The following is a 55,828-nucleotide window of genomic DNA, read 5'->3' as shown; positions in this document are numbered from 1 at the left end:
TCTTCGACCCGGCGACGACGACGTTCGACCCGGTGGCCGCCGACCCCGAGGCCCGCGGCTACCACTCCTCGTCCTTCCTCCTGCCGGACGGCCGGGTGATGTCGACCGGTGACAACCCGGGCAACGGCACCTGGAACCACAACGTGTCGATCTACACCCCGCCGTACCTCCTCAAGGGCACGCGGCCGACGATCACTTCGGTGATCGACAACGAGTGGGAGTACGGCGACACCCAGACGATCACCGTCGACCGGCCCATCGCCAAGGCGGAGTTGATCCGGCCGGCCGCGGTCACGCACTCCTCGGATCCGAACCAGCGTTTCGTGGACCTGCCGCTCTCGGTGAACGGCAACACGGTCGACCTGAACGTGACGAGCAACCCCGACCTGGCGCCGCCCGGCTGGTACATGCTGTTCGCGGTGGACGCCAACGGTGTTCCATCAGTCGCCAAGTGGGTCCACCTGCAAGGCCCTTCGGCCCTGACGACGGACACGGCCTCGGCCCACGTCCACTCCTTCGCCGACTCCCTGACCGGCAAGGTCACCGAGCCCGGCAGGAAGCGGACCTCGCAGAAGGTCTCCGTGACCATCTCCGGCTGCGACCGCCACTACGGCACGATCAACGTCTGCGTGCCCACGGTCTTCCCGGCCGAGGTCAACTCGACTACCGCGGCCCGCTGTTCGTGGCTCCGGCAGAACGACTACGGCCGCCTGAAGGTCAACGGCAAGGACGATCCGCTGCGGCTCGACCCGAACAGGGACGGGGTGGCTTGCGGGAAGGGTGACGTGAAGGCCGTACAGAAGAAGCGGTAGTCGTCCCGCGAACTCGGCGAGGGCGCTTCCCTGTTGGGGGTGCGTCCTCGCCGGATCCGTGCCGGGATCACCCGGAGAGCCCGTGCTCCAGCACATCCAGCGTGCGGTCCACCAGGTCCTTGAAATCGTCCCGGTGGCCGTGTTCTGCCCAGTACAGGGACGTCTCCATCAGGGCGCCGATGAGTGCCATCGCGGAGACCCGTACTTCCAGGCTCTCCTGGTCCCGGCCGGTGCGCTCGGCGATGGCCTGGCAGAGCATGTCGCCGGTGACCGACATGCTCTCCATCATGCGTGAGCGCACGGCCGGGACCTGGACCATCAGGTGGGTCCGGAGGCGGGAGACCTCCTCGTCCTCCTTCATGCCGTACGTGACGGCCTTCTGCATCACGTACCGCAGCGTGACCATCCACGGTTCGTCGGCCGGGCGGGCCCGGAGTTCGTCCATGATGATCGGGTCGAACTCGTCCGTGATGACGATGTCTTCCTTGGTCGGGAAGTAGCGGAAGACGGTCGACGGCGACACCTCGGCGCGCTCGGCGATCTGCTCGATCGTGGTCGCGTCGTACCCCTGTTCCTTGACGAGCGCGTACGTCGCTGTGCGGATCGCCTCGCGGGTCTTGATCTTCTTGCGCTCGCGGAGGCCCAGTTGAGGGCGGTCGGCGGGGCTGAAGGGGGAGGGTGCGGCCGTCATGCTGTTCATTGTCCGGCATCCGCCCGAGCGGTGGCCACGGCTGCACCGGTGTCCTCCTCGTCGTTCCCGTCCTTGTCCTCCTCCGTGGCCGGGGCCACCGGGGTGTTCGGCAGGAACGCCGCCGCCAGCAGCGCGGTGACGAGGGCCGCGGCGCCGCACACCAGCAGGACCAGGCCCATGCCGTGGACGTACGCACTGTTCGCGGAGGCGATGAGGTCCGCCGAGCCTGTCTTCTGAGCGACTATGTGCGCCGCCACGACGGACTCACCGGCCGTGTCTGCCGCCTTCGCGGGCAGGCCGGTCACGTCGAGGCGGTCCCGGAAGGTGCTTGCGAGCAGGCTGCCGAGCAGGGCGATGCCGATCGCGGCGCCGACCTGGCGCATGGTCATGAGGAGCCCGGAGCCGCTGCCGGCCCGGTCGCGGGGGAGCGCGCCGAGGCCGCCGTCCATCGCGGGGACGATCGAGAAGCCGAAGCCGAAGCCGGTGATGGACAGCCACAGCGCGGTGAAGCCGTAGCCGGAGTCGACCGTCGTACGGCTGCCGAGCAGTGCGGCGAAGGCGAGGACCACCAGGCCCGCGGTGACCACGGCACGGGAGCCGAACTTGGCGACGAGCGGTTGCGCGGCCCGGGCCGCGACGATCAGGCCGCCCATCATGGGCAGCAGGCGGACGCCCGTACCCAGCGCGTCGTTGCCGAGCACCGCCTGGAGGTACTGCGGCAGCACGAACAGCAGGCCGGACAGGACGAACATCACGAGGGTCGCGGCGAGTGTGTTGAAGAGGAAGCCGCGGTGGGTGAGCAGGGTCATGTCGAGCATGGGGCGTTCCATGCGCCGCTCGCGCAGCACCAGGGCGGCGATCAGGAGCGCGGCGCCGATGAGCATGCCCACGATCAGCGGGTCGCCCCAACCGCGGCCGGGCGCCTCGATGATGGCGTAGATGAGGGAGCCGAGGCCGGCCGCGGTGAGCGCGGTGGAGAGGGCGTCGACCTTGGGGGAGGCGGGGTCGCGGGTCTCGGGGAGCAGGAAGACGCAGGCGGCGATGCCGACGGCGGCCATCGGGACGTTGACCAGGAAGACCGAGCCCCACCAGAAGTGGTTGAGCAGCCAGCCGCCGATGATCGGGCCGAGCGGCAGCCCGAGCGAGGAGGCCGCGGAGATGATGCCGACGGCCTTGGTGCGCTCGTCGGGTCCGAAGAGCGAGGGCAGCACGGACAGGGCGAGCGGCATGACCAGCGCGGCGCCGAGGCCCATCAGCGTGCGGGCCGCGATGACCCAGTTGACGTCGTCGGCCAGGGCGCCGGCCACGGAACCGGCGAGGAAGACTCCGAGCCCCACGACGAGCATGCGCCGCCGCCCGTACCGGTCGCCGAGCAGTCCCGCCGGGAGCATCAGCGCGGCGAAGACGATCACGTACGAGTCCGCCATCCACTGCTGCTGGCCGGTGGTGGCGCCGAGCTGGCCCGCCATCGTGGGCAGGGCGACGTTCAGGATCGTCGTGTCGAAGCCGAGCGTGAGCATGCTCGCGACCAGGGCCCCGAGGGCCCACCAGCGGCGCGGATCGCGTCGCACTTCGTTGTTCTCAGGGACGGTGACAGTAGCCATGAAATGAGAGTAGCTGTCAAAAGATGGTTGATGTCAATGGGGATCAACTCTCAGTGCATGAAAAATGGCCACGGCTTGTGAAGCCGTGGCCATGAACAGGAGGTGCCTCAGGTGCTATCCGTGCTGGTACGCCACCAGCGAGATCCCCACGTAGTGGACGAGGAAGGCCGCCACCGTCAGGGAGTGGAAGACCTCGTGGAAGCCGAACCAGCGCGGTGACGGGTTCGGGCGCTTGATGCCGTAGATCACGCCGCCCGCGCTGTAGAGCAGTCCGCCGACGATCACCAGGACCAGGACGGCGATGCCGCCCGTGCGCATGAAGTCCGGCAGGAAGAAGACGGCCGCCCAGCCCATCGCGATGTAGCAGGGGGTGTAGAGCCAGCGCGGGGCGCCGACCCAGAAGACCCGGAAGGCGATGCCGGCCAGCGCCGCGCCCCAGATGCTCCACAGCAGCCATTCGCCCTTGGCGCCCGGCAGCAGCAGCATCGTCAGGGGTGTGTAGGTGCCCGCGATGATCAGGAAGATGTTGGCGTGATCGAGTCTGCGCAGGATGCCGTCCATGCGCGGGCTCCAGTCGCCCCGGTGGTACAGCGCGCTGACCCCGAAGAGCAGGCAGGCCGTGAAGGCGAAGATCCCGCAGGCGATCCGGGCCCGGGGTGTGTCGGCGAGAGCGGTGAGCACCAGGCCGGAGACGAGAACGGCCGGGAACATGCCGAGGTGCAGCCAGCCGCGCAGCTTCGGCTTCACGTGGTCGGGGAGGGAGAGCGCGGAGGGACCCTGGCCGGCAGTCGGCGTGTCCGTGGGCGCGTCGGGGACGGACGCAGTCATGCACACAAGCGTACCTACGGAACCGTAAGTTACGTATCAGTGCGGCGAGATGGGGGTCCGGAAGTGGCCACTGTCTCATGCGTGGCCGACGTGCGGGTACCCGGGGTGAAGCGATGGTGACGCACGGAAAACATCTGGATACGTGGCGATCCTCACTTCGCTCGTCTGTGAGGCCCTCTGGACATATGGGCGGGCGAGTCGGATGATCAAATGAGTGCGGTCGGCACCGGATGAGCGCCAAGATCGACCATCTGAAGCATCCGGGTCGCGGCCCCCACGGGGCAACAAGGACAAAATCCCTCACCATAGGAGCAATCGTGGCGCGCGACATCGCGGCTCCCCCCGTCATCCCAACCGAACACAAGGAACTGGTCTCGTGGGTGAACGAGATCGCAGAACTGACCCAGCCGGACAGCGTGGTCTGGTGTGACGGATCAGAGGCCGAGTACGAGCGGCTGAGCGAGGAGCTCGTCCGAAAGGGCACCTTCCAGAAGCTCGACCCGATCAAGCGCCCCAACTCCTACTACGCCGCCTCCGACCCGACCGATGTCGCCCGGGTCGAGGACAGGACGTTCATCTGCTCCGAGCAGGAGCAGGACGCGGGCCCGACCAACCACTGGAAGGCTCCGGCGGAAATGCGGGAGATCTTCGCGGGAGAAAAGGGCATCTTCCGCGGCTCCATGAAGGGCCGGACGATGTACGTCGTCCCGTTCTGCATGGGCCCCCTCGGTTCGGACCTCTCCGCGATCGGCGTCGAGATCACCGACTCCGCCTACGTCGCCGTCTCCATGCGCACCATGACCCGCATGGGACAGCCCGTCCTCGACGAACTCGGTACCGACGGATTCTTCGTGCGTGCTGTGCACACGCTCGGAGCCCCGCTGGCCGAGGGCGAGGCGGACGTGCCGTGGCCGTGCAACTCCACCAAGTACATCTCGCACTTCCCCGAGAGCCGCGAGATCTGGTCCTACGGCTCCGGCTACGGCGGCAACGCGCTGCTCGGCAAGAAGTGCTACGCCCTGCGCATCGCCTCCGTGATGGCGCGGGACGAGGGCTGGCTCGCCGAGCACATGCTGATCCTCAAACTCACCCCGCCGCAGGGGGAGTCGAAGTACGTGGCCGCCGCCTTCCCGAGCGCCTGCGGCAAGACCAACCTCGCGATGCTGGAGCCCACCGTCTCCGGCTGGACCGTGGAGACCATCGGTGACGACATCGCCTGGATGCGGTTCGGCGAGGACGGCCGGCTCTACGCGATCAACCCCGAGGCCGGTTTCTTCGGCGTCGCGCCCGGCACCGGCGAGCACACCAACGCCAACGCGATGAAGACGCTGTGGGGCAACTCCGTCTTCACCAACGTGGCGTTGACCGACGACAACGACATCTGGTGGGAGGGCATGACGGAGGAGACTCCGGCCCACCTCACGGACTGGAAGGGCAACTCCTGGACGCCGGAGTCCACTTCGCCCGCCGCGCACCCCAACGCCCGCTTCACCGTGCCCGCTTCGCAGTGCCCGATCATCGCGCCCGAGTGGGAGGACCCCAAGGGCGTGCCGATCTCGGCGATCCTGTTCGGCGGCCGGCGTGCCTCGGCCGTACCGCTGGTGACGGAGTCCTTCGACTGGAACCACGGTGTCTTCCTCGGCGCCAACGTGGCCTCCGAGAAGACCGCCGCCGCCGAGGGCAAGGTCGGCGAGCTGCGCCGCGACCCGTTCGCCATGCTGCCGTTCTGCGGCTACAACATGGGCGACTACATGGGCCACTGGGTCGATGTGGCCAAGGGCAGGGACCAGGCCAAGCTCCCGAAGATCTACTACGTGAACTGGTTCCGCAAGAACGAGGCGGGCAAGTTCGTGTGGCCGGGCTTCGGCGAGAACAGCCGTGTCCTGAAATGGATCGTCGACCGCCTCGACGGCCGCGCCGAGGGCGTCGAGACCCCGATCGGCGTGCTGCCGGCCAAGGGCGCCCTCGACACCAAGGGCCTCGACCTGTCCGAGGCCGACCTCGACTTCCTGCTCACCGTCGACAAGGACGTGTGGCGCGAGGAAGCGGCCCTGGTCCCCGACCACCTCAACACCTTCGGCGACCACACCCCGAAGGAACTGTGGGACGAGTACCGGGCGCTGGTCCAGCGCCTCGGCTGAATCCCGTAGCGAAACCGTAGGGGCCCGCACAACGGCGTGCGGGCCCTTACCCGTTGGCCTTCATTTCTTCCATCACCTCTGCCCGGACCGGCATTTCGGGGGACACTCGGGACAACTCGCAACGAACCCGAACCCCGAAGTGAGGTGAGCGGGGTGCGCACTCCGGTCAGCGATCCGCTGAGCGTGGGGCCGTACCGGATCGCCGGGCGGCTCGGCTCCGGCGGTATGGGATGGGTGTATCTCGGCCGTTCCCCGGCCGGCCGTGAGGTGGCGGTGAAGGTCGTACGGCCCGAACTGGCCGCCGAGCAGGAGTTCCGCGAGCGCTTCGCCCGCGAGGTCGCCGCCGCCCGCCTGGTCAGCGGCGCCTACACGGCGGCCGTGGTCGACGCGGACACCCAGGCCGAACTCCCCTGGCTGGCAACGATGTACGTGCCCGGCCCCTCCCTCGCCGAGGCCGTCCGCACCGACGGGCCGCTGCCCGAGCCGCAGGTCCGCAGGCTCGGCGCGTTCCTCGTCGAGGCCCTGCAGGCGATCCACGCGGCCAACCTGGTCCACCGCGACCTCAAGCCGGCCAACGTGCTGCTGGCCTCCGACGGCCCCCGCGTCATCGACTTCGGCATCTCCCGCGTCGAGGGCGCCCCGAGCCTCACCCGGGCCGGAATCGTGGTCGGCACCCCGCCGTTCATGTCGCCGGAGCAGATGACGGCCGCGCCGCTCGGCCCGCCCACCGACGTGTTCTCCCTCGGCGGTGTCCTGGTGTACGCGCTGACCGGCCGCCCGCCGTTCGGCACGGGCGAGGCGGTGAGCCTGCGGGTGGTGCACCGCGCACCCGACCTGGACGACGTACCGGCGGGGCTACGGCCGCTGCTCGCACGGTGTCTTGCCAAGCGCCCCGGTGACCGGCCCCGACTGGACGTCCTGCTGGGGGAGTTGCTGTCACCGCCGCGCACCGCGGTCTGGCCGCCGCCCGCCGTGGCCCGCACCATCGAGGTCCGCCGCAGCGAGTTGGAGGCCCGGCGCGGCGGCGGTACGAGCCTGCCGGTGCCGTCCTGTCTGCTGCTGCACGCGCAGGCCCTGCTGGACGCGGGCCTCACCGACGACATGGTCACGCGGGCGGTGACGCGTGGCGACGCCTGAGTCCTCCCTCCCGCCCGGCCGGGACTACGACATCGCCTCCTCCTGGCGGCAGTTGACGCACACCTGGGGCGCCCGCCGGAATTACCACGTCGAGAGCGATGTCGATTCCCTCTCCCTGCAATTCGATCTAGAGGAGTCGGGACGCACGCTCACCGTGCGCTTCATGACCACGAAAAGACTTCTCGTCGCCTTTGTCACCGACGGTCATTCTCTGCGCAAGGATCAATTGGCGATCGCCGCCGCCGCGTCCAACGCGTGGAACACCGAACAGCTGAATCCCATGCTGTCGGTGTGGGACGTGCGCGGACCCGGGCCGTGCCTCGCCGGGGTCTGCGACCTCCCGCTGACCTGCCGGATCTCGCAGGCCGACTTCGATGTCCTGGCCAGTGATTGGGTGGAACGGGCGCGACAGATGTTCACCCGTTGTCATCAGGTTTTCCAGCTGTAGAAATGAATTGAGCATTCTCAGTCAACCCCTTTCGGCCACGGCCCTGTTGCCTCCACTATGGGCGCCAACGGGGGGTCGTCATGAGACGTACGTTGTTCACTGCCTTGCTGTTCGGCCTGTTGATCGCGGTGATTCCGGCGGGGCCGGCGGCTGCCGCCGATGATCCCTGCGGCAAGGATTTCCCGACGCGGCTGGAGTGCTGGAAGGACGCGCTCGACGACGGGGTCGTGGTCACGGTCAGGCTGAACAAGTCCCTGGACCTGGAGGGCAGTCGGCGGATCAGCCAGGCCGCCGTCCGTCAGGACCTCAAGAACCTTCAGGTACAGGTACCGGCCGGCGTCCACACCGGCCAGGGCGGCACCTTGCTGTTCATCCTGGCCGGCCAGCGGCTCGTCGACCCGGACGCCACGATCGACCGGCTGGACAAAGAGTCGCTGAAAGCCCTCGGCAGCTGCGGCGGCGACGAGGTGTGCAAGGCGCTTCAGGGATCCTCGCGGACCGGCAGCCAACTGATCGGCAAGCAGGGCGTCGCCGAACTCGGCAAACACACCTTCACCGTCGGAGAACCGAAGTCCAAGGGCTACCCGCTGCCCCTCATCGTCGCCCTGACCGCCGTACTCCTCCTCCTGCTCCTCGGCCTCTTCCTGGCCGTCCGCCGCTCCCGCGCCCCGGCCGTCGCGGGCGCCACGGTGGCCCACTCCGAGGAGACCACCGCCGAGACCACCGCCAGACTCCGCCCCGTCCCGCCCGCCCCCGCACCGCCCCCGTCCCCCGGCCGCCGGGTCGGCCCCCGCACCGGTCCGTCCCGAACAGCCGTCGTCCGTACGGCACTTCACCCGCAGGGCTACGTCGAACTCGACCACGTCCTCTACCGCGCGGTGTGGGCCGAACCCGACCGCACCGCGCCCGAGCCCGGCGCGCACGTCGAGGTCACCGACGCCCACGAAACCGACTCCGACGTCCTGTACGCCTTCCCGCCCGCCGCCCGGCATCACGCCCGCGGCAGCTCGTGACCCCCCTACCGCTCGTGCCACCAGGAGACACCATGCACAGCGAATACCCGCCCACGCTGCCGGCGGAGTACGCCGACATCGAGTTCGAGAACAACGCGCAACGGCTGCCGCTGGTGCTGTGCCTGGACACGTCGAGTTCGATGGCGGGCGCGCCCATCCAGTCGCTCAACGACGCGCTCGCCGAGTGGACCCGCGAACTCCACGACGACGTCTCCCTCAGCTACAGCGTCGAGGTCGCCGTGATCACCTTCGGCGGCCGGGGCGTCGGCGCCTGGCGCGGACCCCAACTCCTCGACCCGCGCACCCCGGTGAGCCCCTTCGTGCCCGCGCACGCGTTCCAGGCACCGCGGTTCACCGCGTCCGGCGTGACCCTGATGACCGAGGCGCTGGAGCTGGCCATGCAGGTCGTCGCGGCCCGCAAGGCGGAGCTGCGCGCCTCCGGACTCCAGTACTACCGCCCGCAGATCTGCCTGGTCACCGACGGCCTCCCCACCGACGGCACCGGCCATATGACCGACTCCTGGCACCGGCTGCTGCCCGTCCTCGCCGAGGAGCAACAGGCCCGCCGCTTCCGGCTCTACGCGATCGGCGTCGGCGGCATCACCGACCGCGGCGAACAGGTGCTCCAGGCGTTCGCGCCGAAGTTCAACGCCCGCATCCAGGGCTTCCCGTTCCGCGAGCTGCTCCAGATGATGTCGGCCAGCGCCAACGCCGAACAGAAGGGCGCGGGCGACGAGGTCTTCGAGAAGATCTTCAGCCAGTTCAAGACACAGCGCCCGGCCTGGGAGAGCTGAGCGGTGGCCGCGTCGCCCTGGCGCATCCACGGCCTGAGCGTCGAGGGCTACCGCCACCGCCGCACCGGCACCCCCTGCCAGGACGCCTGCACCTATGTGGCGTCCGCGCCGGTGACCGTGCTCGCCGTCGCGGACGGCGCGGGCAGCCGCCCGCACTCCGACCAAGGGGCCCTGCACGCCGTCGAGTTGGCGGCCGAGCACTTCCGGCGCCGGGCCGCCGCCGCGTCCGGCTGCCCGCCGGGCACCGAGGTCCACGACCTGCTCGCCGACGCCTTCCACGACGTGGCGAAGATCTTCCTGGACACCTACGGCGCCACCGCCCCCGACTACGCCACCACCCTCACCGTTGTCGTCCTCACCCCGGGCTGGCTCGGCCATCTCAGCGTCGGCGACGGCTTCGTGGTCGTACGGGCCGGAACCGAGGACGGGCAACGGCAGTTCCACCTCCTCCCGCAGCCGCCCGCCGTCAGCGAGTACAGCAACGAGACCGTCTTCCTCACCTCCCCGGACGCGCCCCGCCGACTGCGTACCGACTGCGTGGCGGACCCGCGCGTCGACGGCGTGCTGCTGTCCACCGACGGCCTCGCCCAGGCCGCGCTCTCCACCCCCGGCGGCGGCCCGCCGGAGCCCAACACGTCTTTCGTGGACGCCGTGTTGCGCTCCCTGGACACCCCGGGGCCGGTGACGGACAGCGCGCACGAGAACATCGCCGCCCTCCTCAGGTCGGACCGGCTGACCAGCCTGAACGGCGACGACAAGACCCTGCTGCGGGCCGTGCGCACGGTGACCCCGTGACCGGCCGCACCGTCCACCTGGACGGCAAGCCCGTCACCCTCGCCGAACTCCCCCTCAAGGGCGGCGGCCAGGCGGCCGTCTTCCCCGTCGAGGGCGACGAGACGATCGTCGTCAAGCTCTACCGCGACCGCCCGGGCCCGGACCTGGAGCGCCGCCTCGCCCGCATGCTGACCATGTCACCCCTCGCGGCCCGCCCCACCGACGCCAACCAGCCCCCCGAACTCGCCTGGCCCACCGCCATCGCCCGAGGCCCCGACGACACCTTCCTCGGCTACGCCATGCGCCGCTTCGGCGAACCCCAACACGTCCAGCTGGTGGGCCTGTTCACCCGCGCCCAGCGCCTGCGCCTGTTCGGCGACCGCGCGGACTGGCGCTTCCTGCTCGGCGTCGCCTGGAACCTCGCCTTCATGACGGCCCGCATGCACTACGACAACCTCGTCATCGGCGACTTCTCGTCGAGCAACGTCGTCGTCGACGCCAACGGCTTCGTCACGTTCCTCGACTGCGACTCCATCGCCTTCACCGACCCGGTCACCGGCGAGCACTTCCCGTGCCTGATGCACACCACCGACTACTCCTCACCGGAACGCCAGTCGGGCGCGGCGGCCACCCCGGAGAGCGACAACTTCGCGCTGGCGGTACTCATCTACCAACTCCTCACGGCAGGCAACCACCCCTTCGGCGGCGTCCCGCACGAGAGCACCTCCGAGTCGACGGTCAAGGACAACATCGCCGCCAGCGTCTCCTACGTCGTCCGCCCCGAGGCGGTCGTCATCCCGCGCGGCACCGTCGACCCCTCGGTCCTCCCGCCGGACCTCCTCGGCCTGGCCCACACGGCCTTCAGCGCGGGCGTCCACGCCCCCGCCGCCCGCCCCACCCCGGAGGTCTGGCTGCGCGCCCTCGACCAGGAACGCTCCCGCGTCCAGTCCTGCCCGGCCCGCCCCCTGCACACCTACGGCTCCCACCTCCCGACCTGCCCGTGGTGCACCCGCGCCGCGGTGACGGGCCACGACGTCTTCAACCCACCGGTGCGCCGGCCGATGCCGGTCCCGGTGCCGCCGGTGGCCGTGCCGGAGAGCCACCCGTTCGGCCCGCTGAAGGTGGCGGGCCTGCTGTTCGCCGTAGTCCTGGTGCTCATCGTGCTCATCGTGTTGGGCACCCGTTGATCCACGTCAGGTGGAACGCCCCCGGTCCTCCAGATACCGCGTGTGCGACTCCTGCCGCCGCGCCTCCACCTCACGCAGGTTCGCCGCGAGCCCCTGCGCCTCCTCCTGAAGCACCGTCAACTGCCGCTCCAGATGGCGTTCCGGCGGCTCGGTGCCGGGCGCCAGCCGCGTCCACCACCGCGTCCGTACGAACGTGTCGACGGCCTCCGGTACGTCCTGCCGGATCGCCCGCGACAGGATGTGCACGCCCTCCGGATCCTGCGCGAGATGCTGCGTGACCTGCGGATCGAGCAGCCCGGCGAGGAGTTGGTTCAGTTCGGTGAGCCGGCCCGTGGCGGCGGGCGGCAGCTCGATGCCGGTGAGATAGCCGCCCAGCTTCTCGAAGTCGTCGCGCAGTTCCTCCAGTTGGGCCGACGGATCCGGGAAGTCGGGCAGCGGCGGCCGTTCCGGCGGTGCGATCAGCGCACCCGCGCCGTACAGCCCCACGACCACGACCGGCCAGTACGGCCCCGCCACGCCCACGAACGTCAGCACCAGCCCGAGCAGCCCGCACGCGCTGCCGGTGAGGTTCTTGCGGGACTCCAAGTAGCCGAGGAACTTACTGGTAGCCACGGATCTCCTCGAAGGCGCCGTCCAGCGAGCCCTTCTGGGCGTCGAAGAGACGGCCGCCGGTCAGGTCGGCGATGTGCTGGAGCTCCGCCTTGTCCGAGTCGCCGAAGAGAATGGGGAAGACGGGGATCTCCCGCTGTGCGCCGGTCAGTTGACGATAGAACCCGTCGAACTCCTTGGCCTTCGCACCGGTCGTGTTCTCGCCGTCCGTCATCAGCACGATCGACGTGAACGTGTCGCCGCCGGTGCCGAGATGGTCGTAGGCCTTCTCCAGCGAGGTGTAGATCGCGGTGTTCCCGTCGGCGCTGAGCGCCTTGGTGTCCTTGCGGATGGCATCCAGCCCGGCCTGCGGATCGCCCGGGCTCACCACATGCGTCTTCACGCTCTTCACGGCCGACCCGAACGGCATCAGCGTGACCTCCTCGCGCTGCCGGAAGTCACCGGTCAGATCGGTGAGGGCCTTCTTCAGCCGGGACAGCCGGTCGCCCGCCATCGACCCCGAGGTGTCGAGGACGTACACCGTCCGCGAGGGCCGGCGCAGCTTGTTCTCGTACGAGTCGAGGAGCCCGTCGGCCACGGACCGGCTGCCGGGGAACGGGAGTTCACGCCGTCGGCCGGTGTCCAGGCCGGACGCGGGCGGCACGGAGGTGACGACCGGGCGGCGGTGCGTGCGGGTGGTGATCAGCTTCTGCAGGGCGTCCGTGCGCAGGTCGGTGGTCACCCGGCGGACGTTCTCGCGGGTCGTGGCGTCCGTCGAGGCGAGGGAGGTCAGCGGGTAGTCGGCGGTGACGACCCCGTCGCTCGGGCGGATCACGGTCAGACCCGGGATGCCCTTGAGGACGGACTCGTAGTTGAGCAACGCGTCCACGTTCCCCCGGCGTTGGTACGCCTCCGCCAGCCAGCCCGACGAACCCGACGTCAGCTTCTGCCCCTTGAAGAACTCCTTCAGCCGGGGAGTCGCCTTGGTGACGTCCGCGTCGGTGAGCGCCGACTGGGCGCCGGAGAGCGCGGAGGCGACCGAGACGAGTGTGGAGAAACCGGAGTTGGAGCGGGCCGGGTCGGTCATGCCGTAGGTCAACCTGCCGTCCTGGACGGCCTGTTCGATCTGCGACCAGGTCACCTTCTCCGGCTGCCAGCCCAGTGCCGTTACGGTCGCCGTCTTCACCCCGATCGCGACCGGGCTCGACATGATCGACGTCTCGGACACGACCTTCTTCGCCGCATCCGGCCGCAGCCGCAGATAGTCGTTCGACGACAGCCACAGCGCGTCGTACCGCCCGTCGGCCTTGCCCTTCGCCAGCAGGTCCACGGCGTCCAGGGTGCCCATGTAGGTGGGGCGGATCGTGACGCCGGTGTCTTTGCGGACCTGGTCGAACACCGGGGTCATGTCGCTGAGTTCACTGGAGGCGAGGACGCGGAGGGTGCCGGGTTCGGGGGCGTTGCCGTCGGTCTTCGTCTCGGGTGCGGACGTGCACGCGGTGAGCAGCGCGACCGTGCCGAGCGCGAGGGCGAGGAGGCGTCTCATCCGAGGCCACCCTCCAGCGCGCTCTGCGACCGGCTCCGCTCCAAGTACGTGCTGGCGTTCTGGAGTTCGGACGTGAGGGACTCCACAGTCGCCGCCATCACCTCGGTCGCCTGGACCTTGTAGGTGTCGATGGCGTCGAGGGTGCGGTAGATCTGCTGGAACGCGGTGCGCAGCGTCTCCGCGCCCACCGCGGGGTCGGCCGCGATGCGCTGGATCTCGCCGCTCTGCGTGGCGAGCATCTCCGCGTTGCCCCGGATCAGGTCCTCGGTCGTGCCGCGCAGGGCGTTGACCTGGTCGACGACCTTGCGCTGGTTTTCGAGGGCGGAGGCGAGCATGACCGAGATCCGGAGGGCCGAGACGGTGGTCGTGGCCGCCCGGTCGACGCCCTTGATGAGTTCGTCGTTGTTGCGCCGTACGACGTCCATCGCCAAGTAGCCCTGCGCGCACACCGCGAGCTGGGTCAGCAGGTCCTGGTGCTTCTGCCGGACCGGGAAGAGGACGTCCGCGCGCAGGGTGTCGGCCTGGCTCGGGTCGGTGGACTCGACGCCGGCGATGTGGTGCTCGACGGCCGAGTCCAGGGCCTGGGTGAGGACCACGTACTCCTGGAGCTTGCCCATGGTCTCCCAGAGCCGGACCCGCTCGGTCTGCAACGCCGCGTTGTCGCGCCGGAGTTCGTCCTGCCCGCCGCGCAGCGAGCCCACGATCTTGTTCAACGTGCCCTGCGCGGAGGCGTACTTGGCGACATGGTCACGCAGCTTGTTGCCACCGGGCAGCCGGGACAGGAACTTCCGCCCCTTCGACGCCGACAGGTCACGCGGGTCCAAGTCCTCGACCACGCGCCGGAGTTCGACGAGCGAGCCCGCCACCTGCGACTGGGCGTCCCCGCCCTTGGACGGAAGGCTGCGCACGGTCCGCTCCAGCATGCGGTTGGACTGCGCGGTCGCGCTGCGCATCTCCCCGGCGCCGAGCGCGGTGATCTCGCCGACCTTGCCCGCGAACTCGGGCGAACGGGCGTCCAGGGCGGCGAGCCCCTCCACATAGGCGCCGGCCTTGCGCTCCATGTCCGTACGCACACTGTCGTCGACAGGAACGAGCCCGCCGGCCTTCTCCTTCGGAACGGCCTTCACGGCCTCCGGCGGAGTGAGAGTGAAGACGTCGTCACCGCTGAGAGTGTGCTCACTGCTGTTCTGGCTGCTGTTGAAGCTGCTGCTCATGTGGTTCCCCCCGGTCAACCGCGCGCCCGGCGCGCCATGTCGTGCAGCACCGTGGAGGTGGGCACGGGCGCCTGCCGGACGCCGGTCAGCGTCTGGTTGAGATAGCTGGAGTGGGCGGCGGTGGCCGCGACGAACTCAGCGGTGTCACCCTGCGGCCGGAACCCGTACCGCACGGCGAGCTTCCGCAACGTCGGGTCCGAGCTGAGGAGTTCACCCAGGGCCCGGCCCTCGGGAGTGAGCGGTACGACGGTGTGGTCGCTGTTGGCCGTGGTGTCCGGGTAGAGGACGACGAGGTCGCCGACCGGCTGCTTGCCGAGGAGCAGCGAGGCCACCTGCGACTCGTACACCAGGACCAGCGGATTGCCGGCGCCGCTGACGAAGTCCCTGAACGGCCCGTCCGAGCTGGACTGTTGGGCGCCCTGCACGCTGATCAGCTTGCGCATCAGGGGCGCGGTGCGACCGACATCGGCGCTACTGGCCGCGACCCGCCCGCCGTCGGCGACGTAGGAGGCGGCGGCGAGGTACAGGGCACCGGAGTTGGAGGTCTCCGGGTCGGTGGTCGCGATGTAGAGAGTGCCGGTCAACTCACCGTGCTTTTCAGCCCCCTTGAGCTGCTGCCAGGTCCGGTCGGCCTTGGCGGCATCCAAATACGCACCCATCTTCAGGGTGCCGCGATCCTGGCCCTTGTCCAGCGTGGCGAGCCCGTTGTCCGCGAGCACCTGGGCGGCGCTGCGATGGGCCACGACCACGAGCGGCGAGTAGAAGGGCCGCGGCAAGGGCTGCTGCACCTTGTACTTGGCGGCGAGCGCGTCGGCCGGCGCCTGACTGGAGGGGAAGGCGAAGTCGTACCCCTTGAGGTCGCGGCCCTCCATGGCCCAGGACCCGGAGGTCTCCGTCCTCACGGTGAAGCCCTTGGCGGCGAGGGCCTTCACCACATCGGGATCGGCGAAGAAGTCCGCCTTCTCCGAACCGATCACTCCACGCACGGTCTTCGTTGCCGTGCCCTTGTCCCCGTTGTCCCGGCCCGCTACGACGGCTGCCACCACTCCGCCGATCAGCAACACCGCGAGGACGATTCCTGCGATACGTCTCACGAGGGGCAGCGTGCTCGCGGAACCCAACATTCCCCGAGGAAAGGGATGAACGGAAGGTGTCGGACGGGTCCCGGATCAACACGGCCGTCTTTAGGGGCGCGGGGAACTGCGCGACCAGCCACAGCGGGCGCGCACCCGCAAAAGCACGGAACCCCTACGGCGATCAGGCGACCGCGGTCACCGCATGCGCATCCATCCGCTCGGCAGACAAAATCGCCGCAGCCGTATCCGCACGAGAAGCCGCAACAACCAACGCCCGCCCGGCAAGCGCGTGCGCCCGCTGATGCAACGCATCCAACCGGGACGTAGGCGTGGCCGCAGCCGCACGGGCCGGCGAGGCACCCCCACGCAACCGCGTCAACTGCCCGGCAAGCCGCTCGGCGGCAACATCCAGCTCCGCCGAAGGCTCAAGCGCCCGCAGTTCATCAGTCACCGCAAGCAGCGCAGCGAGGTGACCCGCAAGCTGAATGTCCAGTTCCTCCTCACGCGACCGATGAGGAAAGTCGGAGGACGGGCGGGCCACGGTGCTGTGGACCGACTTCGTGCGGATCGGTTCGTACATGGCATGGTCTCCTGTGCTCAGACAGGAAACCATCCTAGCTTAGATTGCGTCTAAAGTTGTGTTGGCCGAAAAATTGACCGGAAGAAGTCGAAGAAAAACAGGCCGCGAGGTTTAGGGCTGGCTGTACCCGTCCAGGAAGTTCCCGATCCGCGTCACCGCGTCCCGCAGATCCCCGACCGAGGGCAGCGTCACGACCCGGAAGTGGTCGGGCTCGGACCAGTTGAAGCCGGTGCCGTGGACGACCATGATCTTCTCGCGGCGCAGCAGGTCGAGCACCATCTGCCGGTCGTCCTTGACCTTGAAGACCTGTGGGTCGAGCCGCGGGAACAGATACAGCGCCCCCTTCGGCTTCACGCAGGTCACACCCGGGATCTGGGTCAGCAGCTCGTACGCGACGTCCCGCTGCTCCTTGAGCCGCCCGCCCGGCAGCACCAGGTCGTTGATGGTCTGCCGCCCGCTGAGCGCGGCGACCACCCCGTGCTGCCCGGGCATGTTGGCGCAGAGCCGCATGTTGGCCAGGATCGTCAGACCCTCGATGTAGGACTCGGCGTGCGCGCGCGGCCCGGAGATCGACATCCACCCGACCCGGTAACCGGCCACCCGGTACGCCTTCGACATCCCGTTGAACGTGAGCGTCAGCAGGTCCGGGGCGATCTTCGCGGTCGGGATGTGCGTGGCGCCGTCGTAGAGGATCTTGTCGTAGATCTCGTCGGAGCAGACGAGGAGGTTGTGGCGGCGGGCGATGTCGGTCAGCCCGCGCAGCATCTCCTCGTCGTAGACGGCCCCGGTCGGGTTGTTCGGGTTGATGATGACGATCGCCTTGGTGCGGTCGCTGACCTTCCGCTCCACGTCGGCGAGGTCGGGCATCCAGTCGGACTGCTCGTCGCAGCGGTAGTGGACGGCGGTCCCGCCGGAGAGCGAGACGGCGGCGGTCCACAGGGGGTAGTCGGGGGAGGGGACGAGCACCTCGTCGCCGTCGTCGAGCAGGCCCTGCATCGCCATGACGATCAGCTCGGAGACGCCGTTGCCGATGAAGACGTGCTCCACGTCCGTCTCGATGCCGAGGGTCTGGTTGTGCATGACGACCGCGCGGCGGGCGGCCAGCAGGCCCTTCGCGTCGCCGTACCCGTGTGCCGACGACACGTTCCGGAGGATGTCCTCCAGGATCTCGGGCGGGCACTCGAACCCGAAGGCCGCCGGGTTGCCCGTGTTCAGCTTCAGGATGCGGTGGCCGGCCGCTTCCAGACGCATCGCCTCTTCGAGAACCGGGCCCCGGATCTCGTAACAGACGTTGGAGAGCTTGGTCGACTGGATCACCTGCATGTCGGTGAGCTTACGGCCCGGTAACGCCTCTCGCGCCGTGTTTTGCACCACGTGGGCTTCTTGCGGCGGCACCCTCTTGTCGTGAGAATGTGCATGACAATGACGCGAGGGCGACCGGAAGATCTCCGGTCGCTCGCGTCTGTAAGAGGGGACCCCCACATGAACAAGCCTCTCCTTGCCGCACTCTCGGGCCTGGCCATCGCCGGGGCGGGCGTGGTGCCCGCCGTCGCCGCACCGCAGGCGGCACCGAAGGCGGCGGCCGTGACCGTCGACTTCGCCGGAACCGTCTCGCTCAGCAACTGCTCCGGCTCGGTCATCCGCTTCCCGAACTCGACCGACACCTCCCCGGCGCTCGTGCTGACCAACGGCCACTGCCTGGAGACCGGCTTCCCGGCGGCCGGCCAGGTCATCACCGGCCAGTCCTCCACCCGTACCTTCGGGCTGCTGAACTCGGCCGGCACCAAGGTCGCCACGCTCCGCGCCAACCAGGTCGTCTACTCGACGATGACCGACACGGACGTGACGATCTACCGCACGACGACCACGTACGCGGCGATCAAGAGCGCGTACAACATCAGCCCGCTCACCGTGAGCGCCACGCACCCGACCGCCGGCACCGCCATCAAGGTCGTCTCCGGCTACTGGAAGACGATCTACAGCTGCAACATCGACGGGTTCGTGTACCGGCTGAAGGAGGGCTCCTGGACCTGGAAGGACTCGGTCCGCTACACCTCCGCCTGCAACACCATCGGCGGCACCTCCGGCTCCCCGGTCATCGACACCAGCACCGGCCAGGTCGTCGCCGTCAACAACACGGGCAACGAGGACGGCGAGACCTGCACCGTCGACAACCCGTGCGAGGTCGACGAGAACGGCACGGTGACTGTTCGCGAGGGCATCAACTACGCCGAGGAGACCTACAACATCCCGGCCTGCTTCACCTCGGCGAATGTGCTTGCCCTGAGTGCGAGTGGCTGCACGTTGCCCAAGCCGTAGTGCGCCGTTTTCGTCCGCAGGTGCGTCGTGGCTGGTCGCGCAGTTCCCCGCGCCCCTGAGAAAGGCACGGCGTTATGTAGTGCGGCGTACTGATCTGCCCGCCAGTTCGTTCGTTCGGCGGCCGTCTTCGATGACGAAGCGGCCGTCGATCAGGACGTGGGGGATGCCGGTCGGCAGGGTGCGCGGCTGCTCGAAGGTCGAGCCCGCCGCCACCGTCGCGGGGTCGAACAGCACCAGGTCCGCGCGGTAGCCCTCCTTGACCAGACCCCGGTCGGGCAGGCGCAGGCGGGCCGCCGGGCGGGACGTCAGATGGGCCACGCACTCCTCCAGGGACAGCACGCCCAACTCCCTTGTATACCGCCCCAGATACTGCGGGAACGTGCCGTACGCCCGCGGATGCGGCTTCGCGCCCTGGAGGATGCCGTCCGAGCCGCCCGTGTGGACGCGGTGCCGCATGATCTGCCGGACGTTCTCCTCGTGGCCCACGTGCTGGAGGATCGACGGGGCGAGCCGGTCGGCCAGGAGCAGCCGGCGGGCGGTGGCCCAGCTGTCGAGGCGGCGGCCGACGTACTCCGCCAGCGCGGGATCCGTGACCCCCGCGATCTCGATCGTGTCCCACTCCATCGGCACCCCGTGGCAGCCGTCCGAGCCGATCACCTCCAGGTGATGGCGGATGCGGTCGGCGGTCTCGTCGTCCGCCAGCCGCCGCAGGATCGCCTCCGGGCCGCCCTCGCTCGCCCAACTCGGCAGCATCGCCACGAGAGTTGTGCAGCCGGGGGTGTAGGGGTAGGTGTCGAGGCTGATGTCCGCGCCGGTGGCCAGGGCCTCGTCCAGGAGGGTCAGCAGTTCCGGTGCCCGGCCCTCGTTCACGCCGAAGTTCATGGTGGCGTGGGCCAGATGGAGAGAGCAGTCGGCCTCCCGCGCCAGCTCCACCATCTCCGCGTAGGCCTCCAGCGCGCCCGCGCCGTACGAGCGGTGGTGCGGGCAGTAGTAGCCGTCGTAGGAGGCCACCACCCGGCAGAGTTCGGTGAGTTCGGCGTCCTTGGCGTACATGCCGGGCGTGTAGGTGAGCCCGGACGACATGCCGACCGCGCCCTGTTCCATGCCCTCGGCGACCAACTGCCGCATCCGGTCCAGCTCTTGGGGCGTCGCCTCCCGGTCGTCCCAGCCGACGGCGAGCATCCGGACCGTGCCCTGCGGGATCAAGTAGGCCGCGTTGACCGCGATTCCACGGCCGTCGAAAGCGGAGTCCAGCCGGTCCAGGTACTCGCCCACCGACCGCCAGTCGAAGTCGATGTCGTCGCCGTACCCGTTCCACCCGGTGATCGCCCGGCGCACCTCGGCGAGCGTGCGGTCGTCGACGGGGGCGTACGACAGCCCGTCCTGGCCGATGACTTCGAGGGTCACCCCCTGCGCGACCTTGGCGCTGTGGTCCGGGTCGCGGAGCAGGGCGAGGTCGCTGTGGGCGTGCATGTCGATGAAGCCGGGGGAGAGGACCAGCCCCTCCGCGTCCAACTCCCGCCGCGCCTTCGGACGTTGACAGCCCGCCGCAGCGGCCTCCTGCACGATCGCGACGATCCGTCCGCCGTCCACGACCACATCGGCGCGGTACGACGGGCCGCCGGAGCCGTCCACGACGTCCGCGTCCCGGATGACGAGCTCTTCCATGCGATGCCTCCCGGGAGCCTCTAGAAGAACGTACGGATGTAGTCGACGACCGTCCCGTCCGCCTCCGCCACCGGGATCAGCTGCCACTTGTCGAAGGACGTGCAGGGGTGGGACAGACCCATCCCGATCCAGTCGCCCACCTCCAGGTCCGCCTCGTCTGTCGTCCGCAGCCAGGCGTGCTGGTCGGACAGGCCGGTGATCTCGATGCCGGTCGCCGGGCGCTCGGTGCCGTCCCGGCGGACGACCTGGGCGAGCGGGAGGTCGAGGTCGTAGGCCGCGTCCCGCTTGCCCGCGTTGGCGAAGGCCTGCTCGGGGGAGGGGCGGGAGACGATCTGCGCCCAGAGCCGGAACGCGGGCTCCAGGGCGCCCTCTTCGGGGACCCGGGTGAAGGGGGTCAGCTTGCGGTAGTGGCCGTCGTCGTGCGAGACGTAGGCGCCCGAGCGCAGCAACTTCAGCGCGGAGAGGGAGAGTTCGGGCAGCTCGGCGAGGACGTCGGCCACCGCGTCGAACCAGGCGCTGCCGCCCGCGCTGACCACGATCTCGTCGAGCCCGGACCCGGCGAACCGCCCCGCCTTGTCGAACTCCACGGCGAGCGCGGTCAGTCGGCGCAGCCACGCGTGCACCCGCTCCGGGTCGGCCTGCGGCACCTCGCCCTCGTAACCCGCCACCCCGACCAACCGCAGAGTCGCTACGGCGGCCACCGCGTCCGCGACCGCCGCGCACTCCGCCTCCGTACGCACGCCGGTGCGGGCGCCCTCGCCGGCGGCCAGTTCGACGACGACGTCCACCGGGCGGGCGGCGCCGCGCAGGGCCGCGTCCATCAGCCCGACCCCGCGCACGGAGTCGACGTAGCAGATGAAGCGGAAGCGCGGGTCGGCGTCGAGCTGGGCCGAGATCCACTTCAGGGCCGCCGGGTCGACGAGCTCGTTCGCGAGGAAGATCCGGTCGATGCCGAACTCCCTTGCCACGCGCACCTGGTGGGGGACCGCAAGGGTGATGCCCCAGGCGCCGTGGGCGAGTTGGCGGTGGAAGAGCTGGGGGGCCATGGAGGTCTTGCCGTGCGGGGCGAAGGCGAGGCCGTGGCGGGTCGCGTAGGTCTCCATGAGGCGGAGGTTGTGCTCCAGGCGCTCGGCGGAGAGGGCGAGGACGGGGGTGGTGAAGCCGCCGGTGAAGAGGCTGCGGCGCTGGGCGGACAGTTCGGCGACCGTGACGCCGTCCGCGTCCGGGGGGAGGCCCTTGAAACGGTGGTCGACGCGTTCCCCGGCGAGCCGGGCGAGCGCTTCGGTACCGGTGTCGCGGACCATGAGGCCTCCCTGAGCTGGAGTGTTGCAATCTCTGCAACCTTCATTGCGTATATCGCTTACCGCTGTCTAACATCTCGCCCAACACCGGGTCAACGGAGCCGCCGCAAACCGGTGCACCGACGAGGAGCCATCACCATCGTGACCGCCGACGGACAGTCCACCGCCGCCCGTGACGTCGTCGACGTCGTAGCGCTGGGCGAGTCCATGGTCACCTTCCTACCCAGCCGCCCGGGCCGCCTCGCCGACGTACCGTCCTTCGGCCGCGCCATCGGCGGCGCCGAGTCCAACGTCGCCTGCGTACTGGCGGCGGCCGGGCACACCGTCCGGTGGGTCAGCCGGGTCGGGGCCGACGGCTTCGGGGACCATCTCGTCGAGACCATCGGCGGGTACGGGGTGGATGTGTCCGCCGTGGAACGCGATCCCGTGCGCCCCACCGGCATCTACTTCCGCACCGCCGGGGACCGGGCCACCGACGCCCACGAGGTGGCGTACTACCGGGCCGGATCCGCCGCCTCCGCGATGGCCGCGACGAACGTGGACCTGGCCGCCGTACGGGCCGGGCGGGTGCTGCATCTGTCCGGGATCACCCCGATGCTCTCCGCCGGCTGCCTCGGCCTGGTCCGCGAGCTGACCGCGCTCCGCGCGCACCGTCCGCTGATCTCCTTCGACGTCAACCACCGCCCCGCGCTGGGGCGTTCGGCCGACGGACCGAGCGTGCTGCTGGAACTGGCGCGCGGCGCGGACCTCGTCTTCGTCGGTGAGGACGAGGCCGCCGAGGTCTGGGGGCTGGTCGGGGCCGATGCCGTACGGGCCGCCTTCCCCGACCCCGAGACGCTCGTCGTGAAGCAGGGCGGGCGCGGGGCCACCGTCTTCCACCGGGGTGACGTCACCTTCGTGCCCGCGCCGCACGTCGACGTCGTCGCCGAGGTGGGTGCCGGGGACGCCTTCGCCGCCGGGTTCCTCTCCGCGACCCTGCGGGGACTGCCCGTACGGGACCGCCTGCGGCACGGCCACCTCACGGCCGCCGCCGCCCTCACCGTCCCCGGCGACCTCGCCGCGCCGCCGGTCCGCGACCACGCCGACCGCCTGGCCGCCCTCGACGACCTGGCGTGGGGGAGACTTCGACTCGGCCCCGGCTGGACCGACGCCGCCGACTGGGCCGACGAGGAGGTACGTACGCCATGAGTCAGACCGTCGACCGCGCGCTCAGCATCCTGCCGCTGCTCGCCGAGGGCCCCGCCGACCTCGGCCAGGTCGCCGAGCGCCTCGACGTCCACAAGTCGACGGCCCTGCGCCTGCTGCGCACCCTGCACGAACACGGCCTCGTCTACCGCCAGTCCGACCAGCGCTACCGCCTGGGCGCCCGCCTCATCGCCCTCGCCCAGGAGGCGATGGAGAACCTCGACATCCGCGAGATCGCCCACCCCCATCTCGTACGCCTCAACGAACAGTGCGGTCATACCGTCCACCTCGCGGTGTACGAGGAGAACGAGGTCCTCTACATCGACAAGGTGGAGAGCCGCTACCCGGTGCGCATGTACTCGCGGATCGGCAAGCCGGTCGCCATCACGGTCGCGGGCGTGGCGAAGCTGCTGCTCGCCGACCTCCCGGAGGTCGAGCGCCGGGTGCTCGCCGACAAGCTCGAATACCCCATGTACACCGCCCGCTCCACCCCCAACGCCCCCGCTTTCCTGCGGGAGTTGGAGAAGGTACGGGAACAGGGCTGGGCCACCGACCTGGGCGGCCACGAAGAGTCCATCAACTGCGTCGCCGCGCCGATCCGGGGCGCCGACGGACGCGTGGTCGCCGCGATGTCGGTCTCCGCGCCCAACGTCGTCGTCACCGCCGACGAACTCCTCACCCTGCTCCCGCTGGTCCGTCGTACGGCGGACGCCATCAGCGGGGAGTACTCCGGCAGAACCCCCGTCAAGGAAGCCACCTCATGACCGAGAAGATCGCGCTCACCCCGAAGACCCACACCACCCCGCCCGCGAAGTTCTCGCACGGCGTCCGCAAGGGGAACATCCTCCAGGTCGCCGGGCAGGTCGGCTTCCTCCCCGCCGAGGAGGGCAGGCCGCCGACACCGGCCGGCCCGACCCTGCGCGAACAGACCCTCCAGACCCTCGCCAACGTCCACGCGATCCTGGAGGAGGGCGGCGCGAGCTGGGAGGACGTGATGATGCTCCGCGTCTATCTGACGGACGTGGACCACTTCGCCGAGATGAACGCGATCTACAACGCGTACTTCGAGGGCCGGGTCGAGATCCCGGCCGCGCGCACGACGGTCTACGTCGGTCTCCCCGCCGGCCTGCTCATCGAGATCGACGCGCTGGCCGTTCTGGGCTAGGGCTGCCCCAACTCCCGCACACCGTACGACGGTTCGGCACCCTCCGGGGTGCCGCGCCGCGATCCCCCCTGCCCCTGTGCCCTCTGGGGGACATCCCCCAGACCCCCGGACCCATGCTCTTACGACGACAACGAGGACCCCCACATGTCCCTACCGCTCGCCGCAACCGCCCCCGTGACACCACCCCACACCGGAGGTCTGCTCCTTCTGCTCGACGGCACCGCAGGCCTGTTGACGGTCGCCGCCCTCGGGATCGCGCTCCTGCTCTTCCTGATCATCAAGGTCAGACTCCAGCCCTTCGTGGCCCTCCTCGCCGTCTCCATAACCGTCGGCCTGCTGGCCGGCCTGTCCGTCACCGAACTCTTCGGCACGGTCCAGCGCTCGGACGCCGTCTCCACCATCGAGTCCGGCATGGGCGGCATCCTCGGCCATGTCGCGATCATCATCGGCCTGGGCACGATGCTCGGCGCGATCCTCGAAGTCAGCGGCGGCGCGGAGGTGTTGGCGTCCCGGCTGCTCGGGTTGTTCGGCGAGAAACGAGCGCCCCTCGCCATGGGCCTGACCGGCCTGATCTTCGGCATCCCGGTCTTCTTCGACGTCGGCATCTTCGTCCTCGCGCCGATCGTGTACGCAGCCGCCAAGCGCGGCGGCAAGTCGATCCTGCTCTACTGCCTGCCCCTGCTCGCGGGCCTGTCGATGACCCACGCGTTCCTCCCGCCGCACCCCGGCCCGGTGGCAGCCGCAGGTCTCCTCCACGTCCAGCTCGGCTGGGTCATCCTCATGGGCATCGTCGTGGGTATCCCGGCCGTGCTCGCCGCGTGGGCCTACGCGGCCTGGATCGGCAAGCGGATCTTCGTCGCCGTACCGCAGGACATGGTCGAGGCGGCGGCCGAGGCGAAGCAGGCGGTCATCGACGAGCAGCGGGAGTCCGGGGTCGTACCGCAGGAGCAGCCGGTGGCGCTGGGCACGGTCCTCGCGATCATCGGTACGCCCCTGGTCCTCATCCTCGCGGCCACCTTCTCGTCGATCGCCTTCGACCCGTCCACCGGCCGCTCGGTGGTCGAGTTCTTCGGCAGCCCCTTCGTGGCCCTGACGATCGCGCTCCTCCTCGCGTACTACCTCCTGGGTCTACGTCGGGGCTGGTCCCGCAAGTCCCTGGAAACCGTCTCCACCGCTTCCCTCAAGCCGGTCGGCAACATCATCCTGGTCGTCGGCGCGGGCGGGGTCTTCGGCGCCGTCCTCAAGGCGAGCGGCGTCGCGCAGGCCCTCTCGGACACCTTCCACGACGTGGGCCTGCCGGTGCTGGTCCTCTCGTACCTGATCTCGCTGGTACTACGGGTCGCACAGGGCTCGGCGACGGTCGCGATCGTCACGACGGCGGGCATCGTGGCCCCCCTCCTCACCGAGGGCGACCACTCCCAGGCCTTTGTCGCGCTCGTCATCATGGCGATCTCGGCCGGCTCGATCTTCGCCTCGCACGTCAATGACGGGGGCTTCTGGATGGTGGCCAAGTACTTCGGGATCAGTGAGCGGGACACGTTGAGGACGTGGACGGTGCTGGAGTCGGTGCTGTCGGTGGCGGGGTTCGCGGTGGCGGCCGTATTGAGCCTCTTCGTCTAGAAGTTCGTGTAGGCGTCTGATAACGAAGTAGGGGCTGGCTGTGTCCGACACAGGATCGTCGACCATACTTCGCGCTGTGGAGCAGCGCATAGGTTCGAGCAGCCAGCCCCTGAAGGGCGAGCCCGTGACGGGCGCCGGATTCGACCCGGCCTTCATTCCCGGGCTCACCGCACCCGCCGTGTCCTCCGACGAGCCGGAGGACAAGAAGACGGAGGACGTGGAGACCGAGGCGGAGGAGCCGGAGGTCGGGGAACCGTCGGCCGCGGAGTCGCCGGTCGAGGAGGCGGAGGTCGAGAAGGCCGTCGCCGAGGACGACGACTCCGGCGAGGACGACTCCGACGAGGACGGTGACGCCGACGACGAGTCCGAGGGGCCCGTCTTCGAGGCCTCCGACCGGCGGGCGGAGATCGTCGCGGACGAGAAGGGCGTACGACTGCGCCTGGACGACCAGGCGTGCGAGTTCCGCTGGGACGAGATCGGGGCCGTCGAGACCGAGACCCCGCGCTTCGGCAAGCGGTTCACCATCACGGTGCACACTCCTGACCGCCGTTGGTACCCGATCGAGATCGAGGCGGCGGCCAGGAGCCGGTTCGCCGAGTGGGAGACGCAGCTCGACGCCGTCCTCGACGCGTACTTCGAGGACGGCGACGAGGACGAGGACGACGAGTCCGCCGAGGTGGACGAAGCCGCGCTCGCCGAGGCGGAGGCCGAGGTCCGCAAGGACTAGCCGGTAACTAGCTGCAGTACTGGGCCGCCTTGCCGATGGACCGGTACATGCAGTCCGCGTTCTCCAGCAGCTGGAACACCGCGTCCCGGTTCCGTGAGGTCTCCCGCTCGATGACCTCGTCGGGCGGGTAGAACCCGCCCGCGGAACTGGACGTCGGATACATCTCGAAGGTGTAGTCGAAGATCTTCTGACTGCCCCAGAGGTAGTCGTCGATCGAACCGTCCGTGATGTACAGGTCGCTGGACTGCTCGGCCGTGTAGCCGTTGCTCGCGCCCATCTTCTGCCCGACCGCCTTGAATGCGGCGGCGTCGTCCGCGGTCATCCCGGTGGCCGTGTCGGAGTACGTGTACCCGAAGGGCCACAGCACCAGTTCGCTGTACGTGTGGAAGTCGATGCCCGCGGTGATCTGCTGCTTCCCGCCGACGACCCGGCTGCGCACGAAGTCCGCGACCACCTTCACCTCGGGCGCCGACTCGGCGGACGTGCCCCGGTAGGTCTCGGACGAGGTCGAGCCCGAAGAGCCGCCGCAGCAGCCCCAGTTGTAGTTCCAGTTCCGGTTGAGGTCCGTACCGACGTAACTGGAACCGGAGTTGGGCTGGCGGTTCTTGCGCCAGGACCGGTAGGCGCCGGTCGCGATGTCGTACTCGCCGCCGTCCGGGTTGAGATCGGGCACGATCCAGATCTCGCGGCTGTTGACGATGTTCGTGACGCGGGAGTCGGTGCCGTAGCCCGCGCCCAGTTCGCGCAGCAGATACAGCGCCATCTCCACGGTCATGTGCTCGCGGGCGTGCTGGTGGAAGGTGAACAGGACCTCGGGCTCGTTCTCGTCGGTGGCCACGTTGTCGCTGACCTTGATGGCGACGATGTCCCGGCCCTGGTACGACTTGCCGATCACCTTCCTGCTCATGATGCCCGGGTAGGCGGCGAGCCGCTGGTCGATCTCCGTGTTCGCCTCGGCGTAGTTGTGGTACTTCGAGTCGGCCGAGGGGAAGTCGAGGAGCCGTGCGGTGTCCGCGGCCGAGGAGCGGTCCGGGGCGGCGCCCAACAGCGAGACGTCGTAGCCCAGTTGGCGCAGCTGTTTGATCTGGGCGGCGCGGCCGGAGACGACCACGGTCTCCTCGTCGGACTCGTCCACCGTGACGCCGGCCGCCGCGATGGCCGTACGCGTGACCGGGGTGTTGTGGTCGACGTGGATCTCGTACTGGCGGATGTCGTCCGCGGTCGGGGAGGCCTGCCGTGCGCTGTCGGCGGTGGCCTTCGCCGCCGTGGCCGTCTCCGCGACGGGGGCGGCGAGGGCGAGGGCCATCAGGGCGGCGAGCGCGGCGGTGCGTCTGCCGCTCCGGGTGCCTGAGCCGCGTATACGGAGTCGCATGAAATCTCCTTGCTGGAGTTGGGGGGTGTTTCAGTGCGACGTGCGTGAAGTACGGCGTGCGGGTGGGGAGTTCCTGTGCGGGTTCCTCCTGGCGTTCCTGTGTGGCGCCTATGTTGATGTGTTGGCATGGTCAGGTCAAGGGCGTCCAAAGTCGGTGGCCGGATTACCGCCACTTCGGGCTCAGGGCGATTTCCCGGAGCTGCTTCATCGTCAGCGCCGGGGCCTTGCGGGTCGAAGGGGTGTCCTGGGCACCGGAGTTGAAGGCGCTGATCACCACGCGCGTGCCGTCGGTGCGGATGGTGTCGACGGTCCACATCACGACACCCGAGCCGCCCTTCTCGCCGGGCCCCTGGTGCTCGACGACCTTCGTGCCGTCGGACAGGACTTCCGCGTCGGAGCCGAAGAGGTCGCCCTCGACGTCCGACATGTTCGCCTGGACGTTGACCTGGACGAGGGTCTTGCCCTTGCCGTCGTCCACGACGAGATAGCCGAACCCGGTGTCGTCACCGCTGCTGTCGGAGACCGTGAGCCCCTTCGGCAGCAGGCTCTTGAGGGTCGGGGCGACGGGAGCGCCGAAAGCCGTGTCGCTCGGTGCCGGGGTCCCCGTCGTCGCCTGCTCGGGCATCGCGTCGACCACCTTCCGCCATGCCTCCGAGGCCACGAGTTTCGTCAACCGGGAGGGAGACAGCGGCGGTTGGGGCCTGGTGATCGGTGAGTCCTTCTCGGCGGCGGCGTTCCACTCGCTCACGCTCACGTGCTGCCCCTGCGGGGTGACGAGTTCCGCGCGCCACAACTTGGTGTCCACCCGGCGGTCGGGATACTCGTACCCCTGAAGGACCATGACCACCGAACCGTCCGCCAGCCGGCTGGTGCGGCACGCGTCGTAGTGCGTGAACACCTTCGCCGGACACGTGGTGGCCTGCCGCGCCTCGTCGCTCCCCGGCTCCACCCGGCCCAGGCTCAGCTCCACGGCCGACTTGCCCTTCCCGTCGTCGTAGACGGCATGGACGTACGGCGCCGGTCCCTCGTCCGTGCCACGGGTCTCGATCTTGGTGTACGAGCCGTCGCCGATCAGGCGTCCGAACGTCATGAACAGGTCCTTGCCGGACACGGGAGCGGGAGCGGAGGTGGCGGAGGCGCGGGTGGACGTGGCCGGGGAACCCTGTACGTCGGGGGAGCCGCTCGGCAGGAGCACCGCCGTGCCGACGCCGACGAGGGCGATACCGGCCGCGCCGCTCATCACGGCGGCGTTCCGGCGTCGTAGCAGCCGCCGTCGGCCCTTGAGGGCACCCGCGGTGACGAGCGCGGCCCGGTCGGTCTCGAAGGCGTCGCCCGCGTCCCGGAGGCCGGCGGCGAGCCGGGTCTCGAAGGGGTCGGCGCTGTCGCTGGGGTGTGCGTCGGGCATGGCGAACCACCGTTTCGCATAGGGGAGTTGGCGGGCGGAATGAAAGGGGTGATCAGGGGCGGGCGTACTCGTCGAGGTTCTCGCCGAGGAGTTCCCGCAGCCGGCCCAGCGCGCGGACGCAGCGGGTGCGTACGGCGGCCGAGCTGACGTGCATGACGTCGGCGGTCTCCTCGACGGACCGGTCCTCCCAGTAGCGCAGGACGACCACGGCCCGGTCCTTCGCGGGCAGCCGGGACAGGGCCTGGAGCAGGGTCAGCCGCAGGGGTGTGTCACCGGCTGCGCCGCCGGGGTCGGGCCGGTCGGGCAGTACGTCGGTGGCGCGCTCGGTGCTGCTGCGGCGCCGCTGATGGGCGAGGAACGTACGGGTGAGCACGGTCTGCGCGTACCCGGCGGGGTTGCCGATCCGGGACATCCGCCCCCAGCCGACGTACAGCTTGCCGAGGGTCTCCTGCACCAGGTCCTCGGCGAGATGTGTGTCCCCGGCGGTCAGCAGACAGGCGGACCGATAGAGATGCCCGGCGCGTGCGGCGGCGAACTCCGCGTACTCGTCGGCGCGTCCCTGTCGTCTCATACCGTTTCCCCCTGCCCCCGCGGGCTGTTGCCCGCACCGCCCTCACTTCATTGATGCGGTGGACCCACAGGAATGTTTCACGCGGGGCCGATCCCTTGGGCGTACGGCCGGCTCACGGACCACGGACTGGCTGCTGACGCGGGACGACTGCGCCCCGAACACGCCCGCCCCGCGACTCCGTCCGCCGGGGCGGGTGCGCCGGGGCCGTCTTGTTCTGCGGGGGCTGTCGTGAGGACCATGTCCCTGACCGCGTACGGCCGTCGCAGCGAGGGGGATCTGTCGTGTTCGACAACCTGGGAGACCTGGGGAAGCTCAAGGACAAGGCCGAGGAGATCGCCGAGGAGCACGGGGACAAGATCTCCGACGGGCTGGAGAAGGCCGGTGATCTCATCGACGAGAAGACGGACGGCAAGCACAGCGAGCAGATCGACACCGCCGTCGACAAGGCGCAGGGGCTGCTGGACAGGCTCGCCGAGAGCGCGGGCAAGGCCGACGGCAAGGACCGGCCGGCGGAGTCGGCGGAGTAGGCGCACGGCGGAGGGGTGCGACCGGGCGTAGTCCGGTCGCACCCCCTGTTCGGCAGGATCCGTTACAGCTGGATGCAGGCGAGGGCCGTCAGGAAGTCGACCGTGCCCTGGCCGTAGACCTTGCCGTCGCAGCCCAGCATCGTGCCCGCTGCTGATGCTGTTGTTGAAGTTCTGCCATTGACTTGCTCTCGCTGCTGAAGCAGGGAGATTCTGGCCTTCCGGTCCGGTGCTCTGTCGCCTACGCGGCGCGCGCCCCGGGCCGGATTCCGTGGCTTCCTGCTTCTTCGCGCTGTGCCGGAACCAAAGGTTCTGGTCTTACCTGCGCTCGACAGGCTGTCACCGCCAGTCCGGCGGCCTGTTTGACGTTCTTCGCGGCGTTGTGGTCGCGGTCGTGGACGGTGCCGCACGCGCCGCACGTCCAGGTGCGTACGTGCAGGGGTTTGGGGCCGTCCTTGACGCCGCAGGCCGAGCAGACCTGGCTGGTCGGCTCGAACCGGCCGATCTTCACGAAGGTGCGCCCGTACCGCTGCGCCTTGTATTCCAGCATTGCCAGGAAGGAGGCCCATCCGGCGTCGTGGACCGCCTTGCCGAGCCGGGTGCGCGCGAGTCCCTTGACCGCCAGGTCCTCCACGCCGATCCCTTGGTTCTCGCGGATCAGCTTGGTGGAGAGCTGGTGGTGGAACTCGCGGCGGGCATCGGCCACCTGTGCGTGGGCGCGGGCAACTTTGAGGCGGGCCTTCTCCCGGTTCCTGCTGCCCTTCTGTTTACGGGACAGCTCTCTCTGGGCTTTTTTCAGCTTCTTCTCGGCCCGGCGCAGAAACCGCGGGCTGTCGATCTTCGTTCCGTCGGACAGGACTGCGAAGTGGGTCAGCCCCAGGTCGATGCCGACGCTGGCCAGGTCATCCGGATCGGGCATCCGAGCCAGATCGGCGTCCGGGTCGGTTTCGATCACGAAGGAGGCGAAGTACCGGCCCGCCGCGTCCCGGACGACGGTCACACTGGAGGGGACCGACGGCAGGGTGCGCGACCAGTGCACCCTCACCTCGCCGACCTTCGGCAGGAGCAGCCGCCCCGCGTCGGTGATCCTCCAGCGTGCGTTCGCGGTGAACCGGACCGCCTGCCGGGCATCCCGCTGCGTCTTGAAACGCGGCGCCCCCACCCGCGCCCCTTGCCGTGCACCCTTGAGGGAGGTGAAGAAGTTGGTGCAGGCGCGCTCGACGTCCCGCAGTGCCTGCTGCAACACCACCGCCGACACATCCGACAGCCAGGCCCGCCCCGGCGTGGACTTCGCGTCTGTGATCAGCGTCTTCGACAGTATGGCCGCTCCCGGATATGGGGCGCCCTCTCGCCGGGCCCGCTCGCGGGCCGCGACCGCGTCGTTGTACACCACCCGCGCACACCCGAATGCCCGGGCCAACGCGGCGCGCTGGTCCGGGCGCGGGTCGAGTCGGAAGGCATACCGAAGCTGCATGATCCGGACGCTAACACCCACCACCGACACTCCTAACCCGATCGGATGAACTCGGACCTGCCGTAACTATTCGGCGGTCCGGATGGAGGGTTTCCCGGCTCCGTTGGGACGCTGCCGCGCTGCTCCGCAGTGACCTGATCCGCTTTACCGCCGGCCTGGACATGGACGCAATGTCGACCGGCCGCTCGACCTGCCCCGTTTTGGCGTGTTGTGCGCAATGACAGTTGCGGCACAGCTACAGAAACGCTGTTCTCCGGTCACAGGGGCGTGGATACAGTGCTGAGGTAGTCACGCAATGAAGTCAACTCGGCGTACCGGAGTAATACCGGAAAGCCGACAGGCGTGAGACGGGGAGCTGCGCGTGCCAACTGCCATTGCCGTGACCAGCGCCGACATGGCGCTGCCATCACAGGACGAACGAACCGTGCCCGCCGTCGTGCTGCGGGACCTGGATCAACGGCCGCTGGACCAGGCGCTGTCGGAGATGCAGACCCTCATCGACCAGCACGGGCATGTCGTCGTCGTGTCCTCGCAGGCCGTGTCCGAGGGTGTCGACCGACGGCTGCACACCATCCGGTCCATCCTGGAGACCGACCGGATCGCCCTGTTCCGTCCGAATCTCCCCCCGCTCGGACTCGCCGTTCTGGCCCGCCAGTTGAGGCAGCTCGCGTCCTGCGACCTCAGTCCCGGGGTGCTCGCCTCGGCGGGCCGGCTGCTCACCCACTACATCCACGCCGGCGCGCTCCTGGGCTCGGTCACCAAACTGGACCGGGTCCCCGTCGGTCTCAAGTCGCACGCCAAGTCCTGGGTGCCCGGCAGCCAGTTCGCGGTGATCGCCCACCCCGAGCCGCAGCTCATCAAGGTCGGCCCCGGAGTTGCTCTCGCCGGGCCGGAGTTCGGCACCTGGATGCTGGTCGCCAAGGGCCAGCTGCAGTCCGACTGGATCGGCACCACGCTCGCCCCGGCGTGGAACGTGATGGGGCTCCGCGAGGCCACCCTGCCCGCCGAGTCGGCGAGTTGGTGGGGTACGAGCAAGTTGATCGAGTTCTGTACGTATCTGCCCGATCTGTCGGTGCTGTATCAACTGGTCACCTCGGTACGGCAGTCCGTGTGCCATTGGTGCGGTATCGACGTCATCGGCGACCGTTGTGTCTTCTGCTCGGCAACACCGCCCGTTCACGAGAACCAAACGTCCAGCGGATAAGTCATCCCTTCACAGGACACGCTTACAGCAACTGATCCCGCTCGACCACGCTCGACCACTTTCGACCCGGCTCGATCTCGCTCGATCCGCTCATTTCCGCTCGACCGATATCCCCAATGAGGTTGTACGGTTCATGAACTCCCGTCAGCGCCGCGGCGTGATACTCCTGCTCCTGTCGGTCCTCTGCGCCCTCGGCGCGTTCGCCGGCGTCCTCTCGGTCATCAGCGACGTGAAGTCCAAGGTCGGCCCCGAAGTAGCCGCCTACCAGGTCAAGGACGACGTGGCGCCCTACACGACCCTGACCGCCGCCCAGTTCAAGAAGATCGAGATGCCCGAGCGGTGGCTGTCGGACAACGCCGTGACCGATCTCCGGCAGATCCAGGGCAAGATCGCGGTGACCACCCTGCGCGGGGGCTCCCTGCTGCAGACCGACATGATCGTGGACCAGCCGGCCCTGCAGCCCGGGCAGCAGGAGGTCGCCATCATGATCGACGCGGCCACCGGCGTCGCCGGGAAGATCAACCCGGGCTCCACGGTCAACGTCTACGCCACCTTCGCGGGCGCGAAAGAGGGCGACCCCGACCAGTCGAAGATCATCGTGACCAACGCGAAGGTCATCGACGTCGGCCACATCACCGCCCTCGACCCGGGCAGCAACAGCGACAAGAACCAGCAGCAGTCCACCAACGGCGTACCGATCACCTTCGCCCTCTCCACGCTCGACGCCCAGCGCATCACCTACGCCGAGTCGTTCGCCGAGCGGGTACGACTGGCACTGGTGGCACCCGGCACCGATACGACCGTGCCCGAGCAGGACCGGACGTACGAACTCGCGAAGGACAAGTGAGAGGCCCGTATGCCCACCAGGATTCTCCCGGCGGTCGGAGACGCGGACGCCATCCGCGCCATCACGACCCTGCTCAGCCAGCTCCCGGACGCCGACCCGGTGGCCCCGGTGGCCGACTCGACGCAGCTCATCGACACCCTGGCCCGGCTCGCCGCCGAGTCCGTCGACGAGCTGCCCGAGGTCGTGGTGGTGCATGAGCGCATCGGTCCCGTCCCGGCGTTGGAGCTGGTCCGCGAAGTCGCCCTGCGCTTCCCGGCGGTGGGCGTCATCCTCGTCACCACGGACGCCAGCCCCGGCCTCTTCCAGGCCGCCATGGACTCCGGCGCCCGCGGTCTCATCGCCCTGCCGCTGAGCTACGAGGAGCTGGCCACCCGGGTGCAGGCCGTCGCCGCCTGGTCCGTGGGCGTACGGCGCCATCTGGGCCACGGCGGCGATGTGTTCACCGGCGTCGGCGGCACCGTCGTCACGGTCAGCGGCGCCAAGGGCGGGGTCGGCGCCACCCTCGCCGCGATCCAACTCGCCCTCGCCGCGCAGACGTCGGGCCGTACCACCGCGCTCGTCGACATGGACCTCCAGACCGGCGACATCGCCTCCTACCTGGACGTCCAGTTCCGCCGCTCGGTCGTCGACCTGGCCGCGATCACCGACATCTCGCCGCGCGTGCTGGCCGACGCCGTGTTCCGGCACGACACCGGGATGGCGCTGCTGCTCGCCCCCGGCGAGGGCGAACGCGGTGAGGAGGTCACCGACCGGGCCGCCCGCCAGATCGTCAGCGCCCTGCGCTCCCGCTACGAGGTCGTCGTCATCGACTGCGGGGCCCAGATGAGCGGCGCGAGCGCGGCGGCCGTCGAAATGGCCGACACGGCGCTGCTGTTCACCACCCCGGACGTGGTCGCCGTACGCGCCGCGAAGCGCACCGTCCGCATGTGGGACCGGCTGCAGATCCGCAAGGCGGAGGAGACGACCATCGTCGTCAACCGGCACACGCGCGGTACGGAGATCCAGCCCGCGCTGATCCAGCGGATCACCGGCACGACGGTCGCGGCCACCGCGATCCCCGCCAACTTCAGGGAACTCCAGGGCGCGGTGGACGCCGGCCGGCTCCACGAACTCGACAACAGGAGCGTGGTCAAACAGGCCCTTTGGGGTCTCGCGGGCGAACTCGGGCTGGTCAAGGTCCCCGAAGGCGCCCAGAAGGGCGGCCGGTCGCGGGGCGGCGGCGATCGCGGCTCGCTGAGCTTCCGGCGCCGTAGGGAGTGAGGGGGATGCGTATGACCGCGCACGGGAGGGACCGGGGCCAGGTCACCATCGAGTTCCTCGGCATGACCCCGCTGATCATTCTGACGCTGGTGCTGATGTGGCAGTTCGTGCTGGTGGGGTACACGTACACGCTCGCGGGGAATGCTGCCGACGAGGCTGTACGGGCGGCGACGGCGGCGGCGCCGGGCGGCGCGCGCACCGCCGCCTGCGAACAGGCGGGCCTCAGCAAGCTGTCCGCCGCATGGAGGGACGGGGCCGAAGTGAAGTGTGGGGGCACGGGGTTCGTCACGGCCGACGTCACGCTCAGCGTGCCCGTCCTCTTCCCCGGCTCGATCGCCTTCCCCTTCACGGTGCACGCCCACGCGGGCGCCGTAGAGGAGGCGACGCACTGAGATGTCCTACGACCGTAGAGCGCGCGACCGCGGTCAAGTCGCCATCGAATACCTCGGGTTCATCCCGATTTTGATCCTCATCACTCTGGCCGCCGTACAACTGGGGCTGATCGCCTACACCGCGGAGCAGGCGGGGACGGCGGCCCGGGCGGGCGCGCGCAGCGCCTCGCTCCGGCAGGGCGCCCAGCCGGCCTGCAGCGACGCGGTCAGCGCCCGGCTCACGGTCGTCGGCTGTCCGGCCTCGTTCGGCGGCGACACGGTCACCGTCACCGCCTCCATCCACATCCCGTCCGTCATCCCCGGCTACGACGGCTTCGGGAACGCCAGCAAGACCGCCACCATGCCGCTCGACCACTGATGCGGCACCGACAACGAACCACACGGCTCGACTGAACAAGGAGCGAGGAGCACAGCACCCATGGGTCTGCGGGAACGCGTCAACCATCCCGAGGAGAACGGCCATCGGGGCGAGGAAGGCCACATGGTCGCCTCGTACCGCGCCAAACTCCTGGAGGAGATCGACCTCGCGGAGATGAGCGCGCTGGCCGCCGCCGAGCGACGGGCCCGCCTGGAGCGGGTGCTCGGGCACATCATCAGCCGGGAGGGCCCGGTCCTCTCGACGGTCGAGCGCTCGCAGCTGATCCGCCGGGTCGTCGACGAGGCGCTCGGCCTCGGCATCCTCGAACCGCTGCTGGAGGACGCGTCGATCACCGAGATCATGGTGAACGGCCCGGACGCGATCTTCGTCGAACGCGGCGGCCGGGTCGAGCAGTTGCCGCTGCGCTTCCCCTCCCACGACCAGCTGATGCAGACGATCGAGCGGATCGTGTCGACCGTCAACCGCCGTGTGGACGAGTCGAATCCGATGGTCGACGCGCGACTGCCGTCCGGCGAGCGCGTCAACGTGATCATCCCGCCACTGTCGTTGACCGGCGCCACGCTCACCATCCGCCGCTTCCCGCGCTCCTTCACCCTCCAGGAGATGGTCGGCTTCGGCTCGCTGGACGAGCACATGCTGTACCTGCTCGCGGGGTTGGTGCACGCCAAGTTCAACATCATCGTGTCGGGCGCGACCGGCACCGGGAAGACCACCCTCCTCAACGCCCTCTCCGGACTGATCCCGGAGACCGAACGCATCATCACCATCGAGGACTCCGCCGAACTCCAGCTCCAGCAGTCGCACGTGATCCGGCTGGAGGCCCGCCCCCCGAACGTCGAGGGCAAGGGCCAGGTCACCATCCGCGACCTGGTCCGCAACTCGCTCCGGATGCGCCCCGACCGGATCGTGGTCGGTGAGGTCCGCGGCGGCGAGTCCCTCGACATGCTCCAGGCGATGTCCACGGGCCACGACGGCTCCCTCGCCACCGTCCACGCCAACAGCGCGGAGGACGCGCTGATGCGCCTCAAGACCCTGGCGTCGATGTCCGAGGTGGAGATCCCGTTCGAGGCGCTGCACGACCAGATCAACAGCGCGGTCGACGTCATCATCCAGCTCACCCGCTTCGCCGACGGCGCCCGCCGGATCACCGAGATCGCCCTCCTCGACAGCCACGGCAGCGAGCCGTACCGCCTGGCGACGGTCGCCCGCTTCAGCCCGCAGCCCATCGCCGCCGACGGCCGGATCTACGGCGTCTTCGAGTACTTCCCGCTCTCGCGCCGCACCGCCGACCGCCTCTACATGGCGAGTCAGCCCCTGCCGCAGGCCTTCGGCGTCGCCCAGAGCACGGAACACCTAGCCCTCAGAGAAGCCAGTAGGTAGGGACCGACCCCATGGATCTCCAGACGATCGTCACGCTCACCACCGGCATCACCCTGCTGACCTGCGTCCTGGGTGTCGCCGGCGTGCACGCCTACGCCACGGGCAAGGCGCAGCGCGCGGCCCTGGTCGACCGGCTGTCGTCGACCGGACAGATCCCGCTCGGCCGCCCCCGCCGCTTCCGCAACCTGGACCGCCGGCTGCGCCGCACCCGCCTCGGCCGCAAGCTCGAACTGCGGCTGTCGGCAACCGGGTTGGACATGACACCGGGCGAGTTCTTCGTCTACATGCTGGCCACGGTGGCCGCCCTCTGGCTGATCGGCCAGGCGTCCCTGGCGCCCTTCTTCGGCCCGATCGCGGGGCTGTTGGGCATCGGGGTGGCGATCCAGTTCCTCAACTGGCAGCGCCAGAAACGCATCGAGAAGTTCATCAACCAACTCCCCGAACTGGCCCGCATCATGGCCAACGCCACCCACGCCGGCCTCGCCCTGCGCACCTCGATCAGCATGGCGGCGGAGGAACTGGAGGCACCGGCCGGGGAGGAACTCGCCAAGGTGGCCAACCAGTTGGCGGTCGGCGCCTCGATGGACGACGCGCTGAGCGAACTCGCCGACCGGCTCCCCTCCCGCGAACTCGTCGTCCTGGTCACCACGTTGGTGCTCTCCAACCGGGCGGGCGGCCAGGTCGTCAGCGCCCTGCGCAACCTCACCGAGACCCTGGAGGAACGCAAGGAGACCCGCCGTGAGGTCCGCACCCAGCTCTCCCAGGTCAACATGACGGCGTACGCCGTTCCGGTGATGGGCGTGGGCGCCCTCTTCCTGATGGACGGCGTGAAACCCGGCGCCCTGGACCGGATGACGGGCTCCCCGATCGGCCAGGCCTGCGTGATCATCGCCTTCGGGCTGTACACGGTCGGCTTCGTCCTCATCCGCCGCCTGTCCCGCATCGACGTCTGAGAGGAGGGACCCGATGACGGCACTCGTCCTCGGACTGGTCATGGGCCTCAGCGTGTGGGGCATCTTCGCCGGCATCCGCATGTACCGCGCGGACGCCAAACTCCCCACCGACCTGGTCCTCGCCCTGGAGGTCGGCGCGACCCGCACCGGCGCGGTCGACTCCCTCGTGGACCGCCTGGGCATGCGCTACGCCCCGACGGTCCTGCGCCTGATGGGCCCCAAGCAGGTCGCCAAGTACCGCCGCAAGATCGACCTCGCGGGCAACCCCGGAGGCCTGACCATCGACCGCTACGCGGCCCGCCGTGCGGTCTACGGCTTCCTCGGCGGCTTCGGCGGCCTGATCTTCCTGCTGAAGGGGAACTACCTCCTCGCCCTGATCCTGTTCGCCTTCGGCGCGTTCTGGACGGAGGTCGGCATCTGGTCGGCGATCCGCATCCGCAAGGACGTGATCGAACGGACCCTGCCCGACTTCCTCGACGTCCTCGCGGTGGTGGTGAGCGCGGGCCTCGGCTTCCGCCAGGCCCTGGACCGGGTGGCGTCGAAGTACGAGGGCCCCTGGGCGGACGAACTCCGCATCACCCTCCGCCAGATGGACCTCGGCATGAGCCGCCGCGCGGCCTTCGCGGAACTGCGTCGGCGCAACGACAGCGAGCAGGTCGCCATGTTCGTCACGGCGTTGCAGCAGGGCGAGGAGCTGGGCGCGCCGATCGTCGACACCCTGGTCGCCCTGGCGAAGGACATGCGCCGCACGGACGCGCAGAACGCCCGCCGCAAGGCCGCGAGGGCGGTTCCCAAGGCCACGATGATGATCACCACGTTCATGGTCCCGGCCACGATGCTGCTCCTCGGCGCGGGCCTCCTCCTCGGCTCCGGCACGGACTTCAGCTCGATCACGGGCAAGTAGGGGACGGGGCGGATGGCGATGACGGAGGAGCGCACGGGACGACTACGACGACGCCCGAAGCCGGCGGAGATCACGACACCACCGGCGGGAACGGTCCTTCCGGACGATGTCCGGTCCGGGGCAACGGACATACCGGTTACGACGGTGACGCCCGCGCTGCCGCCGGGATGGGGACCGGCGCAGCCGAGGCTGCCCGGGGTCCCGATGCCGGCGGCGCAGCCGATCGCGGAGCGGATGCCCGCGGACGCCGACGGTGAGGACGCCCCACAGGGGCCACCCGCACCCGACGACGAAAGCGGCACGGTTGGTGCGGGTGGGAAGTCGATCCCGGCCGAAGGCCGGAGCGTGGCTCTCCCCATCCAGATCAGCGCCCTGCAGGCAATGTGCCGGCAGGTCTTCGGCTTCCGCCTGGCGATGATCGCCCTGGCCGCCCCCTCCGCCCTCCTCAACGCCAACCCCGGCGTAGCCACCCGCCTGGTAGGCGCAGCCGTCGTCGTCACGTTCATGGCCTCCTACGTCCTGTTCAGGGACTGGGAACGCTTCGGCCCCCTCCTCCTGCGCCACCCCTCCCTCCTCGCCCTGGACACCCTCTTCGCCGCCCTGCTCCTGATCTCCGCCGGTCCCACCAGCACCCTCGCCTATGTCAGCGTCTGCACCCCCCTGCTCGCCGGAATCGTCTACGGCTGGCGCGGTGCCGGCTGCTTCGCCGGTCTCCAGGCCGTGATCCTGCTCCTGGCGCAGACCGCCGCGGCCGACGCCCACCGGGGCGTGGCGGAGGCCTCGCTCCTCCCCGGCCTGTGCGTGGTCGCCGGCGCGGTGGGAGTGACCCTGCGCAACCTGATGCTCCGCTTCGGCGAGGCCACGACGGCGTTGACGACGGTCCAGGCCAGGCTGGCCGTGACAGAGGCCGTAGGCGCCGAACGGGCCCGGCTGGCCCGCGAGTTGCACGACTCGGTGGCGAAGACCCTGCACGGCGTGGCGCTCGCGGCGGACGGCCTTGTGGGCTCGGCGGGCGCGGACCGCATGGACCCGGCCCTGGTCAGACAGCAGGCGGAACTGGTGGCCCGCTCGGCGCGCCGGGCCGCCGCCGAATCCCGTGAACTCCTGGCGGACCTGCGGCGCGAGTCCGACCCGGACGAGGGCACCGACGTACTCGTCGAACTGGCCGCGCGTACAAGGGACTTCAGCATCAGAACAGGCCTGCCCACGACCTACCGCCCCACCGGCGAACACGGCGTACCGCCGGTCCCGCCCGCGGTGGCGCGCCAACTCCTCACCATCGCGACGGAGGCGATGGAGAACGCCCACCGCCACGCGACGCCCACCAAGGTCGACGTACGGGCCGGAGTCCACGACAGCCTGCTCCGCATCAGCGTCTACGACGACGGCCGCGGCCTGCCTCCCGGCACGACCCTCGAACAGCTGCGCAGGGCGGGCCACTTCGGCCTGGTCGGCATGGTGGAGCGGGCGGCGTCGGTGGGCGCCCGCATCCGCATCGGCCGGGGCGGCCACCCCAAGGGCACGGAAGTCCGCCTGGAACTCCCGCTGGACGCCCTGACGGCGAAGACATAGCGAGACTCGAACCTTCTCCATCCCCCCACGCACACACGACGATCCGAGAGGAGGCAGCCATGCCGGACCACACGACGCCCCACCCCGGCGCGCCGCAGCCGAACCCGTTCCCGAACTTCCCCCGGCCCGCTCCGACTTCGGTTCTCCGGGTCGTGGTGGCCGACGACAACCCGGTGGTCCGGGCCGGACTGACGGCACTGCTGTCGGGCCGCGCGGACATCAGCGTCGTGGCTGAGGCGGCGGACGGCCGCGAGGCCTACGAGGCGGCCCGGCTGCACCGCCCCGACGTGGTCCTCCTGGACGTACGCATGCCGGGCGTGGACGGCATCTCCGCGCTCCCGTACCTGGTGGGGATAGCGCCGGTCGTGATGCTCACGTACAGCAGGGAGTCGGAGATAGTCCGGGAGGCGCTGCGCCGAGGGGCGGGCGGTTATCTGGTCCACGGCGAGTTCACGGCGGACGAACTGGTGGCCGCCGTAAGGGACATCAGGCAGGGCAGGGCCCACTTCACGCCGTCGGCGGCGGGGGCGCTGCTCGCCCAGCTGCGCCAGGAGCGGACGGGTCCGGCGCTGCCCGAGGGCCTGGGCTCATACGAGCATCAACTAAGTGCGAATGCACACGGATTCCAGACCTCTACTGCCCCTGTTTCGCGAAGTTCTTCGGAAAACCTTTCGCAACTGCAACCGAATGTGGGACAGTTGGCGTCGGACAGGTCAGGGTTCCAACTGAGCGCGAGGGAGGCGGAGATCATGGACCACATCGCGTCCGGCATGACCAACCAGCAGATCGCCGCCACCTGCTTCATCTCCGAGAAGACCGTCAAGAACCACATCAACCGCATCTTCGCCAAACTCCACAGCACCAGCCGCTCCGAGGCCGCCGCCAAGTGGCTCGGCACGGCACCGGGTTCGACACGAGGGCTGGGGTGAACCGCGATGAACGGTTGGGACCCCGATTGGGCCCGGGATTGGGCCCTGGGACCCTCCGACGTACCGCTGGTCCGGGCATACCGTTCTCATGTCGAAAGCGGTACCGGCGACGAGGAAGCCGGTAACGCGTCATTCGGAGGGGAACATCATGAGCAACTGGATCAACACCACCGTGACGTACCTTCAGGCCCGCGCCGCCCGCAGCGACAAGGGCCAGACCGCGGTGGAGTACCTGGGCATCATCGCGGTGGTCGTGGCGATCGTGCTGGCGATCACGGGTACGTCGATCGGCCAGTCGATCCTCGACGCGATCACCGCGAAGATCGGCGAGGTCACTGGCGGCTGATGCGGCCCCGGAGGTACAGCGACGCAGGGCAGGCCTTCCCCATCTACATCACGGTGGTGGCGGGTCTGCTCTTTCTCGCGTTCGCGTACGTAGCGGTCGGCCAGGCCGCGGTGAACCGGGGCGGAGCCCAGACGGCCGCCGACGCGGCGGCGCTCGCGGCGGCACAGGACACCCGGGACCAACTCGCAGATGCGTGGCAGCTGGACGTGCTCGACCCGACCAAGTGGCAGGACATCTTCGACGGCATCGCGGACGGGCTCACCCCCTCGTGCGGGCGTGCCACCGAACTCGCGGGGCAGAACGACGCCGCTGTGGAGAACTGCACACAGACGGAGCCCCTACGCTTCACGGTCGCGGTCAGGACCAACAAGCCCGTCGGCGACTCGATCGTCCCCGGTACGGAGAACACGTACTCGAAAGCACATGCCACCGCCGTGATCGAGTCGCTCTGCACGTTCCAACTCCCTGGTGAGGACGCCGGGGACGATGTGCTGCCGAAGCTCACCTGCAAGGACGGCGTGGAGTGGGACCTGGACCCGCTCCAACTCGCCGATCTACCGGGACCCGAGGACCTCTTCGACGTCCACCTGGCCGACTGACAACCGAACGACGAGTGGTGAAGGAAGCAGAGTCATGAGCATTCGGTTCACTTCGACGGCCCGCAGGGGGATGGTCGCGATGGCTGCCGCGGCCGGTCTGGCCCTCGGTGTGGCCGGCTGCGGGAGTGGCGGCGACGCCAAGAAGCCGGACACGACGGCCTCGGCCTCCAAGAGCGGCGGATCCGATCCGAGTGCCCAGGAGGGGCAGTCGGACGCGCCCTTGGCCGAGTTGAAGGGGTCGAACGGCCTGATCCTGGACATCACCTCGGCCACCCGGGACGCGGGCGGCTTCGTCACGGTGAACGGCAACCTGAGGAACGACGCGGACAAACTCCTCGTGGTTCCAGCCGCGTTGAGCGGCAACGAGACCGAGATCATCAGGAACGGCCCGTCGCTCGGCGGCGCCACACTCGTGGACTCGAAGGGCAAGAAGCGCTACTACGTGCTGCGTGATACGGACGGCCGTCCGCTGACGACAACCGGTATCGCGACGATCAAGTCAGGCGACGAGGTTGCCGTCTTCATGCAGTTCCCGGCTCCACCCTCCACCGCCACCGAAGTCTCCTTCGAACTACCCACGTTCTCCGTCGCCACCATCAAGATCTCCGGGTGACGCGACAGTGACCACCACCCCCCGTCTCCCCCTCGTCGTGGCCGCCGCCACCCTCATGGTCGCCGCGAACATCGTCGGCGCGGTGACGGCCCACGCCGACACCCCGAGCCCCAGCGTCCCCCCGGGCACCGAGGCCTCCGCCTCCGCCCCGGTGCAGGTCGACCCGAACGACCCCGACCTGAAACTCCCCGAGGGCGCCACGCTCGCCACCCCCAAGGTCCTGGACATCAAGTCCGTCGTGGAGGACCAGGGCGGCGAGGAACGCCGCGAGGACACCAACTCGGACGTGACCTTCGCCCTCCAGGCCGAGGTCCTCTTCAGCAAGAACAGCGCCAAGCTGAGCGCCGAGGCGAAGTCCCGTATCGACACGATCGCCGCGGAGATCAAGAAGCAGAACGCGACCACGGTCCGCGTCTTCGGCTTCACCGACAACCTCGGCTCCTCGGCCCACGGCGACGTCCTCTCCAAGCAGCGCGCCGACGCCGTACAGGCCGTCCTGGACTCGGACTTGAACAGCCCGAACATCACCTTCGAAGTGCGCGGCTACGGCGAGCAGTACCCGATCGCCGACAACTCCACAGAGGCCGGCCGCAAGAAGAACCGCAGGGTCGAGGTGACGTTCCCGCGCACAGAGAGTTGACCGACCGAGATGAAACACCGGCCCGCTCCGCGCGATACCAGGCGGGGCGGGCTCGCGGTCGTCAGTCTGCGGTCTCGTTGCCTTCGAGCGCGTCGGCGAGTTGATCCTTGGCCTCGCGCTCGATGACGAACGACCCCTTGCCGACGACCGTCCGCACATAGCCCAACTCGGCCGGCAGGACCAGCGTCTTGCGGGCGGTGCCTCGCGCGAGCCCGAACTCCTGCATCAGCCGGTCGACACCGGGTACGGCGCGGTCGACCCCCGCGACGGGTGGAGCCGTCCGGGGGCATGGCCACCAACCCCGGAGGTTGACGACAGTGAGCATTGTCCACGCCATCGCCCGCTGGATCCTGGGCGCCTTCGTGCCCGGCACCGGTACCCGCCGAGCGCGCGCCCCGCCGCACAGGCCCCCGCGCGAGACCCGCAGGCGCCGGTCCCGCAGTCGCACCGCTTCCCGCCTGCCGCTCCCCGTACGGCCTTCCCGGGCCGCTTGACGGACGGGCCGCCGCCCTGGTCCGACTGTACGTACTGCCGGCCGAACGGGAGCGTGACCTGAAGAGCGTTCAGCGGCGGCGCCGGATCTCCTTGGTCCTGGCGGCCGACTTCGGCATCGATCTCGACCGGCATGTGGTCCGCGCGGGAGAGGTAGCCGCGTGATGAAGCCGATGAAGAGGAAGGACTCGACGGAATTCACCGAACGGACGGAGCCGTTGGAGCCCCTCACCCTCCTCCGCCTCCTGCCGTGGCCGTCGCCGGACGGCCTGCCCTGCTACCTGTCGACCGACAGTGAGGACGGGTACCTGTCGCGCCTCGCGAACGAGATGGAGGCCGCGCAACTCGCGCTGGCGGTGGACGTGTTGGGCGGTGCTCGGAAGGTGCTGGACGATCCCATGTTCCCGTACGCCGAGGTGCGCTACGTGGCCGTCCGGCTCGCCGAGTGCCTGAACGACGCCGTACGTGTAGCCGAGTCGCGGGGTGCGCGCCTGGGACCGCCGCACTCGGAGGCCGACGACGACGGTGGGGTCGAGGATCTTTGAAGTCGAGCGGCGCCCGGGGTGCCGCTGACAGGGAGGATGGCGCGAAAGTGTGACACCTTTCGCCAAAATGTCACACTTTCGTCGAGGAGGTCCCCCCTGGTGGATACCGGCACAGGGCCGCACCCCTCAAGTCGGCAGAGGGTGAGACCACTCCCCACCAGGTCCGGCCGGACGTCACGTCATCTGCCTGAGCGCCGGTCAGTACTCCTTGCTGAGGTCGGTGCCTTCGGGGGCGCGGTAGCAGCCGGAGACTACGTGGACCAGGATCAAGGGTTCTTTTTTCCCGGAAGAACCCGTGATGTGCAGCGAGGCGTTGACCGAAAAGGGTTCTGTCTCTGAATCAGCGGTGAGTTCAAGGTTCTTGTTCGCGCTGGTGTCGGGGCCGTAGTCGACGATCTTCCAGCCGTTCTTCGGAAGTCTTTCCCGCAGGCGCTGGAACCCGGCCTTCAGCTCGTCGGGTGTCACCTTGTAGATCGACCATGGGTGACGTAGGAGGTAGAGGTGGTTGGGGTCTTTGTCGCATGGGGAGACGCCGGCTCCGGACTGCGTCACTTGACCGTTTTCGATGCCGATCATGTCGAGAATCTGGCTTGAGATGTGGTTTGCCTTCGCCCGGGCATCGTCCACGCCGAGGGTCGTGGGTTGGGGGCTGCTATCGCTACTGGTGTCGTTCGCGTTCTCGGTGTTCATGCCTTTTGAGCATCCCGTCATGACGAGGGGCAGGACGATGGCCGCGGCGAACGTAGCGAGTCGATACCGTGTCGACCGATTCCTGAGACGGTTCACTTGTCTTCCTTAACGTCACCGTAGTTGCCAACAACAACCGCCGCCTGGTTCTGCAACGACAGCGAGCCTCTGTTCCAGTACCCACTGTGTCCGCTCGTGTCCACGTCCATCCGGTGCGCCCCGAACACCTCGTCGGACGGGATCGTCGTGATGTAACCGGCGTTGTAGGGAACCCCGTGGTAGTACTCCACGCCCCATTTCTCACCGCCCAGGAACGGTCGGCCGATGTAGGGCACGGGATCGTCACCGGCGGCCTCGGACCACACGTGTTCGCTGCCCACACCCAGGTCGCTCGCGTCGCCGACCAGCATGCCCGGACTGCCCGCGACCACGATGTCGTCGGCGGCGATGTGGTGTTCCTCTGTCGCGGCGCCGACGAGGGTGGTGCCGTAACTGTGCGCGATCACCGTTGTGTGGCTGGCGTCGGCGCCGCCCTGGGCGGTCTGCAGGCCGTCCAGGAAGTTGTTCAGCTCGGGCGCGGAGTCGTAGGCGTAGCTCGCCCGGGGGGAGTCGGTGAGGATGTTCTGCGGGGCGTCGTAACCGATCCAGGTGATGGTGGAGGTCAAGGTGCCAGGAGCCTGGGCGTCGGCCTCCCGCCAGGTTGCCGTCATCCGGTTGATGTCTCCGCTCGCGTTCTCCAGTTTCGAGCCCGTCCCGGGTATGTACACAGCGGTGTTGTCCGCCGTATCCGGGTTCCCGTTGGCGATGATCGCGTGCCCGTCGCCCTTGGTGTCGAAGCCGAGCAGGTATGCCTGCGGCAGACCGGACTCACCGTTCTCACCGGGTGCGCCGCTCGCGTCCAGCCTCGCCTGTACCGCGTCCATTCCCTTGAGTTGGGACCGTAGCCGCAGGCCGCCCTTCTCCTGCCACTGTCGCCAGACCGGGTTGACGACAGTGGTGGGGGGATCACCGGCCTGGATGTAGTGGGACGGCTCGGGCCCAAGGCGCTCGTACCGCTGCCACACCTGTGCCCGGGCCTCCGCCAGGACCATCCGGTTGGAGGTGTCGCGCACCTCGGACGGCAGCCCGTCGAGCGCGCCGATCTCGGCAGGGTAGAGCGTCGCGTACTCGTCGCGCCGGTCTGCGGTGAGGCCGTCCCACCATCTCCTGTTCTCGGCGGGGGAGGCGCCATCCGGAATGCTCTTCCTGTCCAGGAAGCCGCCCACGGTCTTGCGTACGGCCTTCATGTCTGCGGCGGCGTCGACCAGCATGTCGTCGGTGACGTCCAGCCCGGCCGGGGCCTTGAGTCTGCGGAGCACCGGCGCGTAGCGGGCGTCGATCTCGCCCGCCGCACGTACGGCGCTCGCGATGCGTTCGGCGATGTCCTCGGCCTTGGCCTTGTTGGGGTTGCCGTCGCCCTCGCCCTTTCCGGGCAGGTAGGGGATCGACGCGCCCGCTCGCGCGGTGCCGCCGCCCGCACCCGGGGCCAACGGGAAAAGGCTCGGCTCCGTGCCCGGGACGTACGGTCCGTATGGGATCGTCGACGTGCCGTCCTCCGAGACGGGCGGGGGATAGGTCACCGAACCGTCCTCGTTCACCGTGAACTTGAACGTGTCGGCGTCCTTCAGGGCCTGGCTCAGCTTGCGTTGAGGACCTTCCAGGTCGGCGGCGAGGGATTCCAGAGTCGTCCGGACGAGGCCGCATTCACCGTGGATGTACTGGTAGTTGCGGCTGAGGCGGTCGAGGTCACCGGCCGCCGCGGTGGCTGTCTCGCCCTTCTGGGTGGACCTGACGGGGATGGCCATTTCCCGGTCGACCCGGAGACGGGCGGCGTCGGCGCGGCGGCTGACCTTGCGCCAGCCGTCGGCGGCGTCCCGGTACTCGGTCAGCTTCAGGTCGCGCAACTGCTGCCAGGTGGGCACGGGCGTCACTTGGCCCAATCCGGGGTGTTGCCCGTCTGGACACCGCCTGCCCGGCTCGCGACCTGGTGGTCGACCTCGCCGAAGCGCTTCCCGGTGCCGGCCAGGGTTCCGTGCAGCCGACGGCATTCGTCACGGACCGCCGCGAGCCGTGCCTCCCAGGTGGCGAGTGTTTCGTTCAACGCGGTCGTGCAGTCGAACCCGTGGGTGCCGCTCACCACACCGGCGTCGGCTTCCTTGAGGTCCGCCATACCGCTGTTGGCGTCGATGCGCAGTTCGTCCGCGACGCCGGATGCGCTCGTCCATGGCGTCCCGCTGATCCGCAGGTCGGTATCGCCGCCTTCGCCGTCGAGGCCGGCCAGTCGCATACGGGTGTCTCCCGGAGCACCGGCGTGGGGCGGAACGCCCACGGCCTCCTCCCAGTCAAACGCCACGTGTCTGCCCTTTCCGCGCCATGCGTGGCCCCCAAGTCCCGTTGTGCGCAGCCGAGATGCCGTGCACCTGCGACCGAGCCGCCATCGATCTGGAAGCACGGTAGCGACACCTCGTCACGGGCCCCATCCGTATCAGCCACCAGGCTTGCCGTGAGTACGTGTGAGTACCAGTACTCAGGCGGGTCTTCGGTCGAGTACCGGACGGGAGCATGGCGGGCGGCGCCGGGGCCATGACGGGGGACGCGAAGCTGAGAGCATCGTCGAAGTCCCGTATCTACGCGATCTTCCCGCGCACGAAGAGCTGACCGCTTCCTTCGCCTCGATGGGACAATTGGAAGATCTGGGCCGCTCATGACCTCCGCAAGGCCCGATGCCGAACGCCAGAACTGGCCCGGATCTTCCCGCCCTCACAGCTTGCCGAGGACTACTCCCCGCCAGGTCCAACCGGACCCGAGCACGGTGTCACGCAGGGGCTCGCGCATGTCGGCGCTGTCGAAGCGAAAGGTCTCCGTCGCCTCAAGGCCACCGCCGGCCCCACGCGCCAGGGTCCAACGACGGCTGACGGTCCGACTGGGTCCGCGCGTGTACTCCGACGTCATCTGAAGCCTCGTCGGAGTACCGACCCGACTCACCTCCCACCGTTCCTCAAGGGCGCGTACCTCGTGCTCCTCCTGGTCCAGGCGCATCCGGATCCGGACGGCGTGACTGATCTCGGAGCGGACGAAGACCTGCTGCCAGGCCGGTTCGGCCAACCGCCACTCCGCGAGCAGATCGCACCCCTCACCGCCGCCGTAACGGACGACGTAGGGAACCTCGGGCCGGTTGAGCCCGAGCAATGCCTCCCGCAAGTCCTGCCCCGGGACCGGCGACACCCCCTCGGCCGGGTGCTGGGTGCCAGTGAGTTTGTCGAAGAGTCCCGTGAGGCCAACGTATGAAGGCCGGGGCAGCGGGGCAAACGCCGTCCCCACCCGGTACTTGGGTACCGATTTGGGTCCACGGGCCCATCTCGGGCATCCGTCCCGTCCCTAATCTCTGGAAGCTCCAGTGGTGTTGAGCTACAGACGGCGGGGGACGGGGAGACATGGCCTCGATCGGGGGAGTCGCAGCGGTCGGCGGGAGCGGTGGGCAGGGTGGGCGCCGGGACATGCCCGCCCCGCTCGCCACCGCGCTGGTGCTGGTCCACGCACTCTTCGCGGTCACCGTCGTCGGCGGACTCGGAGTCCTCCTGACCGCCGCGTCCTACGACACCCTCGACGGCCAGGTCGTCGCCCTCGTCGCCTACGCCGCCGCGCCGGGCGTCCTCGGCTGGTGGCTGGCCCGGCGGAGCTGGGAGGGCGGGATCCGGGTCCGGCTCGGACTCGTCGCCGTACAAGGCTGGTTGATCGTCGGCGGTGTCGGCAACCTCGTCTCGGGCTCCGCCCGCGGCGGCCTCCAGCTCTTCCTCCCGATCGTCGTCGCGTTCCTCCTGTTCCGCCCGGAGAGCCGCGAGTGGTACGGCCTCGCCGGACTGGAACGCGTCGAGCGCCGCCCGTTCTCCCTTGCGCGGCTGATCCGTTGGCGCCGGGACGAGGGGCAGACGGCGGTGGAGTACGCCGGGTTCATCGCCATCGTCGCCGCGATCATCACGGCCCTGCTGGTCACCGGCCTGGGCGCGCAGATCTTCGGCGGCATCCAGTCGGAGGTCTGCAAGGTCACCGGCACGGGCTGCGGTACCGGCACCACCACCACGACAACAACCGGGACCGACACAACGGGCGCCGACAAGCCCGCCCCCGCCGCCGACAAGCCCGTCCCCGCCGGCGATGAAAAGGACCACGACGACGGCTGCTTCTCCGGCGTGGGCGCCTTCTTCGGCTGTGCCGGCGACCAGGTCAAGCAGGTCGGCCAGGGCCTCTTCGTCGACGGCGTCTGGGGCGACCTCACCGGCATCTACGACATGGTCCGCCACCCCGTCGACACCGTGAAGGGCATCGGCGACTACGGCAAACAGCTCGGCGACGACTGGTCCAAGAACTCCAAGGACGCCGCCAAGAAGTGGTCGGACGGCGACTACGGCGGCGCCCTGTGGGACTGGACCGGCGCTTCCGCCAAGACGGGCGGCACGGTCCTCTACGACCTGTTCGTCGGCGACGACGTCGCCAAGGACTGGAACAACGGCGACAAGACCCGCGCCGTCACCCACGTCCTGTGGAACGTCGGCTCCCTCTTCATCCCGGGCTACGACGGCGCCAAGATCGTCGAGAAGGTCGGCGACCTCGGCAAGATCGGCAAGCTGGGGAAGCTCGGCGAACTCGCCGAGAAGGCCGCCAAGGCGGCGGACGACGCGAAGAAGGCGGCCAAGGCCGGGGACGTTACGGGCGCCGAGAAGGCGGCCAAGGAAGCCGACGACGCCGCCGAGGAGGCGGAGAAGAAGGCCGAGAAGACCGGCTGCACGATCGGCGCACCGAGCCGCCGCATCCCCTACGACGGCAACGGCCCCAGGACCGGCGGCCTCACCGGATCCTCCGGCACGGGCACCACCGTCCTCGCCGCCGGCGCCTCCCCGTACGTCGTCCTCGCCGAGGACGGCTGCGACGAGGACGCCAAGAAGGAGGCGGAGGACGCCCGCAAGCAGGCGGACGACGCCGACGCCGCGGCCCGGGCCGCGGACTTGCAGCACGCCGCGGACGAGGCCAAGAAGGCCATCACGGACGCCAAGGACAAGCAGAAGACGCCCAAGGGCGACCGGTTCACGCTCGACGAGAAGAAGATCGACGACCTCGTCGCCAAGGCCAAGGACAACCCGGACCTGAGCAAGGGGGAGATCGGGAAGGCCGAACTCACCCAGTCCCTCAAGGACTTGGCGGACATGCTGAAGAACTCGACCATCGACAGCCAGAGCCGAGGCTCGCTCGGCGGCCCCGTGCTCAGGGCCGGCAACCGTTACCAGCTGGCCGAGGCCATGGCCGAGGTCAAGGCCGCGACGCGCGCCGCCGACGACGCGGCCGAGGGCACCAAGGTCTACGCCGGCGTCGGCGCGAAGAAGGGCCGTCAGACGGTGGACATGGGCGACGGCACGACCGCCGATCTCAGCGGTATCGACGACGCCGACGTGGTCTACAAGGGCAAGGACGGCACCCTCAACGTCGTGGAGGTCAAGAACACGGGCCAGGCCGCCACTCAGGCCTCGATCCGCGCCCAGGCCCAGAAACTGGCCGACTGGCAGAAGGCGGACCCCGGCCGCAGGGCCCGCTACGAGATCGAGACGCAGGACGGCTGGGACAAGGTCTTCGACGGTTTCCAGAAGGACAAGAAGACCGGCACCGTGCCGGACGGCACGCCCGCCCGGACCCTCGCCGACAACGGCCTCGACCTTCGCGTCGCCGGCCAGGACATCTCGCCGCGGCAGCTCAAGGCGATGAACGACGCGTGGAGCAGGAAGACTCCGGCCGAACGGCAGGCGGCACGGGACTCGGGCAGGATGAAGGACCCGAAGACCGCCATGCAGTACCTGGGTGTCTCCTGATGGCGGCGTGGACGAGCGGACGACGAGAGGAAGGGAGCGGCCGGACCGTGACCGCACATCACCTGCTGCCCGCGACCATGCGCCGGCTCCCGCCCCCGTGGAACGACCTGACCCGCGACCGGAGGCGGAGGCTGGACACCCTCCCGCACACGAGCACGAACGAGCGCGCCGCTCTCGACGCACTGACCGCCGCCCTCACCGGCCCACCGCTGCCGCCTTCCGCGCCACGCATCTGGAGCGACGAGTCGTGGGAGCTCTACGACCGCATCCGCCACGAGGCCGGCGACCGGCTGGCCCAGGTCATGCCGACGACGGACCGGTTCACCCGCGAAGGCGTCGCCGGCGTACTGGGGCAGTGGGCTTCGACCATGGCCCGGCCCCCGGTCCCGGCCTGGTGGCTGGAGAGCCAACTCGACCTGATCACCGAGGAGTTGACCCGTCGCGAACTCTCGGCCTGGGCCCACGACGTGCTGCACTGGCTGCAACAGCAGCCCTACGACGCACCAGGCATCGCGGCGGTCGCCGAGCAGTGCGCCCGACACGGGCTCGCGGTCCACGACGCGGTGAGTCTCCTGGGACACCTCGGCACGCCCCACGGTGAGCGGGCCCTGCTGCGCCTGGTGCGGGACGACAGGCTGAGCGACGGTGACCGGGACGGGGCGAGGACCTCCCTGATGTCGCTGCGCCGCCCTGCCCGCGAAGCCCGCGCACGGCAACCGGCCCACGCGGAGCACCCGTTGCTGCCCCCCGCCGTACGCGAACTCCCCTACAGCTGGACCGCCGGCTTCCAATGGCCCGCCGAACTCCCGGAATCCGACGCCAACATCACCCGCGCCCGGGCGATCCTCCGGGCCTGCGCGCCGTCCGGCCCTGTCTCCGACCCCGTCCCCGACCCCGACTGGACCCGCGACGAGGACGAGGAGCCGCCCGCCTGGCTCGAAGTCCGTTCCGTGCTGCGGGAGTTCATGCCCTACGCCGGTCTGGTCACCGAGGAACGCATGACCGAGGCGATGCGGGAGTGCGCGCTGATGGCCGTCCCCGGTGTACCCGAGGACCCGGACGGCGAGGAGACCGCCCGCTTCACCCGGCGCTGGGTGACATGGATCAGCGGCTGGATCGCCGGCGAGGTCTTCACCTGGCTCGGCATGAACGTCGACGACGACACGCTGGTGACCCCGTGGGCGATGGAACTGGCCGAGCGGTACGCCCACTTCGGCTTCGTCCCCGACCGAGCCGTGGCCCTCCTCCACTGGCACGAAACGGTACCCCGCAGCCGCGAGGCGCTCGCCCGACTCGCCGCCGACGGCACACTGCCGCCGGACGAAACCAGGTGATGGGTGAAAGATGCTGCTCGCGAACCTCTTGGTCGTGGCGGAGCCGCAACTCGCCGAAGTCCGCCGGGTCTTGGCGGACCTGCTGGGCCTGCCCGAAGCGGCCGTCGACGTGGTGCACCAGGACGAGGACCAGGAGGGCCGTGACTGGGCGGCTCCGGTGCTCTGCACGTACTGTCCGCTGCCACCGGGCGACCTGGCGCTCTCCCTCGACATCACTGTCACCCGGTCCGCCGCCGGAGACCTCACGGAAGCGGACCTCGCCCTCGGCATCGCGGCCAGGGTGGGGAGTTCGGTACTCCGCCCCGCGGAGTCCTTCCCGCCGAGCGCCTATTGGGCCGTGACTCCCGACGGCCGCTCGGTCAGGTGCAGCATCGAGCCGATCGAGACGGGCTACGGCGCGGACGCCGTGCTCTACCCGTTCCGGGTGTACGCGGTGACAGAACCGGTCCCGGACCTGCCGTCCACCCCACCCCCTACTCCGTCTCCACCGTCACCCGAACCCCCGCCCTCAGCCCCCACTCCGCCATGACCCCCGCCTCCGCCTCCAGCACATGCCGGGACCGGACGCGCGGCAGGCCCAGCCGTCCCGGCTTCATCGTGTGGACGGCGACGACCTCCAACTTCCGGTTCAGGTACGCCACATCGATCGGGAAGCGCATTCGGAACGTGTGCACACTGCTCGCCGGCGAGAGCAGCATCACCCCGTCGATCCCGTCCCGGCCGAGCAGCCCCTTCGTCCGCGCCCGGTAGGAGGTCGCGAACTCCAGCGGAACGGCGACCGCGCCCGCGGCCCCCCGCACGATCAGCTTCCCCCGCCCGTCACTCCAACGTCGTCCCATACCAGATCACCTTCCCGCGCCACTCCGGATCCATCCGGTGCCGACCGACCGTATCCACCCCGGACTGGGCCCCACATGGGCCCACGGACCCATGCCCAGCCCGCCGCCGCCCGGATATCGTCCCCGCGTGCGCCTGATTCCGATCGTCGTGGGTGCCCTGTGGGGCGCGTGGTCGGGCCTCCTGCTGCCCCGCGCCGCCCACCGCCTCTCCGTGGACGCCGAGGACCCCTGGAACGGACAGTGCCCCGACGGCCACCCGATCGAGGGCCCTTTCGACGGCTGGCTGGGCCGCGCCCGCTGCAACGGAACCGGCGGCTCACACCGGTGCGGTTCCTACGGCCCCAGCACCCCCGTCGTATCCGCCGCGACCGCCCTCGTCTGCGCGACCCTCGCCGCGGCCACCGGCCCCCACCCCGAACTCGTCGTCTGGCTGCTCGCCGCCCCCGTCACCGTGCTCCTCGCGCTCGTCGACTACCGGGTGCACCGCCTCCCCGACGTCCTCACCCTCCCCCTCGCCGCCGCCACCCTCGCCCTCCTCGGTGTCGCGGCCCTGCTGCCCGCCGACGCCGGCTCCTGGCCCACCGCCCTGCTCGGCGGACTCGCCCTCGGCGCCGGGTACTTGGTGCTGTATCTCATCAACCCCGCAGGCATGGGCTTCGGCGACGTGAAACTCGCCCTCGCCCTCGGCACGGCCCTCGGCTGGTACGGCTGGCCGGTGCTCGTCACGGGTGCCTTCGCGGGGGTGCTGTACGGCGCGCTGTACGGCCTCGGCATGGTCGTGCTGCGCCGGGCGGGCCGTAAGACGGCGATTCCGCTGGGGCCGTTCATGCTCGGCGGCGCGTTCACGGGTGTGGTGCTGGGAGCGTTCGCGGTGGCGTGAGACGGTGGGGAACCCGGGGACCGGGGGACCGACGACGGACGAGGTGACGTACCCGTGCGGAAGATCTCTTTCATGATGTCCGTGTCCCTCGACGGCTACTTGGAGGGCCCCGACCGGGACATCGGCTGGCATCTGGTCGACGACGAACTCCACCAGCACATGAACGACACCCTCCGGCCCATGGGCGCCTTCGTCGACGGCAGGGTCACCCACGAACTGATGGCCGCCTACTGGCCCACCGCCGACGCCGACCCGGACGCCTCCGCGGTCACCGCCGAGTTCGCCGCCATCTGGCGGGACAAGCCGAAGATCGTGTACTCGCGGACCCTGCCCAGCGGTCCCGCAGAGTGGAACACGACCCTCGTGTCCGAGGTCGTCCCCGAGGACGTGCTCGCCCTCAAGGAACAGCCCGGCGGCGACCTCTGCCTCGGCGGCGCCGACCTCGCCGCCACCTTCTTCCGGCTCGGCCTAGTCGACGAGATCAAGGTGTACATCCACCCGGTCCTCATCGGCCGCGGCAAACGCATGTTCCCCGAGACCGACACCCACACCGCGCTCCAACTCGTCGAGACCCACACCTTCGGCAACGGGGTCGTCCTGCTGCGCTACGAGCGTGCCGCCCCGTAAATCCGTTGTCCGCCGTGCTCTCACCGGATAGGAAGAACCCATGACTGGACTCGGCGCGGTGTTCCGGCCCCAACTGCCCCCCGAACGCCTGCGGGCGGTGGTCGAACTGGCCGACGCCTCCGGGCTCGAAGAGCTCTGGCTGTGGGAGGACTGCTTCCGCGAGGGCGGGATCTCGGCTGCCGCGGCGGCGCTCGCCTGGAGCGAGCGGGTGCGGATCGGGGTAGGACTGCTCCCGGTCCCGCTGCGGAACGTCGCCATCACCGCGATGGAGGCCGCGACGCTGTACCGGCTGTTCCCGGGGCGCCCGGTCCTCGCCGTCGGACACGGCGTACAGGACTGGATGGGCCAGGTCGGCGCACGCGCCGAGTCCCCGGTGACCCTGCTGCGCGAGCATCTCGACGCGCTGCGCGCCCTGTTGCGCGGGGAACGCCTCACGATCCAGGGCCGCTACGTCAAGCTCGACGACGTCGGCCTCGACTGGCCGCCGGCCGGTCCCGTCGAGATCCTCGCCGGCGCCACCGGCCCCCGCACCCTCCGCCTCTCCGGCGCCGCCGCCGACGGTACGGTCCTCACCGCGTCCACCGCACCGGACGGCGTCCGACGGGCCCGCCGACTGATCGACGAGGGACGGGAGTCGGCGGGCCGTACCGAAGCGCACAAGGTCGTCGTCTATCTCCTCACCGCCACCGGACCCGGCGCCGCCGACCGACTCCGTGCCGAACTCGCCGAAGAGGGCCTGGAGTCG

The 55,828-nt window shown here is 69.6% G+C and carries 57 protein-coding genes (2 of these 57 only partly in view); 36 read left to right on the top strand and 21 right to left on the bottom strand.

Annotated features, from left to right (window positions below; all coding sequences use genetic code 11):
* Window positions 1-812: the 3' end of a galactose oxidase early set domain-containing protein gene (locus OC490_RS01900; protein WP_262055967.1), read on the top strand. Its footprint begins 1,606 nt before the window's first position; the window shows 812 of its 2,418 coding nt (coding positions 1,607-2,418); its start codon lies off the left edge, out of view; its stop codon occupies window positions 810-812.
* A 67-nt stretch (window positions 813-879) separates the two neighbouring features.
* On the opposite strand, the gene OC490_RS01895 is transcribed toward OC490_RS01900, so the two are convergent.
* The 3 genes from OC490_RS01895 to trhA all read right to left on the bottom strand — a co-directional run bounded on the left by OC490_RS01895 (window position 880) and on the right by trhA (window position 3,935).
* Window positions 880-1,512, bottom strand: a complete 633-nt coding sequence (locus OC490_RS01895; RefSeq protein ID WP_262055966.1) for a TetR/AcrR family transcriptional regulator — start codon at window positions 1,510-1,512, stop codon at window positions 880-882.
* A complete protein-coding gene (locus OC490_RS01890) occupies window positions 1,509-3,107 on the bottom strand; it encodes an MFS transporter (protein ID WP_262055965.1) in 1,599 nt (532 codons plus the stop codon). The genes OC490_RS01895 and OC490_RS01890 overlap by 4 nt, the downstream gene beginning before the upstream one ends.
* 114 nt (window positions 3,108-3,221) lie before the next feature.
* Window positions 3,222-3,935 carry a PAQR family membrane homeostasis protein TrhA gene (gene trhA / locus OC490_RS01885; protein WP_262055964.1) on the bottom strand — a complete coding sequence of 238 codons (714 nt, stop codon included), beginning with the start codon at window positions 3,933-3,935 and terminating at the stop codon, window positions 3,222-3,224.
* A gap of 317 nt (window positions 3,936-4,252) precedes the next feature.
* On the opposite strand from trhA, the gene OC490_RS01880 reads away from it, so the two are divergent.
* The 7 genes from OC490_RS01880 to OC490_RS01850 all read left to right on the top strand — a co-directional run bounded on the left by OC490_RS01880 (window position 4,253) and on the right by OC490_RS01850 (window position 11,429).
* On the top strand, window positions 4,253-6,076 hold the full coding sequence (locus tag OC490_RS01880; protein WP_262055963.1) for a phosphoenolpyruvate carboxykinase (GTP): 1,824 nt from the start codon (window positions 4,253-4,255) through the stop codon (window positions 6,074-6,076).
* A 153-nt stretch (window positions 6,077-6,229) separates the two neighbouring features.
* Window positions 6,230-7,213 (top strand): serine/threonine-protein kinase, encoded by a 984-nt coding sequence (locus OC490_RS01875; RefSeq protein WP_262055962.1) that lies wholly within the window; start codon window positions 6,230-6,232, stop codon window positions 7,211-7,213.
* Entirely contained in the window at window positions 7,200-7,661 is a 462-nt protein-coding gene (locus OC490_RS01870; protein ID WP_262055961.1) for a hypothetical protein, read from the top strand. The genes OC490_RS01875 and OC490_RS01870 overlap by 14 nt, the downstream gene beginning before the upstream one ends.
* Window positions 7,662-7,741: 80 nt before the next feature.
* Window positions 7,742-8,674: a hypothetical protein gene (locus tag OC490_RS01865; protein ID WP_262055960.1), complete on the top strand. Its 933-nt coding sequence runs from the start codon at window positions 7,742-7,744 to the stop codon at window positions 8,672-8,674.
* Between the two features lie 32 nt (window positions 8,675-8,706).
* Window positions 8,707-9,468 (top strand): vWA domain-containing protein, encoded by a 762-nt coding sequence (locus tag OC490_RS01860; protein ID WP_262055959.1) that lies wholly within the window; start codon window positions 8,707-8,709, stop codon window positions 9,466-9,468.
* 3 nt (window positions 9,469-9,471) lie between these two features.
* Window positions 9,472-10,263, top strand: coding sequence for a PP2C family serine/threonine-protein phosphatase (locus tag OC490_RS01855; RefSeq protein WP_262055958.1), 792 nt, complete (start codon window positions 9,472-9,474; stop codon window positions 10,261-10,263).
* A complete protein-coding gene (locus tag OC490_RS01850) occupies window positions 10,260-11,429 on the top strand; it encodes a hypothetical protein (RefSeq protein ID WP_262055957.1) in 1,170 nt (389 codons plus the stop codon). The genes OC490_RS01855 and OC490_RS01850 overlap by 4 nt, the downstream gene beginning before the upstream one ends.
* 6 nt (window positions 11,430-11,435) lie before the next feature.
* Here the strand turns inward: OC490_RS01850 and OC490_RS01845 are convergent, their stop codons facing one another.
* From OC490_RS01845 to OC490_RS01820, 6 genes are all read right to left on the bottom strand, one after another.
* Window positions 11,436-12,041: a hypothetical protein gene (locus OC490_RS01845; protein ID WP_262055956.1), complete on the bottom strand. Its 606-nt coding sequence runs from the start codon at window positions 12,039-12,041 to the stop codon at window positions 11,436-11,438.
* On the bottom strand, window positions 12,028-13,563 hold the full coding sequence (locus OC490_RS01840) for a vWA domain-containing protein (protein WP_262055955.1): 1,536 nt from the start codon (window positions 13,561-13,563) through the stop codon (window positions 12,028-12,030). Before OC490_RS01840 ends, OC490_RS01845 begins: the two co-directional genes overlap by 14 nt.
* Window positions 13,560-14,777 carry a toxic anion resistance protein gene (locus OC490_RS01835; protein WP_262055954.1) on the bottom strand — a complete coding sequence of 406 codons (1,218 nt, stop codon included), beginning with the start codon at window positions 14,775-14,777 and terminating at the stop codon, window positions 13,560-13,562. The genes OC490_RS01840 and OC490_RS01835 overlap by 4 nt, the downstream gene beginning before the upstream one ends.
* 14 nt (window positions 14,778-14,791) lie before the next feature.
* Window positions 14,792-15,871: a substrate-binding domain-containing protein gene (locus OC490_RS01830; RefSeq protein WP_262055953.1), complete on the bottom strand. Its 1,080-nt coding sequence runs from the start codon at window positions 15,869-15,871 to the stop codon at window positions 14,792-14,794.
* A gap of 163 nt (window positions 15,872-16,034) precedes the next feature.
* On the bottom strand, window positions 16,035-16,433 hold the full coding sequence (locus OC490_RS01825; protein ID WP_262055952.1) for a hypothetical protein: 399 nt from the start codon (window positions 16,431-16,433) through the stop codon (window positions 16,035-16,037).
* Between the two features lie 111 nt (window positions 16,434-16,544).
* Window positions 16,545-17,756, bottom strand: a complete 1,212-nt coding sequence (locus OC490_RS01820; protein ID WP_262055951.1) for a pyridoxal phosphate-dependent aminotransferase — start codon at window positions 17,754-17,756, stop codon at window positions 16,545-16,547.
* Between the two features lie 159 nt (window positions 17,757-17,915).
* On the opposite strand from OC490_RS01820, the gene OC490_RS01815 reads away from it, so the two are divergent.
* Window positions 17,916-18,752, top strand: coding sequence for a trypsin-like serine peptidase (locus tag OC490_RS01815; protein WP_262055950.1), 837 nt, complete (start codon window positions 17,916-17,918; stop codon window positions 18,750-18,752).
* Window positions 18,753-18,824: 72 nt separating this feature from the next.
* On the opposite strand, the gene OC490_RS01810 is transcribed toward OC490_RS01815, so the two are convergent.
* Window positions 18,825-20,420 carry an N-acyl-D-amino-acid deacylase family protein gene (locus OC490_RS01810; RefSeq protein WP_262055949.1) on the bottom strand — a complete coding sequence of 532 codons (1,596 nt, stop codon included), beginning with the start codon at window positions 20,418-20,420 and terminating at the stop codon, window positions 18,825-18,827.
* 20 nt (window positions 20,421-20,440) lie between these two features.
* Window positions 20,441-21,724, bottom strand: coding sequence for an amino acid deaminase (locus OC490_RS01805; protein ID WP_262055948.1), 1,284 nt, complete (start codon window positions 21,722-21,724; stop codon window positions 20,441-20,443).
* Between the two features lie 138 nt (window positions 21,725-21,862).
* Between OC490_RS01805 and OC490_RS01800 the strand changes: the two genes are divergently transcribed.
* The 5 genes from OC490_RS01800 (at window position 21,863) to OC490_RS01780 (ending at window position 26,418) form a co-directional block, all read left to right on the top strand.
* Entirely contained in the window at window positions 21,863-22,909 is a 1,047-nt protein-coding gene (locus OC490_RS01800) for a sugar kinase (protein ID WP_262055947.1), read from the top strand.
* A complete protein-coding gene (locus tag OC490_RS01795; RefSeq protein WP_262055946.1) occupies window positions 22,906-23,670 on the top strand; it encodes an IclR family transcriptional regulator in 765 nt (254 codons plus the stop codon). Before OC490_RS01800 ends, OC490_RS01795 begins: the two co-directional genes overlap by 4 nt.
* Window positions 23,667-24,071 (top strand): RidA family protein, encoded by a 405-nt coding sequence (locus tag OC490_RS01790; RefSeq protein WP_262055945.1) that lies wholly within the window; start codon window positions 23,667-23,669, stop codon window positions 24,069-24,071. The genes OC490_RS01795 and OC490_RS01790 overlap by 4 nt, the downstream gene beginning before the upstream one ends.
* A 144-nt stretch (window positions 24,072-24,215) precedes the next feature.
* Complete coding sequence (locus tag OC490_RS01785) at window positions 24,216-25,691, top strand: GntP family permease (protein WP_262055944.1); 1,476 nt, start codon at window positions 24,216-24,218, stop codon at window positions 25,689-25,691.
* A 76-nt stretch (window positions 25,692-25,767) separates the two neighbouring features.
* Window positions 25,768-26,418, top strand: a complete 651-nt coding sequence (locus OC490_RS01780; RefSeq protein WP_262055943.1) for a hypothetical protein — start codon at window positions 25,768-25,770, stop codon at window positions 26,416-26,418.
* Between the two features lie 7 nt (window positions 26,419-26,425).
* Here the strand turns inward: OC490_RS01780 and OC490_RS01775 are convergent, their stop codons facing one another.
* The 3 genes from OC490_RS01775 to OC490_RS01765 form a co-directional block, all read right to left on the bottom strand.
* Window positions 26,426-27,790, bottom strand: a complete 1,365-nt coding sequence (locus OC490_RS01775; RefSeq protein ID WP_262055942.1) for a M14 family metallopeptidase — start codon at window positions 27,788-27,790, stop codon at window positions 26,426-26,428.
* A gap of 163 nt (window positions 27,791-27,953) precedes the next feature.
* Complete coding sequence (locus OC490_RS01770; protein WP_262055941.1) at window positions 27,954-29,195, bottom strand: hypothetical protein; 1,242 nt, start codon at window positions 29,193-29,195, stop codon at window positions 27,954-27,956.
* Between the two features lie 52 nt (window positions 29,196-29,247).
* Window positions 29,248-29,766 carry a SigE family RNA polymerase sigma factor gene (locus tag OC490_RS01765; RefSeq protein WP_262055940.1) on the bottom strand — a complete coding sequence of 173 codons (519 nt, stop codon included), beginning with the start codon at window positions 29,764-29,766 and terminating at the stop codon, window positions 29,248-29,250.
* 281 nt (window positions 29,767-30,047) lie between these two features.
* On the opposite strand from OC490_RS01765, the gene OC490_RS01760 reads away from it, so the two are divergent.
* Window positions 30,048-30,293, top strand: a complete 246-nt coding sequence (locus OC490_RS01760; RefSeq protein ID WP_262055939.1) for an antitoxin — start codon at window positions 30,048-30,050, stop codon at window positions 30,291-30,293.
* A gap of 238 nt (window positions 30,294-30,531) precedes the next feature.
* Here the strand turns inward: OC490_RS01760 and OC490_RS01755 are convergent, their stop codons facing one another.
* Window positions 30,532-31,764, bottom strand: coding sequence for an RNA-guided endonuclease InsQ/TnpB family protein (locus OC490_RS01755; RefSeq protein ID WP_262056294.1), 1,233 nt, complete (start codon window positions 31,762-31,764; stop codon window positions 30,532-30,534).
* Window positions 31,765-32,158: 394 nt separating this feature from the next.
* On the opposite strand from OC490_RS01755, the gene OC490_RS01750 reads away from it, so the two are divergent.
* The 14 genes from OC490_RS01750 (at window position 32,159) to OC490_RS01685 (ending at window position 43,782) form a co-directional block, all read left to right on the top strand.
* The gene (locus tag OC490_RS01750; RefSeq protein ID WP_262056293.1) at window positions 32,159-32,968 is read left to right on the top strand and encodes a hypothetical protein; all 810 of its coding nucleotides are present in this window, start codon (window positions 32,159-32,161) and stop codon (window positions 32,966-32,968) included.
* A 133-nt stretch (window positions 32,969-33,101) separates the two neighbouring features.
* Window positions 33,102-33,815, top strand: a complete 714-nt coding sequence (gene cpaB, locus OC490_RS01745; RefSeq protein WP_262055938.1) for a Flp pilus assembly protein CpaB — start codon at window positions 33,102-33,104, stop codon at window positions 33,813-33,815.
* 9 nt (window positions 33,816-33,824) lie between these two features.
* On the top strand, window positions 33,825-35,075 hold the full coding sequence (locus OC490_RS01740; RefSeq protein WP_262055937.1) for a CpaE family protein: 1,251 nt from the start codon (window positions 33,825-33,827) through the stop codon (window positions 35,073-35,075).
* 5 nt (window positions 35,076-35,080) lie between these two features.
* The gene (locus tag OC490_RS01735; RefSeq protein WP_262055936.1) at window positions 35,081-35,467 is read left to right on the top strand and encodes a TadE/TadG family type IV pilus assembly protein; all 387 of its coding nucleotides are present in this window, start codon (window positions 35,081-35,083) and stop codon (window positions 35,465-35,467) included.
* A 1-nt stretch (window position 35,468) separates the two neighbouring features.
* On the top strand, window positions 35,469-35,825 hold the full coding sequence (locus OC490_RS01730) for a TadE/TadG family type IV pilus assembly protein (RefSeq protein ID WP_262055935.1): 357 nt from the start codon (window positions 35,469-35,471) through the stop codon (window positions 35,823-35,825).
* A 60-nt stretch (window positions 35,826-35,885) separates the two neighbouring features.
* Window positions 35,886-37,226 carry a CpaF family protein gene (locus OC490_RS01725; protein ID WP_262055934.1) on the top strand — a complete coding sequence of 447 codons (1,341 nt, stop codon included), beginning with the start codon at window positions 35,886-35,888 and terminating at the stop codon, window positions 37,224-37,226.
* An 11-nt stretch (window positions 37,227-37,237) separates the two neighbouring features.
* Window positions 37,238-38,179 (top strand): type II secretion system F family protein, encoded by a 942-nt coding sequence (locus tag OC490_RS01720; RefSeq protein ID WP_262055933.1) that lies wholly within the window; start codon window positions 37,238-37,240, stop codon window positions 38,177-38,179.
* A gap of 13 nt (window positions 38,180-38,192) precedes the next feature.
* Window positions 38,193-39,083: a type II secretion system F family protein gene (locus OC490_RS01715; protein ID WP_262055932.1), complete on the top strand. Its 891-nt coding sequence runs from the start codon at window positions 38,193-38,195 to the stop codon at window positions 39,081-39,083.
* A 381-nt stretch (window positions 39,084-39,464) separates the two neighbouring features.
* Complete coding sequence (locus OC490_RS01710) at window positions 39,465-40,655, top strand: sensor histidine kinase (protein WP_410098517.1); 1,191 nt, start codon at window positions 39,465-39,467, stop codon at window positions 40,653-40,655.
* A 59-nt stretch (window positions 40,656-40,714) separates the two neighbouring features.
* Window positions 40,715-41,584, top strand: a complete 870-nt coding sequence (locus OC490_RS01705; protein ID WP_262055930.1) for a response regulator transcription factor — start codon at window positions 40,715-40,717, stop codon at window positions 41,582-41,584.
* 148 nt (window positions 41,585-41,732) lie between these two features.
* Window positions 41,733-41,930, top strand: a complete 198-nt coding sequence (locus tag OC490_RS01700) for a Flp family type IVb pilin (protein ID WP_262055929.1) — start codon at window positions 41,733-41,735, stop codon at window positions 41,928-41,930.
* Entirely contained in the window at window positions 41,930-42,529 is a 600-nt protein-coding gene (locus tag OC490_RS01695) for a pilus assembly protein TadG-related protein (RefSeq protein WP_262055928.1), read from the top strand. Before OC490_RS01700 ends, OC490_RS01695 begins: the two co-directional genes overlap by 1 nt.
* Window positions 42,530-42,563: 34 nt before the next feature.
* Window positions 42,564-43,142 (top strand): hypothetical protein, encoded by a 579-nt coding sequence (locus OC490_RS01690; protein ID WP_262055927.1) that lies wholly within the window; start codon window positions 42,564-42,566, stop codon window positions 43,140-43,142.
* 55 nt (window positions 43,143-43,197) lie between these two features.
* Entirely contained in the window at window positions 43,198-43,782 is a 585-nt protein-coding gene (locus OC490_RS01685) for an OmpA family protein (RefSeq protein ID WP_262056292.1), read from the top strand.
* 61 nt (window positions 43,783-43,843) lie between these two features.
* Here OC490_RS01685 and OC490_RS01680 read toward each other — a convergent pair whose 3' ends face one another.
* Window positions 43,844-44,119 carry a hypothetical protein gene (locus tag OC490_RS01680; RefSeq protein WP_262055926.1) on the bottom strand — a complete coding sequence of 92 codons (276 nt, stop codon included), beginning with the start codon at window positions 44,117-44,119 and terminating at the stop codon, window positions 43,844-43,846.
* A 319-nt stretch (window positions 44,120-44,438) separates the two neighbouring features.
* On the opposite strand from OC490_RS01680, the gene OC490_RS01675 reads away from it, so the two are divergent.
* Window positions 44,439-44,819, top strand: coding sequence for a hypothetical protein (locus tag OC490_RS01675; protein ID WP_262055925.1), 381 nt, complete (start codon window positions 44,439-44,441; stop codon window positions 44,817-44,819).
* A gap of 198 nt (window positions 44,820-45,017) precedes the next feature.
* Here the strand turns inward: OC490_RS01675 and OC490_RS01670 are convergent, their stop codons facing one another.
* The 4 genes from OC490_RS01670 to OC490_RS01655 form a co-directional block, all read right to left on the bottom strand.
* Window positions 45,018-45,509, bottom strand: a complete 492-nt coding sequence (locus OC490_RS01670) for a hypothetical protein (RefSeq protein ID WP_262055924.1) — start codon at window positions 45,507-45,509, stop codon at window positions 45,018-45,020.
* A gap of 92 nt (window positions 45,510-45,601) precedes the next feature.
* Window positions 45,602-47,476, bottom strand: a complete 1,875-nt coding sequence (locus OC490_RS01665) for an alpha/beta hydrolase family protein (protein WP_262055923.1) — start codon at window positions 47,474-47,476, stop codon at window positions 45,602-45,604.
* Window positions 47,473-47,832 carry a hypothetical protein gene (locus OC490_RS01660; protein WP_262055922.1) on the bottom strand — a complete coding sequence of 120 codons (360 nt, stop codon included), beginning with the start codon at window positions 47,830-47,832 and terminating at the stop codon, window positions 47,473-47,475. The genes OC490_RS01665 and OC490_RS01660 overlap by 4 nt, the downstream gene beginning before the upstream one ends.
* Window positions 47,833-48,305: 473 nt before the next feature.
* Window positions 48,306-48,770: a hypothetical protein gene (locus tag OC490_RS01655; RefSeq protein ID WP_262055921.1), complete on the bottom strand. Its 465-nt coding sequence runs from the start codon at window positions 48,768-48,770 to the stop codon at window positions 48,306-48,308.
* 209 nt (window positions 48,771-48,979) lie between these two features.
* Here OC490_RS01655 and OC490_RS01650 point away from each other — a divergent pair, with 209 nt between their 5' ends.
* From OC490_RS01650 to OC490_RS01640, 3 genes are read left to right on the top strand one after another with little or no spacing between them, the layout of a single operon-like run.
* Window positions 48,980-51,403: a hypothetical protein gene (locus OC490_RS01650; RefSeq protein ID WP_262055920.1), complete on the top strand. Its 2,424-nt coding sequence runs from the start codon at window positions 48,980-48,982 to the stop codon at window positions 51,401-51,403.
* 47 nt (window positions 51,404-51,450) lie between these two features.
* A complete protein-coding gene (locus OC490_RS01645; RefSeq protein WP_262055919.1) occupies window positions 51,451-52,737 on the top strand; it encodes a hypothetical protein in 1,287 nt (428 codons plus the stop codon).
* Window positions 52,738-52,747: 10 nt separating this feature from the next.
* Window positions 52,748-53,266 (top strand): hypothetical protein, encoded by a 519-nt coding sequence (locus tag OC490_RS01640; protein ID WP_262055918.1) that lies wholly within the window; start codon window positions 52,748-52,750, stop codon window positions 53,264-53,266.
* Here OC490_RS01640 and OC490_RS01635 read toward each other — a convergent pair.
* Complete coding sequence (locus OC490_RS01635) at window positions 53,211-53,576, bottom strand: DUF192 domain-containing protein (protein ID WP_262055917.1); 366 nt, start codon at window positions 53,574-53,576, stop codon at window positions 53,211-53,213. The two genes, OC490_RS01640 and OC490_RS01635, sit on opposite strands and share 56 nt — an antisense overlap.
* Window positions 53,577-53,667: 91 nt before the next feature.
* Here OC490_RS01635 and OC490_RS01630 point away from each other — a divergent pair, with 91 nt between their 5' ends.
* The 3 genes in view from OC490_RS01630 to OC490_RS01620 are tightly spaced (at most 54 nt apart) and all read left to right on the top strand, a layout consistent with a single transcriptional unit that may run on beyond the window.
* Window positions 53,668-54,456 carry a prepilin peptidase gene (locus tag OC490_RS01630; RefSeq protein WP_410098469.1) on the top strand — a complete coding sequence of 263 codons (789 nt, stop codon included), beginning with the start codon at window positions 53,668-53,670 and terminating at the stop codon, window positions 54,454-54,456.
* A 54-nt stretch (window positions 54,457-54,510) separates the two neighbouring features.
* Window positions 54,511-55,083, top strand: a complete 573-nt coding sequence (locus OC490_RS01625; protein WP_262055915.1) for a dihydrofolate reductase family protein — start codon at window positions 54,511-54,513, stop codon at window positions 55,081-55,083.
* 40 nt (window positions 55,084-55,123) lie between these two features.
* Window positions 55,124-55,828, top strand: the 5' portion of a protein-coding gene (locus tag OC490_RS01620) for an LLM class flavin-dependent oxidoreductase (protein ID WP_262055914.1). The gene runs 168 nt beyond the window's last position; the window shows 705 of its 873 coding nt (coding positions 1-705); the start codon lies at window positions 55,124-55,126; its stop codon lies off the right edge, out of view.

The organism is Streptomyces sp. STR69 (assembly GCF_024519455.1).
GTDB lineage: Bacteria > Actinomycetota > Actinomycetes > Streptomycetales > Streptomycetaceae > Streptomyces.
This window is presented reverse-complemented; position numbering and strand designations above follow the sequence as displayed.

Excerpts from the sequence above, each read along its gene's own strand:
- OC490_RS01895 (WP_262055966.1), bottom strand. The coding sequence starts at position 1,512 with ATGAACAGCATGACGGCCGCACCCTCCCCCTTCAGCCCCGCCGACCGC.
- OC490_RS01890 (WP_262055965.1), bottom strand. The coding sequence starts at position 3,107 with ATGGCTACTGTCACCGTCCCTGAGAACAACGAAGTGCGACGCGATCCG.
- trhA (WP_262055964.1), bottom strand. The coding sequence starts at position 3,935 with ATGACTGCGTCCGTCCCCGACGCGCCCACGGACACGCCGACTGCCGGC.
- OC490_RS01865 (WP_262055960.1), top strand. The coding sequence starts at position 7,742 with ATGAGACGTACGTTGTTCACTGCCTTGCTGTTCGGCCTGTTGATCGCG.
- OC490_RS01860 (WP_262055959.1), top strand. The coding sequence starts at position 8,707 with ATGCACAGCGAATACCCGCCCACGCTGCCGGCGGAGTACGCCGACATC.
- OC490_RS01840 (WP_262055955.1), bottom strand. The coding sequence starts at position 13,563 with ATGAGACGCCTCCTCGCCCTCGCGCTCGGCACGGTCGCGCTGCTCACC.
- OC490_RS01835 (WP_262055954.1), bottom strand. The coding sequence starts at position 14,777 with ATGAGCAGCAGCTTCAACAGCAGCCAGAACAGCAGTGAGCACACTCTC.
- OC490_RS01825 (WP_262055952.1), bottom strand. The coding sequence starts at position 16,433 with ATGTACGAACCGATCCGCACGAAGTCGGTCCACAGCACCGTGGCCCGC.
- OC490_RS01820 (WP_262055951.1), bottom strand. The coding sequence starts at position 17,756 with ATGCAGGTGATCCAGTCGACCAAGCTCTCCAACGTCTGTTACGAGATC.
- OC490_RS01815 (WP_262055950.1), top strand. The coding sequence starts at position 17,916 with ATGAACAAGCCTCTCCTTGCCGCACTCTCGGGCCTGGCCATCGCCGGG.
- OC490_RS01810 (WP_262055949.1), bottom strand. The coding sequence starts at position 20,420 with ATGGAAGAGCTCGTCATCCGGGACGCGGACGTCGTGGACGGCTCCGGC.
- OC490_RS01805 (WP_262055948.1), bottom strand. The coding sequence starts at position 21,724 with ATGGTCCGCGACACCGGTACCGAAGCGCTCGCCCGGCTCGCCGGGGAA.
- OC490_RS01795 (WP_262055946.1), top strand. The coding sequence starts at position 22,906 with ATGAGTCAGACCGTCGACCGCGCGCTCAGCATCCTGCCGCTGCTCGCC.
- OC490_RS01790 (WP_262055945.1), top strand. The coding sequence starts at position 23,667 with ATGACCGAGAAGATCGCGCTCACCCCGAAGACCCACACCACCCCGCCC.
- OC490_RS01785 (WP_262055944.1), top strand. The coding sequence starts at position 24,216 with ATGTCCCTACCGCTCGCCGCAACCGCCCCCGTGACACCACCCCACACC.
- OC490_RS01775 (WP_262055942.1), bottom strand. The coding sequence starts at position 27,790 with ATGCGACTCCGTATACGCGGCTCAGGCACCCGGAGCGGCAGACGCACC.
- OC490_RS01770 (WP_262055941.1), bottom strand. The coding sequence starts at position 29,195 with ATGCCCGACGCACACCCCAGCGACAGCGCCGACCCCTTCGAGACCCGG.
- OC490_RS01765 (WP_262055940.1), bottom strand. The coding sequence starts at position 29,766 with ATGAGACGACAGGGACGCGCCGACGAGTACGCGGAGTTCGCCGCCGCA.
- OC490_RS01755 (WP_262056294.1), bottom strand. The coding sequence starts at position 31,764 with ATGCAGCTTCGGTATGCCTTCCGACTCGACCCGCGCCCGGACCAGCGC.
- OC490_RS01750 (WP_262056293.1), top strand. The coding sequence starts at position 32,159 with ATGGCGCTGCCATCACAGGACGAACGAACCGTGCCCGCCGTCGTGCTG.
- cpaB (WP_262055938.1), top strand. The coding sequence starts at position 33,102 with ATGAACTCCCGTCAGCGCCGCGGCGTGATACTCCTGCTCCTGTCGGTC.
- OC490_RS01740 (WP_262055937.1), top strand. The coding sequence starts at position 33,825 with ATGCCCACCAGGATTCTCCCGGCGGTCGGAGACGCGGACGCCATCCGC.
- OC490_RS01735 (WP_262055936.1), top strand. The coding sequence starts at position 35,081 with ATGCGTATGACCGCGCACGGGAGGGACCGGGGCCAGGTCACCATCGAG.
- OC490_RS01730 (WP_262055935.1), top strand. The coding sequence starts at position 35,469 with ATGTCCTACGACCGTAGAGCGCGCGACCGCGGTCAAGTCGCCATCGAA.
- OC490_RS01725 (WP_262055934.1), top strand. The coding sequence starts at position 35,886 with ATGGGTCTGCGGGAACGCGTCAACCATCCCGAGGAGAACGGCCATCGG.
- OC490_RS01720 (WP_262055933.1), top strand. The coding sequence starts at position 37,238 with ATGGATCTCCAGACGATCGTCACGCTCACCACCGGCATCACCCTGCTG.
- OC490_RS01715 (WP_262055932.1), top strand. The coding sequence starts at position 38,193 with ATGACGGCACTCGTCCTCGGACTGGTCATGGGCCTCAGCGTGTGGGGC.
- OC490_RS01710 (WP_410098517.1), top strand. The coding sequence starts at position 39,465 with ATGTGCCGGCAGGTCTTCGGCTTCCGCCTGGCGATGATCGCCCTGGCC.
- OC490_RS01705 (WP_262055930.1), top strand. The coding sequence starts at position 40,715 with ATGCCGGACCACACGACGCCCCACCCCGGCGCGCCGCAGCCGAACCCG.
- OC490_RS01700 (WP_262055929.1), top strand. The coding sequence starts at position 41,733 with ATGAGCAACTGGATCAACACCACCGTGACGTACCTTCAGGCCCGCGCC.
- OC490_RS01695 (WP_262055928.1), top strand. The coding sequence starts at position 41,930 with ATGCGGCCCCGGAGGTACAGCGACGCAGGGCAGGCCTTCCCCATCTAC.
- OC490_RS01690 (WP_262055927.1), top strand. The coding sequence starts at position 42,564 with ATGAGCATTCGGTTCACTTCGACGGCCCGCAGGGGGATGGTCGCGATG.
- OC490_RS01685 (WP_262056292.1), top strand. The coding sequence starts at position 43,198 with ATGGTCGCCGCGAACATCGTCGGCGCGGTGACGGCCCACGCCGACACC.
- OC490_RS01680 (WP_262055926.1), bottom strand. The coding sequence starts at position 44,119 with ATGGCGTGGACAATGCTCACTGTCGTCAACCTCCGGGGTTGGTGGCCA.
- OC490_RS01675 (WP_262055925.1), top strand. The coding sequence starts at position 44,439 with ATGAAGCCGATGAAGAGGAAGGACTCGACGGAATTCACCGAACGGACG.
- OC490_RS01670 (WP_262055924.1), bottom strand. The coding sequence starts at position 45,509 with ATGAACACCGAGAACGCGAACGACACCAGTAGCGATAGCAGCCCCCAA.
- OC490_RS01660 (WP_262055922.1), bottom strand. The coding sequence starts at position 47,832 with ATGCGACTGGCCGGCCTCGACGGCGAAGGCGGCGATACCGACCTGCGG.
- OC490_RS01650 (WP_262055920.1), top strand. The coding sequence starts at position 48,980 with ATGGCCTCGATCGGGGGAGTCGCAGCGGTCGGCGGGAGCGGTGGGCAG.
- OC490_RS01640 (WP_262055918.1), top strand. The coding sequence starts at position 52,748 with ATGCTGCTCGCGAACCTCTTGGTCGTGGCGGAGCCGCAACTCGCCGAA.
- OC490_RS01635 (WP_262055917.1), bottom strand. The coding sequence starts at position 53,576 with ATGGGACGACGTTGGAGTGACGGGCGGGGGAAGCTGATCGTGCGGGGG.
- OC490_RS01630 (WP_410098469.1), top strand. The coding sequence starts at position 53,668 with ATGCCCAGCCCGCCGCCGCCCGGATATCGTCCCCGCGTGCGCCTGATT.